The sequence below is a fragment of the Kribbella sp. NPDC056345 genome (assembly GCF_042262745.1).
Taxonomy (GTDB): Bacteria; Actinomycetota; Actinomycetes; order Propionibacteriales; family Kribbellaceae; genus Kribbella.
Genome location: NZ_JBHJQQ010000025.1, coordinates 1 through 50,993, shown reverse-complemented (window position 1 = coordinate 50,993; position 50,993 = coordinate 1). Strand labels below are relative to the sequence as shown.

44 protein-coding genes are annotated in these 50,993 nt (G+C 67.8%); 25 read left to right on the top strand and 19 right to left on the bottom strand.

Annotation, left to right across the window (positions count from 1 at the left end):
- Positions 1–179: 179 nt before the first annotated feature.
- A complete protein-coding gene (locus ACFCV3_RS41330) occupies positions 180–1,217 on the top strand; it encodes an LLM class flavin-dependent oxidoreductase (protein WP_376040643.1) in 1,038 nt (345 codons plus the stop codon).
- Here ACFCV3_RS41330 and ACFCV3_RS41325 read toward each other — a convergent pair.
- From ACFCV3_RS41325 to ACFCV3_RS41295, 7 genes are all read right to left on the bottom strand, one after another.
- Positions 1,207–2,169 (bottom strand): hypothetical protein, encoded by a 963-nt coding sequence (locus ACFCV3_RS41325; protein WP_376040640.1) that lies wholly within the window; start codon positions 2,167–2,169, stop codon positions 1,207–1,209. The two genes, ACFCV3_RS41330 and ACFCV3_RS41325, sit on opposite strands and share 11 nt — an antisense overlap.
- A 98-nt stretch (positions 2,170–2,267) precedes the next feature.
- Positions 2,268–3,251, bottom strand: a complete 984-nt coding sequence (locus ACFCV3_RS41320) for a phosphotransferase enzyme family protein (protein WP_376040637.1) — start codon at positions 3,249–3,251, stop codon at positions 2,268–2,270.
- A gap of 198 nt (positions 3,252–3,449) precedes the next feature.
- Positions 3,450–4,712 carry an MFS transporter gene (locus tag ACFCV3_RS41315; protein WP_376040649.1) on the bottom strand — a complete coding sequence of 421 codons (1,263 nt, stop codon included), beginning with the start codon at positions 4,710–4,712 and terminating at the stop codon, positions 3,450–3,452.
- The gene (locus ACFCV3_RS41310; RefSeq protein ID WP_376040634.1) at positions 4,628–5,122 is read right to left on the bottom strand and encodes a GNAT family N-acetyltransferase; all 495 of its coding nucleotides are present in this window, start codon (positions 5,120–5,122) and stop codon (positions 4,628–4,630) included. Before ACFCV3_RS41310 ends, ACFCV3_RS41315 begins: the two co-directional genes overlap by 85 nt.
- The gene (locus ACFCV3_RS41305) at positions 5,115–6,314 is read right to left on the bottom strand and encodes an ornithine decarboxylase (RefSeq protein WP_376040631.1); all 1,200 of its coding nucleotides are present in this window, start codon (positions 6,312–6,314) and stop codon (positions 5,115–5,117) included. Before ACFCV3_RS41305 ends, ACFCV3_RS41310 begins: the two co-directional genes overlap by 8 nt.
- The gene (locus ACFCV3_RS41300) at positions 6,311–7,615 is read right to left on the bottom strand and encodes a DUF6271 family protein (RefSeq protein ID WP_376040628.1); all 1,305 of its coding nucleotides are present in this window, start codon (positions 7,613–7,615) and stop codon (positions 6,311–6,313) included. Before ACFCV3_RS41300 ends, ACFCV3_RS41305 begins: the two co-directional genes overlap by 4 nt.
- The gene (locus ACFCV3_RS41295) at positions 7,612–8,643 is read right to left on the bottom strand and encodes a phytanoyl-CoA dioxygenase family protein (RefSeq protein ID WP_376040625.1); all 1,032 of its coding nucleotides are present in this window, start codon (positions 8,641–8,643) and stop codon (positions 7,612–7,614) included. The genes ACFCV3_RS41300 and ACFCV3_RS41295 overlap by 4 nt, the downstream gene beginning before the upstream one ends.
- Positions 8,644–8,913: 270 nt before the next feature.
- Here ACFCV3_RS41295 and ACFCV3_RS41290 point away from each other — a divergent pair, with 270 nt between their 5' ends.
- The 5 genes from ACFCV3_RS41290 (at position 8,914) to ACFCV3_RS41270 (ending at position 14,461) form a co-directional block, all read left to right on the top strand.
- On the top strand, positions 8,914–10,635 hold the full coding sequence (locus ACFCV3_RS41290; RefSeq protein ID WP_376040622.1) for a cation:proton antiporter: 1,722 nt from the start codon (positions 8,914–8,916) through the stop codon (positions 10,633–10,635).
- Positions 10,636–10,711: 76 nt separating this feature from the next.
- The gene (locus tag ACFCV3_RS41285; RefSeq protein ID WP_376040619.1) at positions 10,712–11,947 is read left to right on the top strand and encodes an MFS transporter; all 1,236 of its coding nucleotides are present in this window, start codon (positions 10,712–10,714) and stop codon (positions 11,945–11,947) included.
- A gap of 44 nt (positions 11,948–11,991) precedes the next feature.
- A complete protein-coding gene (locus ACFCV3_RS41280; protein ID WP_376040616.1) occupies positions 11,992–12,621 on the top strand; it encodes a nitroreductase family protein in 630 nt (209 codons plus the stop codon).
- Between the two features lie 77 nt (positions 12,622–12,698).
- A complete protein-coding gene (locus ACFCV3_RS41275; RefSeq protein WP_376040613.1) occupies positions 12,699–13,733 on the top strand; it encodes an LLM class flavin-dependent oxidoreductase in 1,035 nt (344 codons plus the stop codon).
- Positions 13,730–14,461: an NADPH-dependent F420 reductase gene (locus ACFCV3_RS41270; RefSeq protein WP_376040610.1), complete on the top strand. Its 732-nt coding sequence runs from the start codon at positions 13,730–13,732 to the stop codon at positions 14,459–14,461. The genes ACFCV3_RS41275 and ACFCV3_RS41270 overlap by 4 nt, the downstream gene beginning before the upstream one ends.
- Before the next feature lie 605 nt (positions 14,462–15,066).
- Here the strand turns inward: ACFCV3_RS41270 and ACFCV3_RS41265 are convergent.
- Both ACFCV3_RS41265 and ACFCV3_RS41260 read right to left on the bottom strand, forming a co-directional pair.
- Complete coding sequence (locus ACFCV3_RS41265) at positions 15,067–15,210, bottom strand: hypothetical protein (RefSeq protein ID WP_376040607.1); 144 nt, start codon at positions 15,208–15,210, stop codon at positions 15,067–15,069.
- 266 nt (positions 15,211–15,476) lie between these two features.
- Positions 15,477–16,424 (bottom strand): DUF1996 domain-containing protein, encoded by a 948-nt coding sequence (locus ACFCV3_RS41260; protein ID WP_376040604.1) that lies wholly within the window; start codon positions 16,422–16,424, stop codon positions 15,477–15,479.
- A gap of 286 nt (positions 16,425–16,710) precedes the next feature.
- Here ACFCV3_RS41260 and ACFCV3_RS41255 point away from each other — a divergent pair, with 286 nt between their 5' ends.
- From ACFCV3_RS41255 to ACFCV3_RS41240, 4 genes are all read left to right on the top strand, one after another.
- Positions 16,711–18,876, top strand: a complete 2,166-nt coding sequence (locus ACFCV3_RS41255; protein ID WP_376040602.1) for a discoidin domain-containing protein — start codon at positions 16,711–16,713, stop codon at positions 18,874–18,876.
- 97 nt (positions 18,877–18,973) lie between these two features.
- Positions 18,974–20,002, top strand: coding sequence for a LacI family DNA-binding transcriptional regulator (locus ACFCV3_RS41250; RefSeq protein WP_376040599.1), 1,029 nt, complete (start codon positions 18,974–18,976; stop codon positions 20,000–20,002).
- A 138-nt stretch (positions 20,003–20,140) separates the two neighbouring features.
- Positions 20,141–22,372 carry a discoidin domain-containing protein gene (locus ACFCV3_RS41245; RefSeq protein WP_376040596.1) on the top strand — a complete coding sequence of 744 codons (2,232 nt, stop codon included), beginning with the start codon at positions 20,141–20,143 and terminating at the stop codon, positions 22,370–22,372.
- A gap of 54 nt (positions 22,373–22,426) precedes the next feature.
- Positions 22,427–23,017, top strand: a complete 591-nt coding sequence (locus tag ACFCV3_RS41240; RefSeq protein ID WP_376040594.1) for a hypothetical protein — start codon at positions 22,427–22,429, stop codon at positions 23,015–23,017.
- A 54-nt stretch (positions 23,018–23,071) separates the two neighbouring features.
- Here the strand turns inward: ACFCV3_RS41240 and ACFCV3_RS41235 are convergent, their stop codons facing one another.
- Positions 23,072–23,908 carry a LuxR C-terminal-related transcriptional regulator gene (locus tag ACFCV3_RS41235; RefSeq protein ID WP_376040592.1) on the bottom strand — a complete coding sequence of 279 codons (837 nt, stop codon included), beginning with the start codon at positions 23,906–23,908 and terminating at the stop codon, positions 23,072–23,074.
- Between the two features lie 148 nt (positions 23,909–24,056).
- Between ACFCV3_RS41235 and ACFCV3_RS41230 the strand changes: the two genes are divergently transcribed.
- Positions 24,057–24,806 carry a beta-phosphoglucomutase family hydrolase gene (locus ACFCV3_RS41230; RefSeq protein ID WP_376040589.1) on the top strand — a complete coding sequence of 250 codons (750 nt, stop codon included), beginning with the start codon at positions 24,057–24,059 and terminating at the stop codon, positions 24,804–24,806.
- Entirely contained in the window at positions 24,803–27,169 is a 2,367-nt protein-coding gene (locus tag ACFCV3_RS41225; protein ID WP_376040587.1) for a glycoside hydrolase family 65 protein, read from the top strand. The genes ACFCV3_RS41230 and ACFCV3_RS41225 overlap by 4 nt, the downstream gene beginning before the upstream one ends.
- A 3-nt stretch (positions 27,170–27,172) precedes the next feature.
- On the opposite strand, the gene ACFCV3_RS41220 is transcribed toward ACFCV3_RS41225, so the two are convergent.
- Both ACFCV3_RS41220 and ACFCV3_RS41215 read right to left on the bottom strand, forming a co-directional pair.
- Complete coding sequence (locus ACFCV3_RS41220) at positions 27,173–27,421, bottom strand: GlsB/YeaQ/YmgE family stress response membrane protein (protein ID WP_376040584.1); 249 nt, start codon at positions 27,419–27,421, stop codon at positions 27,173–27,175.
- A gap of 106 nt (positions 27,422–27,527) precedes the next feature.
- Positions 27,528–28,376 (bottom strand): hypothetical protein, encoded by an 849-nt coding sequence (locus ACFCV3_RS41215; protein WP_376040581.1) that lies wholly within the window; start codon positions 28,374–28,376, stop codon positions 27,528–27,530.
- Positions 28,377–28,536: 160 nt separating this feature from the next.
- Between ACFCV3_RS41215 and ACFCV3_RS41210 the strand changes: the two genes are divergently transcribed.
- From ACFCV3_RS41210 to ACFCV3_RS41190, 5 genes are all read left to right on the top strand, one after another.
- Positions 28,537–28,947, top strand: coding sequence for a hypothetical protein (locus ACFCV3_RS41210; RefSeq protein ID WP_376040579.1), 411 nt, complete (start codon positions 28,537–28,539; stop codon positions 28,945–28,947).
- A gap of 71 nt (positions 28,948–29,018) precedes the next feature.
- Complete coding sequence (locus tag ACFCV3_RS41205; RefSeq protein WP_376040576.1) at positions 29,019–29,471, top strand: hypothetical protein; 453 nt, start codon at positions 29,019–29,021, stop codon at positions 29,469–29,471.
- Positions 29,471–30,787 carry a hypothetical protein gene (locus ACFCV3_RS41200; protein ID WP_376040574.1) on the top strand — a complete coding sequence of 439 codons (1,317 nt, stop codon included), beginning with the start codon at positions 29,471–29,473 and terminating at the stop codon, positions 30,785–30,787. The genes ACFCV3_RS41205 and ACFCV3_RS41200 overlap by 1 nt, the downstream gene beginning before the upstream one ends.
- 219 nt (positions 30,788–31,006) lie before the next feature.
- The gene (locus tag ACFCV3_RS41195) at positions 31,007–32,218 is read left to right on the top strand and encodes a hypothetical protein (protein ID WP_376040572.1); all 1,212 of its coding nucleotides are present in this window, start codon (positions 31,007–31,009) and stop codon (positions 32,216–32,218) included.
- Positions 32,219–32,231: 13 nt separating this feature from the next.
- A complete protein-coding gene (locus tag ACFCV3_RS41190) occupies positions 32,232–33,245 on the top strand; it encodes a glycosyltransferase (protein ID WP_376040570.1) in 1,014 nt (337 codons plus the stop codon).
- On the opposite strand, the gene ACFCV3_RS41185 is transcribed toward ACFCV3_RS41190, so the two are convergent.
- Positions 33,228–33,875 carry a hypothetical protein gene (locus ACFCV3_RS41185; protein ID WP_376040567.1) on the bottom strand — a complete coding sequence of 216 codons (648 nt, stop codon included), beginning with the start codon at positions 33,873–33,875 and terminating at the stop codon, positions 33,228–33,230. The two genes, ACFCV3_RS41190 and ACFCV3_RS41185, sit on opposite strands and share 18 nt — an antisense overlap.
- Complete coding sequence (locus ACFCV3_RS41180; RefSeq protein WP_376040565.1) at positions 33,876–34,520, bottom strand: class I SAM-dependent methyltransferase; 645 nt, start codon at positions 34,518–34,520, stop codon at positions 33,876–33,878.
- A gap of 140 nt (positions 34,521–34,660) precedes the next feature.
- On the opposite strand from ACFCV3_RS41180, the gene ACFCV3_RS41175 reads away from it, so the two are divergent.
- The 5 genes from ACFCV3_RS41175 (at position 34,661) to ACFCV3_RS41155 (ending at position 43,194) form a co-directional block, all read left to right on the top strand.
- Positions 34,661–37,156, top strand: coding sequence for a YfhO family protein (locus ACFCV3_RS41175; protein ID WP_376040562.1), 2,496 nt, complete (start codon positions 34,661–34,663; stop codon positions 37,154–37,156).
- 42 nt (positions 37,157–37,198) lie between these two features.
- Positions 37,199–37,990, top strand: a complete 792-nt coding sequence (locus ACFCV3_RS41170; protein ID WP_376040559.1) for a BTAD domain-containing putative transcriptional regulator — start codon at positions 37,199–37,201, stop codon at positions 37,988–37,990.
- A gap of 18 nt (positions 37,991–38,008) precedes the next feature.
- Complete coding sequence (locus ACFCV3_RS41165) at positions 38,009–40,765, top strand: BTAD domain-containing putative transcriptional regulator (protein ID WP_376040557.1); 2,757 nt, start codon at positions 38,009–38,011, stop codon at positions 40,763–40,765.
- Between the two features lie 61 nt (positions 40,766–40,826).
- Positions 40,827–41,624, top strand: coding sequence for an alpha/beta fold hydrolase (locus ACFCV3_RS41160; protein ID WP_376040554.1), 798 nt, complete (start codon positions 40,827–40,829; stop codon positions 41,622–41,624).
- Positions 41,625–41,736: 112 nt separating this feature from the next.
- Positions 41,737–43,194, top strand: a complete 1,458-nt coding sequence (locus ACFCV3_RS41155) for a glycosyltransferase family 87 protein (protein WP_376040646.1) — start codon at positions 41,737–41,739, stop codon at positions 43,192–43,194.
- A 105-nt stretch (positions 43,195–43,299) separates the two neighbouring features.
- Here ACFCV3_RS41155 and ACFCV3_RS41150 read toward each other — a convergent pair whose 3' ends face one another.
- Complete coding sequence (locus ACFCV3_RS41150) at positions 43,300–44,229, bottom strand: threonine/serine dehydratase (protein WP_376040552.1); 930 nt, start codon at positions 44,227–44,229, stop codon at positions 43,300–43,302.
- A gap of 125 nt (positions 44,230–44,354) precedes the next feature.
- Between ACFCV3_RS41150 and ACFCV3_RS41145 the strand changes: the two genes are divergently transcribed.
- A complete protein-coding gene (locus ACFCV3_RS41145) occupies positions 44,355–44,615 on the top strand; it encodes a WhiB family transcriptional regulator (RefSeq protein WP_376040550.1) in 261 nt (86 codons plus the stop codon).
- Here ACFCV3_RS41145 and ACFCV3_RS41140 read toward each other — a convergent pair whose 3' ends face one another.
- From ACFCV3_RS41140 to ACFCV3_RS41125, 4 genes are read right to left on the bottom strand one after another with little or no spacing between them, the layout of a single operon-like run.
- The gene (locus ACFCV3_RS41140) at positions 44,616–45,479 is read right to left on the bottom strand and encodes a RimK family alpha-L-glutamate ligase (protein ID WP_376040548.1); all 864 of its coding nucleotides are present in this window, start codon (positions 45,477–45,479) and stop codon (positions 44,616–44,618) included.
- 5 nt (positions 45,480–45,484) lie between these two features.
- Positions 45,485–46,819, bottom strand: coding sequence for a glycosyltransferase 87 family protein (locus tag ACFCV3_RS41135; protein ID WP_376040545.1), 1,335 nt, complete (start codon positions 46,817–46,819; stop codon positions 45,485–45,487).
- Positions 46,820–46,842: 23 nt separating this feature from the next.
- Entirely contained in the window at positions 46,843–48,105 is a 1,263-nt protein-coding gene (locus tag ACFCV3_RS41130; RefSeq protein WP_376040542.1) for a DUF2064 domain-containing protein, read from the bottom strand.
- Positions 48,102–48,752 carry a glycosyltransferase family 2 protein gene (locus ACFCV3_RS41125; protein WP_376040540.1) on the bottom strand — a complete coding sequence of 217 codons (651 nt, stop codon included), beginning with the start codon at positions 48,750–48,752 and terminating at the stop codon, positions 48,102–48,104. Before ACFCV3_RS41125 ends, ACFCV3_RS41130 begins: the two co-directional genes overlap by 4 nt.
- A gap of 124 nt (positions 48,753–48,876) precedes the next feature.
- Between ACFCV3_RS41125 and ACFCV3_RS41120 the strand changes: the two genes are divergently transcribed.
- Both ACFCV3_RS41120 and ACFCV3_RS41115 read left to right on the top strand, forming a co-directional pair.
- Positions 48,877–49,575 carry a response regulator transcription factor gene (locus tag ACFCV3_RS41120; protein ID WP_376040538.1) on the top strand — a complete coding sequence of 233 codons (699 nt, stop codon included), beginning with the start codon at positions 48,877–48,879 and terminating at the stop codon, positions 49,573–49,575.
- The gene (locus ACFCV3_RS41115; protein ID WP_376040537.1) at positions 49,572–50,774 is read left to right on the top strand and encodes a sensor histidine kinase; all 1,203 of its coding nucleotides are present in this window, start codon (positions 49,572–49,574) and stop codon (positions 50,772–50,774) included. Before ACFCV3_RS41120 ends, ACFCV3_RS41115 begins: the two co-directional genes overlap by 4 nt.
- Positions 50,775–50,993 lie beyond the last annotated feature (219 nt).

Here is a 50,993-nt window from a genome sequence, read left to right as displayed (position 1 = left end):
AGCGCCGATGGTACTGCGACCGGGAGGTCGTGGGAGAGTAGGACGCCGCCGGACATTCACACTGTTAAGGGCCACCCCGCAAGGGGTGGCCCTTAACATATGCCCCAACGGGCAATCCGCGGGTGACAGCCGATTGCGGGCGATACGCTACTTCCGCCGGCACCCGGTCAGGAGGCATCTTGCGTACAGGCGTCATAGTCGCGGCAAGCCCCGGTGTGGAGGATCTCGCCGTACAGGCCGAAGAGCTGGGTTTGAGTAGCTTCTGGGTTTACGACACTCCCATGGTTCACGGCGATCCGTTCGCAGCTCTGGCCTTGTGTGCGAAGGTCACCAGCCGGATCAAACTCGGTGTCGGCGTGACGTCGCCGGCCTTACGGTCGATACCGGCGGCCGCGAGTGGGTTCGCCAGCCTCAACGCGCTGGCACCGGGCCGGATCATCTGCGGCATCGGCACCGGGAACTCCGCCCGCCGCACTCTAGGAATGCCGCCCAGCACAGCGGCCGAGCTCGAGACTTTCACCGCCTCACTCCAGGATCTGACCGCCGGTCGCTCGATCAGGTACCAGGAGGGCGAGCGGGTCCGCGACATCCAGTTCCTGCACGACCAGCCGGCCGCCGAGACGATCGAGTTCGTGGTCGCCGCCCAAGGCCTGAAGGCAGCCGCCATCGCCGGGCGTCGCAGCACCGGCCTGCTGTCCTTCGCCATTCTGGACCCTGAGGCCTGGCGTGCATTCCACGTCGCTCGGCAGGAGGCCGCGCACGCTGCGAGCAAGCCTGTCGCAGGCGACTCCTATCTGATGACCTCGTTGTACTTGCTCGGCGAGGGCGAGGACCCGTACGGCGACGCGGTGCGTGAGGCGACCGGTCACACCGTTCTGTCCTTCCTGGTCTTCGCCGCCGACAAACCCTCCTTCGCCGAGGTCCTCGGCCCCGCGGAACGCGAGGCTGTGCAGCGATTCCTCAACCGACGCGGCACCACAGGCGCCACGCCGGACCGCTACCGCCAGCTCTACACCAACTACCTGAGCCGCATCGACCCAGCAGACCGCGACCTGATCTTGCCGTCACTGATCGACAAACTCGCTCTGGTCGGCACCCGCGACAACCTCCTCGGCCGCCTCGCCGTCCTTGAGGCAGCCGGGATCGACGAACTCGTCATCCAGCCTGTACTCGATCCGCCCGCAGAGCTGGCCGAACTAGCCAAGCTCACCGCCTGATGCGGGCCTGCTGGCTCGCGAAGTACGCGACCTTGCGGGCCCGCATCACCTCACCGAGCGGCCGATGCTCGACCAGCGCGTTCCACGGATCGAACCGAGCCGCCTCGACGGTCTTGGCGAACTCGTCGTCGGGCTCCTGCTGCGGGACGATCAGCCTGGCCACGGTCAGGTACGGCGTCGACCAGGTTGCGGAAGCGTCCTCGATCGGCGTGGTTGCCTCGTCCTGGAAGAACTGAACCTGCAGTTCGTAGCCGAGTGGCGCGACCGCCAGCCGTCGGAACAGATCAGCACCCCAGTCCTGCGCGGCTGCCGGATCCACCTGATCGGACGCAGCCGCGAGCCGCACGCGGACGGCGTACGGGCCGAAGGCAACGGGTGCGGCGCTGAAGAAGTCCTGCGTGGCAAAGCCGGTGAACGGGGTCCGGATCGCCGTGATCACCTCCCGCACCTTCGGCACTAACGAAGGGGACCCGATGAGCCGGCGGATCGCACCACCCGGCGTACTGCCAGTGGTGAGAACGACTCCGCTGAAGTCCTCGCTGGTCGCCGAGCTGAAGTGCTCATGGTTGATGAGGGCAAAGTCCTGACTCTTCGCCTCTCCACCCAGCGCTCCCTGCCCGCTCACCCCCAGGATCTTGATCGAGAAGCCACGAACGTCCGGAGCCTTGTCCGCCGCGACGTTGAACCCACCGTTGGACACCCGCAGCCAGGCCTCGAACGATCCCGGCCGAGCGAACAGACCCTGCCGCGCGTACTCCGGCAACCCCTCAGCTATCTCGACCCGCGCCCGCAACGCAGCCACCTGCCGCCGATGCAACGCGCGCCCCACCCCGTACTTCCCGGACTTGCGCACCTGCATCGCCACAAATCCTTCCGCCTGGCGCCGGTGCCGCTCCTCCTCGTCCGCCCCAACAACCTCACGCCACGCAGTACTGGGCTCAACCTCTGTCATGCTCCTACCTTCCAAGCCGGTGCCCCCATCATGGACCCCGCACGCCCGCGTCGCGGACCGCCCCCACTGACGCGCCGAACCCGCGACGGCTCGGGTGGTTAGAGGAGGTTGTCGAGGGAGCGGTTGATGTAGTTCATGGTTCTGTCGAGGTCAGTGGCGAAGGCGGGGTTGACTTGTGCCATGCCGGCGAACCAGAGGCCGAAGGCAACGTCTCGGGTGGCGATGAAGTTGTCGAGATGGGCGAGATCGGGGAGTTCGCGGTGTTCGCCGTAGCCTTCGAGGAGGGCAGCGCGCAGTGCGGGGAACTCGTCGCGGTAGCGGTTGTCCCAGAGGGGGACGGCGATGTCGTAGAGCCAGTAGCCGAAGCCGCAGTCGTCGAAGTCGATGATGTGGACGGCGTCGCCGTGGAAGAGCGCGTTCTCCAGGTGCAGGTCGGCGTGGATGAGGCCGAAGGTGTCGGAGGCCGTGCCGAGGTCTGCCATCGTGGTGCGCATCCGGCGGGCGATCTCGTCGAACTGGGTGCGCACCGGGAGCGGTAGGAGATCCCAGCAGTCGGCCGCGGAGACACCGCCGTACTCCATGGTGTTGCCGAAGAAGGTCTCCCAGTCCCAGCGCATGCGCACGAGCTTGGTGGGTGGGTTCCAGGCTGCGGTGTGGTTGTGCAGACGAGCGAGTACGCCGCCGAGTCGCCGGAAATGCACGGGGTGCGGATGGTTCGCCTGCATGCGACCGTCTTGCCAGCCCAGGACCGAGCAGACCAGGTCATCGGCGACGGTTGTCCACTGCCCGGCGCGAGTGCGGATCGGCGTTGGTACGTCGAGGTCCGTGTCCGCCTGCAGCGCAGCCAACCACTCCAGCTCCGACCCGACCGCATCCCGCGAGTCGACCCCCGGCCCGTGCCGGTTAGCCCGGTGAACACGCAGCAGGTATCGCCCAGTGGGGGAGTCCACCCGAAACGTCGTGTTGTCGCCATGCGCGATGAACGTCAACCGCGGCCCGTCGATCGCATAGTCCGCCAGCGCCCGGACCGCCGTCCGGCGAATCCGAGCCACCTGCGAACGCTTCGATTCGAGCTCAGCCATCCAAGGAGAGTAGCTCCGCCGATTCGCCCGCCGCGAACGCTTTGCCCCTTCAGGCCAAGCGCCTGGAGGGCATCACACGCCGACGCTGGGGTAGTCATTGAGAGGGCCGGCCGAGCTGACGCTGCTGTGGTCTGTGACGAGCTGCTCGGCGATCGGCATCAGCTGTGCACCTTCTTCGGAGCACCAGCGTACGGCGGGTCAGTCGGTGGCGGGGGCTGGTTCGGGTTTGGGGGCGGGGGTCCAGGTGATTTGGGTGGTGCAGGCGGTTACCAGGAGGGCGGAGAGGGCTACTGCTGCCATGCCGTAGAGGAGGGTGGTGGCGTTGGTGAGGGCGCCGATGGCGGGTGGGCCGGCTAGGAGGCCGAGGGTGCCCATGGTGGCTACGAGTGTCAGGGCGTTGGGGCCTTGTTTGGCGGCGGCTGCGTAGAGGCAGGGAGTGGCGGCGGCCATGCCCAGGCCTACGCAGGCGAAGCCGATGAGGGTGGGGATGAGGCCTCCGATCAGGAGAGCGGTGGCGAGGGCGGTGCCGGCGATGGTGGCGCCGGCCAGGACTACTTGGCGGTCGCCCCAGGCTGCTCGGCGGGAGTCGGCGAACAAACGGGTGAGGAGCATGGTGGCGGAGACCACGGCGATGCCTAGCGGGAGGACGGCGGGTGGTGCGCCGACGATCTCCTTGAGGTAAAGGGCAGACCAGTCGTTCATGGCGCCTTCGACGACGGTGACGAACACCATGGCGACGGCCAGCCAGGCGATGGTTCTCGACGGGATGGTGAGTTTGCCCTTGGCCTTCTCGGTTGCGGGAAGGTCGGTGGGCAGAAGGGCCCGCGAGGCGAATGCCGCGAGTGCTGCCAGGATTGCCGCGCCGATGGTGAAGTGGGTCAGCAGGTTCGTCGTGGCGGCGGTAACGGTGGAGGCGAGCAGGGCTGCGGTGAAGATGCCGCCGCTGAAGGCGGCATGCAGCTTCGCCATGGTGTTGCGTTCGTACTTCACTTCCAGCGCGGTGCCTTGAGCATTCATCGCGACGTTAAGGCACGCGACCAGAACGCCGTCGAGCAGCATCACCACCAGCGCTACCGGCTGATTCGGTACGACGGCCAAGGCCAGCAGCACGAGTGTCAGCCCCAGGCAGGCAACGAGCGCGAGCCGTCGCGATCCCAGTCGTTTCATCAGAAACGTGACGATCGGGAACGCGATCGCGGCACCGATGCCCGTGGCCAGAAGCAGCAGCCCCACTTGGGCGTTCGAAAGATCGAGAGAGCTCTTGAGCATCGGGATCCTGGCGGCCCAAGTCGAGTACTGGAAACCGAGGAAGCCGAACAGTGCCGCGATCGCCAGCTGCGAGCGGCGGAACTCGTCGCGCATGCGGAGAGCCCTTTCTAGAGGACCTTGGTCAGGTAGCGGGCGTTGTCGCCGTAGCCGGTGGGGGCGGGGGCGGCTGGATCGGGGCGGAAGCCGTTGGATGACCAGAAGAGCGCCGTTCCGGAGAGCGCGATCAGCGAGATCGTGAGAAACCCGCGTTCTCGAGCTACAGCGTTCACGTGAGTCACGATCTCGCGCCCCAGACCGGTACGACGGAACGCCGGCGCGACCGCGAGATCATGCAGATGCAGGTTCGGCGAACCCACCAGCGCGCCGGTCGACATCCCCAGCCGCGGATAGTCGCCGTACGGAAACGGCATCGCGAGAACGTAGCCGCGCACGGCTCCGGACTCTCCGAGAACGAAGCACGTTTCCGGAGAGAGCGCTCTCCAGGATTCCAGGGCGTGCCGGCCCTCGGAGAGCCCGAGAGGTCCGTACGCCGCCTGTTCCAGCTCGGCGATGTGCGGCCAATCGGTGTCGCTGATCGGCCGCACGCGAACCGTCTCAAGCATGGATCTCCACCGGCAGCACGCTGACCGGCAGCACAGTCACCGGTAGGGGCTCGAAGCCGTTGAAGCGTTGCGTTGTATAGCTGGTGGAGTACGCGCCACAGGACAGGATCCAGACCGGATCACCGGAGCCGATCGTCGCCGGCACCCGGGCCGGGGACGGTTCCTGACCGAAGACGTCGTCGCTGTCGCAGGTCGGCCCGGCGACGACCGCCGGTACCCGGAGTCCCTCCGGATGCGTCGGGAACACCATCCGGTACCGCACCTGGTCGACCTCGTACAACCCGTTGAACTTCCCGCAGCTGAGATACAGCCACCGCTCCCGCGCACCGTCCGGCTGCTGCCGGGACGACAGCCGTACGACGTGGGCCCGGATCGCACCGTGGTCACCGACGAGATGCCGCCCGGGCTCCATGACGAACTCGATCGCGGTTCCGGTGAGCTCCTGCAACCGCTTCATCCCGGTCCGGATGGTGCCGAAGATCTCGGCCAGCGACGGATCGAGCGCCGTACCGGCCCGGTCGAGATAGCCCAGGGCCGGAAGCCCGCCGCCGAGGTTGATCCGGTTGATGTGGATGTCCAGATCCGCGAGTTCGGTCATCGCCTCGGCCAGCTGGCTGAATGCGGATTCCCAGGCGGCGGTCGTCATCTGCTGCGAACCGACGTGGACCGACAGCCCCGACGGCACCAGCCCCTGGGCACGCGCGATCGACAGCACGATCAACGCGTCCCGCACCGAACAGCCGGCCTTGCGATTGAGGCCCCACAACGCACCCTCACCAGTGGTCCCCAGCCGGCAGAACACCCGGGATCCCGGTGCGCTCGCGGCGATCGCGACCACATCGGGAACGCTGTCGGTCGCGAAGTCCCGGATCCCGAGCCGGTAGGCCTCGGCGATGTTCTGATCCGACTTGACCGTGTTCCCGTAGTGAACGTGTTCTGGAGCTACACCGGTCTCGAGCGCCTGGATGATCTCCTGAGGACTCGCGGCATCGAATCCCGAGCCGCGGCCGGCCAGGCTCGCGAGAACGCCGTTCACGGGACACGACTTGATCGCGAACCGGACCGCGATCTCCGGCAGCTCCTCGGTCAGCGCGCCGTACGCGGCTTCGATCCCGCCCAGATCGAAGATGATCTGATCGTGGTCTGCGAGTTCTAAGGCGGTTCGCAGCCGATCACTCAGAACAGTGTTCATCTGAACAGACCTGCTCCTGCCGAGGTACTTGCCCTGATCAACGACTGCCAGACGTCGATCAGCACCGCGAAGTCGTCCATGTCCTGGCGCGCCTCGTCCAGCAACACCTCGCGCCGGACCGCCAGCGTCTCGGCGAAGCCGGCATGCCGGCCGCCCAGCCGGCGGTAGGCCCGGCCGAGTTTCTCCAGCCGGTCGAGGTTCTCGTCGACGGGCAGCCGGATGCTCTGCCGGACGATCTCCGCAACCGCCGCCGCGTCGACATCTCCCTGGGCGTCACGGAGCGAGCTGCCCGCCACACCCATGCGCTCGTAGACGAAGTGCAGGTAGAGCATCGAGAGGAAGAACTTGGTCAACGCCAGCTGGTACGACGCGAAACCCTCGTCGGTCTTCCGTTCACCGGTGTGGAAGTTCACGATGTGCCGGTTGTGCAGGACACCGGGCAGCCCGGCGTCGTGCACCAGGTGCATCAGGAAGTAGTCGCTGCCGATCGTATCGGTTGCCGGCGGCAACGGAACCTGTTCCTGGACCCGGTGGAAGGCGATATTCGACATGTCGACACGCATCGGGTCGACAACGGTCAGCACCGACTCGTCGGCACGGAACGGCGAAGTGCCTGCCCCGGTGAAGGATTCCGCAACCAGGGCACGCTTCTCCGCCTCGGTCGCGCCGCCGGGTGCCCACAGGCTGACCACGTCATAGTAGATCTCGGGATCACGCTGCCGGATGTCGTCGATGTCCACGGACATGTCGCCGATGAACGACGCGCCTGCCATCACCACCGGCAGGTCGTCGCTGCCCGGTGCGAGGTCGACGGTGGCCACCCGGTCGCGGGCCGCCGCGGCCGTCGTACCGATGGTGAGCTCGTGGTGGATCGGGAAGATCTTCGCACCGTCCAGCTCCTGGTAGGTGCAGTCCGAGTCGCGCCGGTGCACGGATTCGCACCCCAGCGCGGCCGCGATCACGAACGCCCGGTTCGTACAGGCGCCGTACGAGCGCCGCCCGGGCAGCATCAGGTCGAGGACCCGCTCGGGTTCGGCGACCGCCGCGCTCTTGATCACGTTCTGGAGAAACGCCCGCTGCGCGTTCTCATCGAGATGCACGATCTCGATCCCCGGCGTTCTCGGGAGCGCGGCGAGAACGCGAGCGTGCTCGCCGAAGTCCGCCGGGGAGCTCGAGTCCAGGATCAGTACGGCGATCTCAACGTTGAAATGTGAGACCGCGTACTCCGCCTCTTCCGCAAGTTCACGCAGTATCGGAGTGCAGGCGCGGTCGGTGGGCAGGGCCAGGCAGATGCGCTTCACCTGTTCTCCCCTCCAGTAGCGCTGTGCCAGGAATCGAGCCCCAGCAACTTGCGTCCCAGGGCGGTCAGCTCGGCGGTCGGGTATCGGAGCGACTCGTGCTTGATCCGGTCGCCGATCAGCGTCGCGTTCCATTCCGGTGTACTGAGCTTTCGCCAGGAATCAACGCGCGAACGCACGAGATCCTGGTGCGTCTCCAGCGCCGGCATCATCGACAGGTACTGCACGGAGCGGACGCTGTTCACGGAGCGGTTCGGGGCCACGCCATGTGCGAGCATCCCATTCCAGATCAGGAGATCGCCGGCCTCGAGCTGCGGCCGGATCACCGGAAACGCGTTCCGATCGATGGCGGGCCGGATCGGATCACGGTCCAGCGGCTGTTCGGCTCGCCAGCTCTCGAACTGACGGAACAGTTCGGGGCAGCACTGGAACCCACCGCTGTCGGCGGTGGTGTCGGTCAGCGCGATGATGCCCTGGACCCGCTGCGGCAGTACGTCGAGCGTGCTGTCGACGTCCCAGTGCAGATCGATGTCGAAGCCCGTCTCGGTGGCCGGGATCAGCGCGCGGTCGCGGTTGCCGACGTTCGGCGGGTTCAGGTTGAGCCGGTCCAGCGTGACCCAGAGCTCTTCGCAGTCCCAGACGTCGACGAAGGCGTCGTAGACGCGCTGTGCCTGCCGGCTGTCCCAGATGAGTTGGTGCTGATAGGCCTCGACAAATCCGTAGATGTACAGGTCGCGTTCGAGCTCTGAACGGAATTCATACTCCGGATACCAGGTCTCCGGGTGGTCCGGTTCGAGACCCTGGAATTCCCAGGCGAAGTCCAGGAGCTCCTTCGCGTGTGGAATAGCGTGTTTCACCACGGTGTAACCGTAGGTCTGCCAGTGTTCGTAATCCGCCGCGGAGAGGACCCGCAGCGGCAGGGTCTTCCGGACGTCGCGCAGCGGCGTCGCGGCGAGGTAGGTATCGGCATCAGCGCTGGAGTAGGGCACCTTCGAAGCGGCGCGGTACAGGTCGGTCCCAGTGTTCGGCATAGCAATCGTCCCCAGTACGGTCGGCCTGCCAAAACCGGTTCAGCTCGGCAGGGCTGCTCCTTCACGGGAATTTCAAAGTGTCCTTACGGAAGTATTCGAAGGAACCTTATCAAAGTAATTCGGCCTGTCGAGCGGGGAGCGCTTTCCCATTGCCGAACGCTGCCCGTTCAGACCGCCGGGTATGGCCGCGCGGGCGGCCGGTGACCGCCCCTGCGCGCCGTCCGAGTGCTTCCCGGGCGCGGCGGTCGCCGGCGGTTAGAGTCCGGTGACGTGGACCATCAGTTCTTGCTCATCGCCGGGGCCGGGCTCGCGATCATGATCGCGGCCTCGGTGTTCGCGCGGCGGACCGGTGTCGCGGCGCCGCTGCTTCTGGTCGCGCTAGGCATCGGAGCCAGCTACCTGCCCAGCACGCCGACGATCCACCTCGAACCGGAGATCGTGCTGGCCGGAGTGCTCCCGCTGCTCCTTTACTCCACAGCGGTGCAGTTGCCGGTGCTCGATATCCGGCGGAACCTGTCGCTGATCGCCTGGCTGTCGATCGTGATGGTGATCGTCTCGTCGCTGGCGATCGGGGCGGTCGTTCATGCCCTGTTCCCGAGTATTTCCTTCGCGCTGGGCGTCGCACTGGGTGCGGTGGTGAGCCCGACCGACGCGGTCGCGGCGACGGCCATCGGTCACCGGGTCGGTCTGCCGCCGCGGGTGATGACTGTGCTGGAAGGGGAGAGCCTGATCAACGACGCGTCCGCGCTGGTCGTGCTGCGGACGGCGATCGCCGCGATCGGGGTCGTCGGTGGTGGGTTCGACCTCGGCCACACTCTCCTCGACTTCGGGTGGGCGGTGATCGGCGGCGGTCTGATCGGTGCCGTGGTCGGCGTTCTGACCGTGCTGCTGCGGCAGCGCCTCGACGATCCGGTGCTCAACACAACGATCTCGTTCGCAGTTCCTTTCCTGGCTTACTTTCCGGCCGAGGAGCTGCACGCTTCCGGCGTACTCGCGGTGGTCGTGGCCGGACTGCTGACCGGCGTACTCGGGAGCAAGCGGTTCAGCGCGCGGGACCGGCAGACGCAGGCGACGACCTGGACCACGATCAGCTTCGTTCTGGAGAGCGCCGTATTCCTTGCTATGGGCTACCAATTGCCCGAGCTGGTGGATGCGGCCCGGGCGGAGACCACTGTCGGCGAGATCACCGGGCTGGTCCTGCTGGTCGTTGCGTTGCTGGTGGTCCTGCGATTCATCGGTCTGGCCTGGCCCGCGTTGTCCGGCCGGTTCGGCCGTGGCGATCGCAACGAGCAGCAGCGAACGCGGTTGAGTCAGTTCGAAGAGGCACTGGACGCGATGAACCCGGAGAGCGATCGGGAGGAGTCGCGCCTGGCTTGGGCGCGCCGCCGGTTGGCGCGCGGACGGGCCGATGTGGAGTTCGAGGAACGGGAGCCGTTGACCTCGCGCGGCACACTCGTACTGGCCTGGGCCGGGATGCGCGGGGTCGTCACGGTGGCCGCCGTACAGACGATTCCGGCGGACACGCCGCATGTCGCCACGGTGGTGCTCGCGGCCTTCTTGGTGGCGTTGTTCACGTTGGTGGTCTTCGGTTTGACGCTGCCGTGGGTGATCGCGCGGCTGAAGTTCCAGTCCGAGAGTCCGGAGGACAAGCGGGACGCGACGCAAGCGTTGCTGCGGCGGATCGGTGAGTCGGCGATCGATGCGATGGGTCCGCTCGAGGAGCAGACGGTCGCGGGTGAGCCGCTCGATCCGGAGTTGGTGGCGACGATGAAGGAGCGGATCATTCCGCGTCTCGTCTCGGCCAGCCGGCAGGTTCCGGCCGCGGCCAGGCCCGACAGCTTCGAACAGATGGCCGTCGTTCAGCGCCGCTATCTGGATGCCATGCGCGATGCGCTCGGTGCCGAGCGCAGTATCGGCGCCTTCAGCTCGGACACCTATCGCCAGGTCGAGACGCTGATCGACACGATCGAGAACCGCTTCAAGCCTGCCTGATCGGCCGGGCTCGGATGGGCTGCTGGGATTCGTCAATCCGGTGGTGCTGGGCGAGGCTGTGCGGTTGAGTCGCGGGGTGACTTCCCCCTCATCGACTGCTCTGTCGCCGGCCGTGCGCCGCCTCATCATCGCGACGCTGGTGAACACGCTCGGCAACGGCGTGTACGCCGCGATCGGGGCGATGTACCTGACCCGGGTCGCGGAGTTGTCGGTTGCTCACGTCGGCGTCGGCCTGACGATCGCTGGGGTGCTCGGGCTGATCACCAGTACGCCGCTCGGCGTGGTCGCCGACCGCCTCGGCCCGAACCGGGCGTACGTCGGCTTCCTCCTGCTGCAGGCGATCACGATGAGCGCGCTGACGCAGGTGCACTCGTTCGGGGCGTACGTCGCCGTGGCCGCGGTGACCGCGATCGCGGACTCGGGGCAGCGCGGCGCCAAGGGGGCATTGATCGCCGGGCTGTCCGAGCCCGACCAGCGGGTGCGGACCCGCGCGGTCCTTCGGGTCACCACGAACATCGGGATGGGCGTCGGCCTGGCGCTCGCCGGGATCGTGCTCGCCCTGGACAAACCCGGCCTGTACGTCGGGGCGCTCCTGGCCAACGCGGTCACGTACTGCGTGACGGCCGCGATGATCCAGTTCGGTCTGCCGCCCGTGGCCGGGGTGGTGTCAGAGAGCGCTCCCTCGGGACTTACCGCGCTCAAGGATCGGCCGTTCCTGGCGTTCGTCGTACTGGACGGGGTGCTGAACATGCACAACGTGATGGCGCAGCTCGCGATCCCGCTCTGGATCGTCACGGCGACCGATGCTCCGCGGTGGATGATCTCGGTGTTGCTCGTGATCAATGCTCTCGTGGTCGTGTTTCTCCAGATCCGTGCAGCTCGAGGAACGGAACACCTGGCGGGAGCAGCGCGGGCCGGCCGACGCTCGGGGCTGCTGCTCGCGGCCGCCTGCGGCGTGCTGGCGATCACCGATCTCACGTCGGGGCCGGTGACCATTGCGCTCCTGATCGTTGCGGCGCTCGTGCACGTGCTGGGGGAGATGCTGCAGTCCGCCGGCGGCTGGGGAGTCAGCTTCGAGCTCGCGCCGCCCGGTGCGCAGGGGCAGTACCAGGGTGCGTACGCGATGGGGCACCAGCTCGGCGATCTCGTCGCGCCGCTCATCCTGACCACGATTGCGGTCAGCTGGGGCTGGCCCGGCTGGTTGCTCACGGCCGTGCTCTTCGGAATCGCGGGCGCGTTCATACCGATCGCCGTACGACGCCATCCGGCCGCAGCGGCGGAGGCGTCACCGATCCCTGCCGTCGCGACATGAGCTGAAGTCGCGGGGCAGGCTCGGCGGGTGAAACACTGACACGCGTGTACACCCTTGACCTGAACCCAGACGAGTTGCTCACCACGACCCGCGCCGTCCGCAAGCGCCTGGACCTGGAGCGGCCCGTCGCGCCCGAACTGATCCGCGAGTGTCTCGAGATCGCGACCCAGGCGCCCTCCGGCAGCAACGGCCAGCGCTGGCACTGGCTGGTGATCACCGACCAGGACAAGCGCGCGAAGATCGCGGAGTACTACCGCACCTCGCTGCACGCGTACTTCGCGGCGACCGAGGCCGCGCAGGGGCCCGAGGTCGATCCGGTGCAGAAGCGGGTGTACGACAGTTCGGCGTACCTGGGTGACAACCTCGGCAAGGTGCCGGTCTTCGTGATCGCGTGCATCACGGCGCCGTCGCTGCCGCAGGGCAACCAGGCCGGTCTGTGGGGTTCGATCCTCCCCGCCGCCTGGAACTTCATGCTCGCCGCGCGGGCCCGCGGGCTGGGGACGACATGGACCACGCTGCACCTCAAGTACGAGCGGGAGGTGGCGGAGCTGCTCGGCGTACCGGATGACGTCCGGCAAGGGGTCCTGATCCCGGTCGCGCACACGATCGGCACCGACTTCAAGCCCGGACCGCGCCGGGACCTGGACAAGGTCGTCCACTACGACAAGTGGTGACTGCCCGGGAATGAACGCCGCCCTGTTGCGCGTTGATATGTCAACCTAGACTTTGGTGACGTGGACAGGAGCGGGAAATGAGTGGCCTGGAGTTCGGTCTCGACACGTTCGGCGATGTGCCGGAGGGTGCGAACGGCGAGCTGGTGTCGGATGCGGCGGCGATCCGGCAGGTGGTGCAGGAGGCCGTGCTGGCCGATGAGCTGGGCGTGGACGCGATCGCGCTCGGCGAGCACCACCGGCCGGAGTACTCGATCTCCTCACCGGAGACGGTGCTGGCCGGGATCGCCGGACAGACGTCGCGGATCAAGCTGGGCTCGGGCGTGACCGTGCTCAGCTCGGACGACCCGGTGCGGGTGTTCCAGCGGTTCTCGACCGTGGACGCGTTGTCGAACGGCCGCGCGGAGGTCATCCTCGGGCGCGGCTCGTTCACTGAATCCTTCCCGCTGTTCGGGTACGACCTGGCCGACTACGAGGTGCTGTTCGAGGAGAAGCTGCAGCTGTTCGCGCGGCTGCTCGACGAGAAGCCGGTGACCTGGGAAGGCACGGTCCGCGCCTCCCTCGACAACGCGGACGTCTACCCCAAGACGGAGTCCGGCCGGCTGACCACCTGGGTCGGCGTCGGTGGATCACCGCAGTCCGTCATCCGTACGGCGTTCTACGGGTTGCCGTTGATGCTGGCGATCATCGGCGGTTCGCCGGAGCGGTTCGCGCCGTACCTGGATCTGTACAAGCGGGCGTCCGAGCAGTTCGGAACCGTCGCGCACCCGGTCGGCATGCACTCGCCGGGCTTCGTCGCGGACACCGATGAGGCGGCGAAGGAGATCTACTACCCGCGCTACAAGGTGATGCGGGACCGCATCGGCGCGCTGCGCGGCTGGCCGCCGGTGAAGCGGTCGGAGTTCGATGCGGAGGTTGCGCACGGTTCGCTGTACGTCGGTTCGCCGGACACCGTGGCTCGCCGGATCGCCGGTGCGGTCAAGAAGCTCGGGGTCGGGCGGTTCGACCTGATCTATTCGGCGGGGTCGGTGCCCGGTTCGGACAGGTTGCGCGCTGTGGAGTTGTACGGCAGCAAGGTGATTCCGATGGTGCGCGAGATCCTGGCGGAAGCATGAGCGGCTCGGGTGTCGCTGGGTCGGTCCGTCCGGGGTCTCGATCCGGTAGGCCGACGGTTGCGATCCTCGGTGCCGGGAAGGTCGGAACCGTGCTGGCGCGGCTCGCGGTCCGGGCCGGGTATCCAGTGCTGATCGCAGGCTCCGGGGAGGTGTCGAAGATCGCGCTGATCGTGGAGGTCGTCACGCCGGGCGCGGTCGCGACCACCGCGGCCGACGCGGCGGCGCGGGCGGATGTGGTGATCCTCGCGCTGCCGCTCGGCAAGCATCGGGCGCTGCCGGTCGAGGCGCTGCGCGGCAAGCTCGTGATCGATGCGATGAACTACTGGTGGGAGGTCGACGGTATCCGCGACGACCTCACCGATCCGCGGACCTCGTCGTCCGAGATCGTCCAGGAGTTCCTGCCCGGGTCGCGGGTGGTGAAGGCCTTCAACCACATGGGCTACCACGATCTCGAGGATGGTGCCGTGCCGTCCGGATCACCTGGGCGGAAGGCGATCGCGGTCGCGGGGCCGCCGCTGGAGGCGGCCGAGGTGGCGGCGATCGTCGACGACCTCGGGTTCGACCCGGTAATCGCGGGTTCGCTGGCCGACGGCGTCCAGCTGGAGCCGGGGACCGAAGCGTTCGGGGCCAACGTCACCGCCGCCGAGCTGCAAGACCTGCTCGACCGCTTCCCCGAGTCCCCCCGCGGCCTCACCGTCCGAACCGCCCGTAACCAACTCGCCAGCTGAACCACGGGCGGGAACGCAATCTCGCCCCGCCGGAAGCGGGTGCCCGGCGCGGACCGCCAGGCCATCACAAGTGAGGGCGACGAGGTCGGCTGAGCGTGGCGGCAGCTGGGCGACCGCGATTGTGATGGCCTGCAGATCCGCTGCTGCCAGGTCTGCTGCTGCCAGGTCTGCTGCTGCCAGGTCCGCGGCCGCCAGGTCCGCAGCTGCCAAGGTGCCGACGCCCAGCTGCCGAGGCCAAGGTGCCGAGGCCAAGGTGCTGACGCCAAGGTGCCGATGCCCCAGGTGCCGATGCCCAGGTGCCGACGCGATCTGGCGCGGCCGGGATGCGGCAACGGCCGGACCGCCAGCACCGTCCAACGCGGTTGGGGCGGGTGTCTGCACCCTTGTGCTGTGCTCAGCCGGGGTGGCCGGCGCGGTTGGTGGGTGGTGGCGGTCCGCCCTGATTGCCATCGGCACGGTGGGTTCACTTGACGCGCGAGGACGGCCGCATCCATCGACTGTGCGGAGAGTGCCGTTGGTAATCGATGGACAACAACCCGGTGGGTACAGTCGATGGCCCGGTTCTGGCATTCCCCGATCTCACGGCGGAGCCCGACGACGGCTACTTAGTAGCGGTCGATCGGGAACTCCGCCGAGGTCCGGCCGAACTTGGTGTCCAGCAGAACGTCGTCTTCCGTGACACTGGATCGCTTGCTATCGGTCTCGAGTAAACGCAACAGTGCCAGCAACCGGCGAGTCACTTCGCACATACCGGATCACCCCCTCCCAGTGTCCCTATCGTTCTGGAGGGCCAGAACGTTTCTCACAACTTTGTTGCGGTCGGCAACTGGAGGCCCGGGAGAGGGCCGAAAGGGGAACGAGACGGTCACAGCGTGCGACACCAGCGCCTGCGGCCGGCCGGATCGGGTGAGACCGAGCTCACAGGTCTCGCGGAGTTCGAAGTCCACGATGCGCAGCTGCCGTCCTGCGGTACCAGGGCCTGCCCTGTCCCCGGCACCGCAGGAGGATCAAGAGGTCAGGGGCGTCCGGGCAGCCGGTAGTTGTCGCCGAGAACCTGACCGCGGTGAGGTTTGTAGAGGTCGAATCCGCGCGAGTTGCACTGCAGACCACCGTTGATGCAGTGGCTCACCAGGGCAGCCAGGGTCGGCGGATCCCAGGCGTTGAAGAAGTCGTAGTGCCAGGAGTAACCACGTCCGCTCGCCAGCCGGACATTGGTCACGTCGCCGTCGGCCGGGAACGCGATCTTGAACTCCAGCATCGGCAGCGGATTCGGGTGCGAGGCCGGGCAGGCCCCGTTGACCGGGTAGGCCATGTGACTCTTGTGATCGGCGCTGTCCAGGTCACGGCCGTTCCAGCAACTCGGCGCCTGGTAGCGGATGTTGAGCTGGGTTCCCGCCGGGCAGTTGGCCGGGAAGTCCCAGTTGTGCGCACTGTCGCCGCACTCCCAGCCCTCGACGGCACCAGGAGAGGTCCGGAACGCCTCCTGGGTCGCCGCCGGGCTGCCGACGACGAACCGGATCCCCGGCGGGAACGGGCGGACCGCCTGGTAGTCGAGGATGCCGGACTTGTAGTAAATGGTCTGGTGCCAGGTCTGGCTCACCGGGTCGTTGCCGCGGAACATCGTCGGCCACCAGTACGCCGACAGATCGTCGGGGTTCAGGCAGGTCGTCGCGTACGGACCGGCAGCGTTCAGGCTGTTCAGTGTGGTGGCGGCGTTGGTGGTCTTGTTGCCCACGAAACTGTGGTCGTGGGACGCGCCCGGCATGTTCGGGAACACGATCGGGTCGTCGGGCGCCCGGTGATTCACGGTGCAGTTGACCTGGAACTCGTGATGCGTCACCTCGTCGGCGGCGTGCGCGGACGAGCCTGCCAGCACGGTCGATACAGCGGCGGTCAGTACGGCGGCGATCAGACCGGCGGCGGTACCGCCGGCGTAGAGCACTTTCTTCCTGGTCGAGAACACGGAACTCCTCCTCGTGGGGGATTCCGCGGGGCGGCGATCGGTCAGGGTCGGCAGGGTGATCGGGGTGTCCCGCGGTCGGACGGATCGCGAGAGAGCGCTCTCTGGAGAACCATGATCTTGCGGTCCCGCGGTGTCAACCCTCCGTGGTTCCGGAACCACGCTGAGCGTGGAACCGGCGTACCGAAGCATTGACAACACCGGAAAGCAACGGTCACGATCGGTCCGCGAGAGAGCGCTCTCTCACCGCTCCTGACCCAGGAGCTCTCCCGCAAAAGGAGTCCGCCCGATGAAGCTTTTGCCCGCTCTGCGTGCCCGCCGGCGACGGCGCCGGCCCGCCGCGGTCCTGATCGCAGTGGCGCTGGTGGCGCTCGGCAACCTGGTGGTGTCGGCCGTCCCGGCGCAGGCCGCGACCCTGCTCTCCCAAGGCAGACCGGCCACCGCATCGACCTCCGAAGGTGCCGGAACGCCGGCCTCGGCCGCGGTCGACGGTGACGCGAACACCCGATGGTCGAGTGTGTGGGCCGACAACCAGTGGCTGCAGGTCGACCTCGGCTCGACCGCCACCGTCGAACAGGTCGTCCTGCAGTGGGAGGCGGCGTACGCGACCGGCTACCGCCTCGAGGTCTCGGCCAACGGCCAGCAATGGAACCCGATCTACACCACAGCCGCCGGCCGCGGTGGCACCGAGACTCTGAACGTGAGCGGCAGCGGCCGGTACGTCCGCATGTTCGCCACCACTCGCGCGAACGGGTACGGCGTCTCGCTGTTCGAGTTCAAGGTCTTCGGTACGCCGGGCGACAGTGGCCCGCCGCAAGGCTCCGGAACGGTCCGGATCGCCGGCAGCCAGGGCAACTGGCAGTTGCTGGTGAACGACAATCCTTGGGTCGTGAAGGGCCTGACCTGGGGGCCGCCGCCGACCGAGGCCGCTCAGCGGCTGCCCGAGCTGAAGGCGATCGGCGTCAACACGGTTCGCACCTGGGGCACCGACGCGAGCTCGAAGGCGCTGTTCGACGCGGCTGCCGCGAACGGCATGCGAGTGGTCGCCGGCTACTGGCTCCAGCCCGGTGGCGGCCCAGGTAGCGGTGGTTGCGCGAACTACGTGACCGACACCAATTACAAGACCACGATGCTCGACGAGATCCGCCGCTGGACGACCGAGTACAAGGACAACCAGGGCGTTCTGATGTGGAGCGTCGGCAACGAGTCCGTGCTCGGTCTGCAGAACTGCTACTCCGGCGCCGAGCTCGAGCAGCAGCGGATCGCGTACGCGACCTTCGTGAACGACGCGGCGAAGGCGATCCACGCGATCGACCCGAACCACCCGGTCACCTCGACCGATGCCTGGACAGGCGCCTGGCCGTATTACAAGCAGTACTCGCCGGACCTCGACCTGCTGGCAGTGAACTCCTACGGCCATGTCTGCCAGGTGAAGCAGGACTGGATCAACGGCGGCTACAACAAGCCGTACATCCTCACCGAGGGCGGGCCGGCTGGTGAGTGGGAGGTCCCGAACGACGCGAACGGCGTACCGGATCAGCCGACCGATCTGCAGAAGCGGGACGGTTACCTACAGGCGTGGAACTGCATCACCGGGCACGCCGGTGTCGCGCTGGGGGCGACGTTGTTCCACTACGGCAGTGAGAACGACTTCGGAGCGGTCTGGTTCAACATCACGCCGGGCAACGAGAAAAGCCTGGCCTGGTACGCGATCCGGCAGGCGTTCGGTGGCCCCGGCGGCGGGAACACGCCTCCGGTGATCACGAACATGACGCTGAGCCGGACCACGGATGTCCCGGCCGGCGGCACGATCTCGGTCAATGTGGCGGTCACTGATCCCGACGGGGATTTGCTTTCGCATGACTTCAAGGTCAACGGGAAGTACATCGACGGCAGTGGTGCACTGGTCGGCACACCGTCGAGCGGCAATGGTCCGTTCACGGTGACGGTGCCGCAGCGGCTCGGCGTCTGGAAGCTGTATGACTACGTCCGGGACGGGCGGGGGCACGTGAGCATCGAGACCCGGTCCTTCCGGGTGGTCGCGCCGCCGGTCGAGGGCACGAATATCGCCCGCGGTAAGCCGGCGACAGCATCGTCGTACCAGCAGACCGGCAACGGGGCGCCGTTCCCGCCGTCGAACGTGACGGACGGGAACAACGCGACCCGCTGGGCCAGCGACTGGGCGGACCCGCAGTGGGTGCAGGTCGACCTGGGGCAGGTGACGTCGTTCGACCGGATCCAGCTGATCTGGGAGGGGGCGTTCGCCCGCGAGTACCGGGTCGAGGTCTCCGACGACGGGAACGCCTGGCGGCCGCTCTACAGTACGGCGGCCGGCAACGGCGACGTCGATGACATCACGACCGGGGGGACCGGGCGCTACGTCCGGCTGACCGGGACCCAGCGCGGCACCGGCTGGGGGTATTCGCTCTACGAGTTCGGGATCTACAAACGCTGAATCCCACCGACCGGTACGGCGGTTCACCACCTGGGGCCGCCGTACCCTGTGGATAACTTTGAGGCGGAATCGCGTGTCCCAGCTACGATCCGATGCCATGACCCCGGCAGCAACCCGACGTACCGTGACCTTGGAAGACGTGGCCAAGAAGGCGCGGGTTTCCCGCGCGACCGTGTCCCGCGTGGTGAACGGCAATGAGAAGGTCGATCAGGATCTGGCGCGCCGGGTCGTCAAGGCGATCGCCTCCACCGGCTACATCCCGAACGCGGCCGCCCGCACCCTCGTCAGCCGCCGTACCGGCACGGTCGCCCTGGTCATGTCCGGCTCGGACGGCTCGGCCGCGCAGGTGTTCGCCGACCCGTTCTTCGGCCGGATCACCGGCGGTGTGGTCACCTATCTGCGGGACCGGGCGATGCATCCGACGCTGATGCTGGCCGACTCCGACCGCGCCCGCCAGGACGCTCTCGACTTCGTCCGGCGCGGGAATGCGGACGGCGCGCTCCTGGTCTCGACCCACGCGGGTGATCCGCTGCCGCAGTTGTTCGTCGACGCTGGTGTGCCGGCGGTGCTGTTCGCGCGGCCCGCGCTCCCGGTGCCGATCAGCTTCGTCGACCTGGACCACGAGGCCGGTGCAGCCCTGGCTGCGAACCATCTGGCTGAGCGTGGCTGTCGACAGGTGGCCACGATCGCCGGTCCGGCCGACCTGCCCGCCGCGAACAGCCGGCTGGCCGGATTCCAGCGTGCGATGGCGCGGCACGGCGTCCCGTACGTACAAGTTGCCCACGGCAACTTCACCGCCGACAGTGGTGAGCAGGCGATGATCGAGTTGCTGACTGCCGTGCCGGAGATCGACGGGGTCTTTGCGGCCAACGATCTGATGGCGGTCGGCGCGCTCCGGGCGCTGCGCGACAACGGGCGCGTCGTTCCCGATGACGTTGCCCTGATCGGCTTCGACGACAGCGAGCCGGCCCGCCTCACGCGTCCGCGCCTGACCACGGTCTCGCAGCCGGTGGAAGAGATGTCGGCCCGGATGACCGCTCTGCTGCTGACCCTGCTGGACGCGCCCGGGACCGCGCCGTCCTCGGTCGTCTTCGACCCGTATCTGGTCGTGCGCGAATCCGCCTGATCCCGGCGGCGTTCCCGCCCCGCTGAGTTCCGGAACCACGCTCAGGGAACGTTCCCTTGACAGCGTTCCGGCGCCCCGCCACTGTGGTGAGAGAGCGCTCTCTCGGACCTTTTCCGCCCTTTCTGATTGGTGTCGCCCATGGATGTTTCGTCGCGCCTGCGTGCGCGTTCGCTGCTGGTTCTTCTCGTGCTCGCCCTGGCGGCGACCGGTCTCGGTGCTGGTGACGCCGTGGCCGGTTCCCGGCAGCAGGACCGGCTGGCTGCCTGCGGTACGGCGAACGCCGCGCTGAACCGCCCCGCCACCGCGTCGTCCACCGAGAACGCCGGTGTACCGGCCTCGGCTGCGGTCGACGGGAACCCGGGAACGCGCTGGGGGAGCGCTTTCTCGGATCCGCAATGGCTGCAGATCGATCTCGGCTCCAAGGTCAGTGTCTGCCAGGTCGCGCTGACCTGGGAGGCGGCGTACGGGAAAGCGTTCCGGATCGAGCTGTCCGACAACGCGACCGCGTGGACCGAGGTCTACTCGACAACGACCGGGACCGGAGGTGCGCAGACGCTCGAGATCGCCGGGAGCGGGCGCTACCTGCGGATCACCGGTACCCAGCGCTCGACGGGCTGGGGCTACTCGCTCTGGGAGGTCGCAGTGCGCACGAGCGACGGCACCGGTCCGGTGATCCCACCGACCGATCCGCGCAACCCCGATCTCGGGCCGAACGTGTTCGTCTACGGACCGGGCAGCTCGCAGACCGAGATGCAGAACAAGCTGAACCAGATCGCGACCGAGATGCACACGAACCAGTTCGGCACCCAGCGGTACGCCGTTCTGTTCAAGCCCGGCAGCTACACCGCCGACGTGAACCTCGGGTTCTACACCCAGGTGGCCGGCCTCGGGCTGTCACCCGATGACGTGAACCTCAACGGTCACGTCCGGGTCGAGGCCGACTGGCTGCAGCAAGGGGACAACCCGAACAACAAGGGCAACGCGACGCAGAACTTCTGGCGGTCCGCTGAGAACCTCGCGGTCACGACTCCGCCCGGTCAGATCGAGCGCTGGGCCGTTTCTCAAGCGGCGCCGTATCGGCGGATGCATCTCAAGAACGCGCCGGAGGTGCAGCTCTGGAACGGCGCTGACGGCTGGGCGAGCGGTGGACTGTTCGCGGACACCAAGATCGACGGCCGGGTGGTCTCGGGATCGCAGCAGCAGTGGTTCTCGAGAAACTCGGAGTTCGGGAGCTGGGCGGGTTCGGTCTGGAACATGGTGTTCCTCGGGACCAACGGCGCACCGCCGCAGCACTTCCCGAACCCGTCGCACACGACGATCGGCCAAACCCCGAAGGTCCGGGAGAAGCCGTTCCTGTACTTCGATGCTGCGGGCAACTACAACGTCTTCGTCCCGGCACTGCGCACCAACTCGGCCGGTACCAGCTGGTCCCAGGGGCCGGCCGCCGGTACGTCGATCAGCCTGGCCGACTTCTATGTCGCCAAACCGGGCGCATCCGTCGACACGATCAACGCGGCACTTGCTCAGGGCAAGCACCTGTTGATCACGCCCGGCGTCTACCACCTCAACGACACGATCCGGGTCACCCGGCCGAACACCGTCGTACTCGGACTCGGCCTGGCCACTCTGGTCCCCGACACAGGGAAGGCGGCGATCAGCGTCGCCGACGTGGACGGCGTCAAGCTCGCCGGAGTGCTCGTAGACGCGGGCCCGATCAACTCGCCGTCGCTGGTCGAGATCGGCCCGGCCGGATCGACCGCGGGCCACGCGGCCAACCCGACCTCGCTGCACGACGTGTTCGTCCGTGTCGGCGGCGCGCACGTCGGCAAGGCCAGCGTCAGCCTGCGAGTGAACAGCAACGACGTGATCGGCGACCACCTCTGGCTGTGGCGCGGTGACCATGGTGAGGGGGTCGGCTGGAACGTCAACACTGCCGCCAACGGACTCGTGGTGAACGGGAACAACGTGACGATGTACGGCCTGTTCGTCGAGCACTACCAGGAATACGAGACGCTGTGGAACGGCAACGGCGGGCGCACGTACTTCTACCAGAACGAGTTCCCGTACGACGTCCCCGACCAGGCCTCGTGGTCGAGTGGCGGCGGTACCCAGGGCTGGGCGGCGTACAAGGTCGCGAACACGGTGACGACGCACGAGGCCTGGGGTGTCGGCAGCTACTGCTTCTTCAGCCCGAACAACTCCATCGTGGCGTCCCGCTCGTTCGAGGTCCCGGACACACCGGGAGTGCGCTTCCACGACCTGGTCTCGGTCTCGCTCGGCGGGGTCGGCACGATCTCGAACGTCATCAACAACACCGGCGGCACGGCCAATACCGCCAACCAGCAGCGCTACGTGGTCAGCTACCCCTGACCTGATGCTGACAAGTACGGCGTCACCGGGCGCCGTACTTGTTAGCTTGGCTGGATGGGATTCGAGCTGACCGTCGGACCGCTGGACGGGATCGACGAGCCGGGGGCCGACGAGGACAGTGGTTGGTTCGAGCACTGCCTGGACATGTTCGCAGTGGTGAACGAGCACCTGGCATCGTTGGGGCTCCCGCCGCACACCGAGCCGCGCAGCGTTCCCGCAGGTGCGTATCTGGGCTACCGGCAGCCGCTGCTCGAGCTGCTTGAGCTCGATGCGATGCTTCCGGACGAACTCCGTGGCACGTTTGACCAGGTGCTGATGGCCGGCGTGGGCGCCCTGTTCATTCCGGTCGACCTGCCGGAGCCGGTCTGGCTCGAGGCCGATGGTGACGGTCTCTGGCTCGGTTCTGTCCCCAGACTGCTCTTTCAGTCAGCCTGGTTGCAGCGGCTCGTCGGTGAGGAGAGCTGGTACGACCTGGAATTCGCGACTGCCCTGTACGGCGCTCTGCTCGATCAGCCGCTCGAAGGCTTCCCGAAGGAGCTACAGCTCATGGAGGGCGGTGGCACGGCCGGTGCGGCGCTGTCCGAGACGCTGTGCTGTGCAGCGATCAACGCCTACGAGACCAACTCGTCGATCCGCATCTGCTGACGCCACGCCGGGGAACCGTCACCGCTCAGCCGCTTGAAAATCCTGTGCATGCCGTCAGCGTGCGGGTGGGCCGCCACAGTGGTCGATTAGGTTGCAGGTTCCTGCAATGTGGTGGCGTTCGAGGGTGTCTGCTTCGGCGTAGCGGACGCCGGCGGCGAAGCGGGTCTTGACCTCCAGGGTCTCCATCAGCCTCGCTACTTCGTACCGCACGGTGCGGACGCTGAGGGTCAGGCGGTCGGCGATCTCCTCGTCGGTGCAGCCGTCGCCGAGCAGTGCCGCGATGACGTGCTGGCGCGGTGTGAGGCCGGCCGGGTAGTGCTCCCGCAGTTCCACCGCGCGGACCGCGCCGCCGCGCACTGCCCGCAGGTACTGTCCGGCGGCGTTGACCGCCTCCGCGCCATGGATCATCATCAGGCTCCGCCTGTCGTTCAGCACCGGGCCCTCGACGATCACTCGCTCACCGTCCAGCAGCTTGAGCTGGATCGGCCCGAAGGAGATGTGGTACGGCATGTCGTCGGCCGCGACGATGAAGTCCGTGATGGTCGGAGAGCCCTCGCTGATATCGAAGAAGCTCGTCATCCGGACACCTGCCTGGACCAGGTCGCGGTTGAACCGGTGGCTGGGCGCGAAGGCCTCCACGCTCTGGTGCCTGGTCCAGGTGACGGCGGTCAGCTCCTCGGCCCGGCCACAGTGGCCCTCGAGCCAGTCGCGCAGGGAGAAGCGGTCCGTTATGACGAACACCTCAGCATCGCACGGGCGTCTGGCCAGCAGGTCGTCGCAGAACCTCGCTCGGACCACCTGGAGTCGCAGTGAAGCGTCCAGGACCTCTTGACGGCCCACGTTCGAGGTGCTCCGGCTGTGCAGCGTGCTGTGCATGCTGATCTGGCGCATCTCTCCATCACCCCCGTGACTCCCCAGTCGCCCGTATGTTCTCACGTAATCGGCCTGTCATGGCTGGAGTGGCGTGTCTGCAGCAGTCGTCTGACTAGTCTGGCAGTTGTCTACCGCAGGAGAGGCCTCACGACGCGAGAGGGTGCAGATGCTGGGACTGCCGACGGGGATCCGGGTCTGTCTGTTCGATCTGGACGGAGTGCTCACCGATACCGCGGCCGTGCACGCCGCAGCCTGGAAAGAGATGTTCGACCGGTTCCTCCGCGACTATGCCCAGCGGCAGGGGGTTCCGTTCCAGCCGTTCGACGCCCGCGCGGAGTACGACGACTATGTCGACGGTAAGCCGCGGATGGACGGCGTCCGCGACTTCCTGACGTCCCGGGGCATCACACTGCCGGAGGGGACGCCGGACGACCCACCGGACGCCGAGACGGTGAACGGGCTCGGGAACCGCAAGAACGAGGCGGTGCAGCAGCGCATCCGCACCGACGGCGTCCACGTGTTCGAAGGCTCCCGGCGGTACCTGCAGGCAGCTGAGCAGGCCGGACTGCGCCGGGCCGTGGTCTCGTCGAGTGCGAACACCCGGGAGGTTCTCGACGTGACAGGTCTCGCACAGTACGTCGAGGAGATCGTGGACGGCGTCACGATCAGGACCGACGGGCTGAAGGGGAAGCCGGCGCCGGACACGTTCCTGGCCGCCGCCCGGCGGTTCGGGGTCGACCCGTCCGAGGCAGCGGTGTTCGAGGACGCGCTGGCCGGTGTCGCCGCCGGCCACGCAGGCGGGTTCGGCCGAGTGGTCGGCGTGGACCGGGTCGGACAGGCCGAAGAGCTCGCCGCACATGGCGCGGACGTCGTCGTACAGGATCTGGCCGAGCTGCTCACCGGGGAGAGCCGATGATCGACCGTGGGCACCACCCTGTCGAGCCCTGGCGCTTGCGCGAGACCCGGCTGTCCCTCGACGACCTTGCGCAGTCCGAGTCGCTGTTCGCGTTGTCGAACGGGCACATCGGGCTGCGTGGCAACCTCGACGAGGGGGAGCCGTACGCGATCCCCGGTACCTATCTGAACTCGTTCTACGAGCAACGGCCACTTCCGTACGCCGAAGCCGGCTATGGCTACCCGGAGTCCGGGCAGACGCTGGTGGATGTCACCAACGGCAAGCTGATCCGGCTGCTGGTCGACGACTCGCCGTTCGACGTCCGCTATGGCTACCTGAGCCGGCACGAGCGGCTACTGGACTTCCGGACCGGTCTGCTGGAGCGCGACGTGGACTGGACGTCCCCGGCGGGCAAGCGCATCCGGGTGCGGAGCCGGCGGTTGGTCTCGCTGACGCAGCGTGCGGTCGCAGCGATCGAGTACACGGTGGAGGCGGTCGACCAGCCGGCCCGGTTCGTGATCCAGTCCGAGCTGGTCGCCAACGAGGCGCAGCCGACGCTGTCCGACGACCCACGGGTCGCAGCGGTGCTCGACAACCCGCTCAAGCCAGTCAGCCACGACGGTGGCGAGAATGGCGTCGTACTGATTCACCGGACCACGCACAGCCGGCAGTTGATGGCTGCGGCGATGGTGCACGAGGTGGAGGCGCCGACCCGGTTCGCGATGGACCAGGACGTCCGGGAGGACTGGGCGCGGACCACGGTCATCTGTCAGCTCCAGCCCGGCGAGAAGTTGCGCGTGGTGAAGTACCTGTCCTACGGCTGGTCGAGTCTGCGCTCGGAGACTGCCATCCGGGACCAGGTGGCGGCCGGGCTGTCCAGTGCGCGCTTCTCGGGCTGGGACGGACTGGTGAAGCAGCAGGCCGAGTACCTGGACGACTTCTGGGACGGCGCAGACGTCGAAGTCCAGGGACACCCAGAACTGCAGCAGGCCGTGCGATTCGCGCTCTTCCATGTCCTGCAGGCAGGTGCTCGCGCAGAGCGGCGTGCCATCCCATCCAAGGGGCTGACCGGTGCTGGGTACGACGGCCACACCTTTTGGGACACCGAGGGTTTCGTCCTGCCGGTGCTGACCTACACCATGCCGGACGCGGCAGCAGATGCGCTGCGCTGGCGGCACTCGACACTGAGCCTGGCGAAGGAGCGCGCCGACGTACTGGGCCTGCGTGGTTCGGCGTTCCCCTGGCGGACCATCCGTGGTCAGGAGTGCTCTGGCTACTGGCCGGCTGGTACGGCGGCCTTCCACATCAACGCGGATATCGCCGAAGCGGTGATGCGGTATCACCGGGCCACCGGTGACAACCAGTTCATCGAAGAGGTCGGGCTGGAGCTTCTGGTCGAGACTGCGCGGCTCTGGGTCTCACTGGGACACCATGACCGCCACGGACGATGGCATCTGCCCGGTGTGACCGGTCCGGACGAGTACAGCGCGGTTGCCGACGACAACGTCTTCACCAACCTCATGGCCGCGCGGAACCTCCGGGGTGCGGCCGAGATGGCCACGCAGTTCCCTGGGGTCGCTCGCACACTCGGTGTCGACAGCGAGGAAGAGGCTGCTTGGCGCGACGCGGCGGCAGCTGTTTACGTGCCGTACGACGAGGAGCTCGGGGTGCACCCGCAGTCCGAGGGCTTCACCGGCTACGCCGACTGGGACTTCGAGGGCTACAAGGACAAGTACCCGCTGCTCCTGCACGCGCCGTACTTCCAGCTCTACCGGATGCAGGTGGTCAAACAGGCAGACCTGATTCTGGCGGCGTACTGGTGTGGTGACGCGTTCACTGCCGAGCAGAAGGCGCGTGACTTCGAGTACTACGAGCGCCTGACTGTGCGGGACTCGTCGTTGTCGGCCTGTGTCCAGGCAGTGATGGCGGCTGAGGTCGGTCATCTGGATCTGGCCTACGACTACGCCTACGAAGCCGCACTGATCGACATGCGCAATCTGCACAACAACACTGGCGACGGACTGCACATGGCGTCGCTGGCAGGAGCCTGGACCGCACTGGTCGCGGGCTTCGGTGGGTTGCGGGACCGGGACGGCTTCCTGGCGTTCGACCCCGCCTTGCCGCAGGGCATGACCAAGCTGTGCTTCTCGATCCGGTGGCGTGGAGTCAGGCTGACGGTGGACATCGGCCCAGGGTCGGTCACCTACACGGTGCGCGACGGCGAAGGCGCCGGCATCACCCTCCAGCACGCGGGAGAGGACCTCACGGTCACAGCCGGTACGCCGGTCACCCGGCCACTGGCCAAGCGGGTTCCGCTCCTCGGGCGGCCGACCCAGCCGGCCGGCCGCGAACCTCGCCCGGCGTTTCCGGGCGAGGGCCGCTGAAGGTTACTTCTTCGCGCTGAGCCGCTCAGCCGTCCCGACCAGCAGCACCGAGGCGATCACAGCGGTGATGAAGCCGAGCACGTTCAGCTCGAAGATGCCGCCGGTACCGAGGAGGTTCGCGATCGTGCCGCCGATGACGGAACCCGCCAGGCCGAGCAGCAGTGTGGCGAACAGGCCGAGCCGCTGCTTGCCCGGGGTGAAGAGCCGCGCCAGCGCCCCGATGATGAGTCCCGCGACGATGAAGCCGATCATGTTCTGTTGCCTCCGAGTGTGAACTGGTCTGAGAACCAGTCTGCCGGTCAGAGGGTCTCCACACAGTTGGAGATCACCCTGACCGGCCCCGGAGAGCACCCTGGGATCAGGTCGCGGCCTGTGCCTCGAAGAGCGGAGTGTTCTCCTGCAGGTGCGGCACTCGCTCCAGCCGGCTCAGGGCCTGCGCCATGGCTCGCTGGGCCGAGGTCTCGCTTGGCAGCATCGTCTCGAAGGCCAGCTGGCACGGACTGCCGGTTCTGAGTAGCTCGGCGTAGAACTCGATGTCGTGCAGGTCCACCCGCTCCTTGAGGAGCTGCTTGGTGGCCTTCCCACAGCGCAGTAGCCCGGCGTAGAACGTCTGCGGCGCGGGCTCCTTCACAGCGACTGCCTGGTCGGCCAGAGCCTTCAGGACGAAGTACTCCGCGCTGGCGGTCTTGTCCCGCAGGTAGCGCAGGCCGGCCACCTCACCCGCCTTGTCGGTCAGACCGCAGACCGCCCACCCCGGCGGCACGATGAGTGCCTGCGTGGACGGGACGTTGCCCGGCAGTTTGACCTGTGGCGACAGGATGCCGCTGTTCGCGACCGCGGTCTGCGCAGTCTTGGCGGCACTGTCGGTCGGACTGGCGAACGGTGCAGGCAGGACCCGCGTGTTCCACTTCGCATCCGGTACGACGATCACTGCCAGGTTGCCGGTGTTCTTGAGGAGCAGTGTGGTCCGGGAGACGTCGGTTGCCGCCTCGAGCCGCACACCGTCCGCTGCAGTGAGCGCCGGAAGACGACGTGTCGACTTCGAGCAGTCGGCTGCCGCCTGCGTCGTCGTCGGCTTCTTGCTGCTGGTTGCCGGCTTCGGCACCGGAGTGGTCGGTACGTCCTCTCCGACGTACTCCGAACCAACTGCACTTGAGCATCCGGCAGCACCGAGTGCCAGGAGCACTATTGCCACCACTGTGGGCATGACCGCCCGACCGCGTCCCGCCTCCACGTTGTCCCCCCTGAATGGTGCAACCGAGCTCACTAGGTCCCCACCTGCCCGGTTCACAGCATCGTCGAGGCTCCAGTGTCGCACCGTGCCGCAACTGACGACAACGTCCGCTCTCCCGGTACCCTGCCCTGTGATGGACCTGACGCGATCTCAGCTGCTGCGCTCCCTGGTGATCCTGGGTGCGCTGGTTGGCCTGTTCGCGCTCCACGGTGGCGCTGGTCAGTCGGCCCGGCCGGAGCAGGTCGCTGTCACGCCGGTGGTGATCACGCTGCCGCTCGATGCGCACGGTGCAGTGGAGCGGCTGGAGCAGGTCGCCATGGTGGCACCGCTCACGCTGGCCGTTGACACCTCGAATCACCAGCACCTGCTGGTGCCCTGCGCCCTCCTGATCGGCTCAGTGCTGCTCCTCGGGCTCGGGCTGCTGCTGACCCGGCAGCGGTTCGGCGACGTGCCGCTGCGGTCACTGGCTAGGCGCGTGCCCTGGCTGCGCGCCGTCGTACCAGACCCTCCGGATCTGACGAGACTCTGCATCCTGCGGACGTGACGGTCAGCTGCTTTCGCTGCTGACCTCACTCGTTCACGCATCACTGCGTGCTGTTCCGGAAGGAAGCCGTCATGCGGCTGTCACTTCGCGGCGTAGTTGCCGCTGCACTCTTCGCTCTCGTCCTGGCTGGTTGCGGTACTGACCAGTCCCCAACCGCGGGCAGCCCCAGCACCCCGCCCACCCCTACACCGACCACCACAGCACCGACCACCACAACGAGCAGGACGCCGACCAGTACGCCGACCCCCGTCGTACCGGCTGCTGATGTCACCGTCGACGTGAAGATCGCCGCTGGGAAGATCTCGCCCAGTGGGCAGACCGTCAAGGCGAAGACGGGTCAGAAGGTTCGGATCACTGCCGTGAGCGACGTTTCTGAGTCGCTGCATGTGCACGGGTACGACAAGATGCTGGAGCTCAAGCCGGGCAAGCCGGCGGCCGTGGAGTTCACGGCTGACACCAAGGGCAGCTTCGAGGTCGAGACCCACGAGAGCGGCAAGCTCGTCTTCAAGCTGCAGGTGAGCTGATGCTTCCTCTCCATGGGATCGGCGGGCGTCAGGACCTGCCGATCCCGTTCGGGCTGGCCGTCGCCGGGGCCGGGATCGCGATCGCGGTGTCGTTCGTGATCCTGGCCGTCGCCTGGCGATCACCGAAGTACCGCGGTGCGGCGAGCGGTACGCCGCTCCCGGCCGGACTGCGCACCGCACTCGACTCGTCGTGGTTGCGCTGGGCGGTCCGGGTGTTCGGTCTCGCCCTCTTCGGGTACGCCGCACTGGCTTTGCTGGCCGGAGTGGACCGGCTGACGAACCCGATCTTCGGATTCGTCTACATCTTGGTGTGGGTCGGCCTGGTGCCGGTGTCGCTGCTCCTCGGTCCGATGTGGCGCACTCTGAACCCACTCCGCACCCTGCACCTGCTGGCGTGCCGGGTGCTCCGCCATGACCCGCGTCGCGGTCTACTCGAGCTCTCACCACGAGTAGGGCTCTGGCCGGCCGCCTTCGGCATCTTCGCGTTCGCCTGGCTCGAGCTGGTCGCACCGGACCGAGCGACACTGCTGGTGGTGCAGGCGTGGCTCTCTCTGTACGTCGTCTATGTCATGTTCGGCGCTGTCCTGTTCGGGGATCGGTGGTTCGCTGCTGCGGACCCGTTCGAGGCCTACGCGACGTTGATGGCGAAGCTGTCGCCCTGGGGACGCCGGAGCGACGGTGTGATCGTCCTGCGACGCCCACTGGAGAACCTGGACAGCCTGACACCCCGCCCCGGGCTGGTCGCGCTGGTGGCGGCACTACTCGGCTCTACGGCGTACGACGGGTTCTCCCGATCGAGCAGGTGGATCGGATGGTCCCAGGACTCGGGGTACTCGCAGACCCTGCTCGGAACCCTGGCGCTGGTCGGGTTCGTGGTGTTCGTCCTGGTCACCTACTCCGCGGCCACAGTGCTGGCAGGACGGATGTCGGACAGCTCACGGACCAGACTGCCCGGTCTGTTCGCGCACTCGGTGGTACCGATCGTGCTGGGGTATGTGGTCGCGCACTACTTCACCCTGCTCGTCCTGGAAGGCCAGCGCACGATCAACCTGCTCAGCGACCCACTCAGCCGTGGCTGGAACGTCTTCGGCACCGGTCTGAACGGTGTGAACGCAGGCATCACCAACCACACCACTGCGGTCGCCACGGTCCAGGTCAGTGCCGTAGTGATCGGCCACCTCCTGGGCGTGATCTCGGCCCACGACCGAGCGGTTGCCCTCTTCCCACGTGGCCGCGCACTGGCCGGACAGATCCCGCTCCTGGTGGTTATGGTCGCGTACACAACGGGAGGCCTGCTGTTGCTCTTCTCAGCCTGAACCAAACGCGATCCGGGCCACCTGGCCGGCCCGGATCGCGGACACGGCACAATAGGGGTGCCTGCGGTTCGGGAAATCTTGACCGTGGCATGACATTGCGTCACGGCGTTCCGGTCCAGTCAGGGCCTCGGTACCCGGTAACCTCCTGGGTGGCCGCACGCAGCAACCAGGAAGGTCAGCTCCACAATGGGTTCCACTGTTACTCCCGGGCGCAGGTCCATGCGCGCTCGTGTGCTCGCGATGCTTCCGGGCCCGGCACGCAAGATCCTCGGGCGGAGCAAGCGTGCCGTGACCGAAGGTGGCAAGACACTGGCCGCGAACGTCGACCGCAAGCGCCGCGAGGCGGCCCTGCCGCCGACCCCGGAGGTTCCGGAGTCCGAGGTCCGGTTGTTCGTCGGCCCGGCCAACTTCGCCGGTCAGGGCACCACCTGGGCCCGGGCGGCCGAGCGTCACCTCGCCGGCGTCAAGGCCAAGAACATGCAGTACGCCGGTGGTGCGTACCGGTTCCCGGCCGATATCGAGGTCGAGCGCGAGCTGCTCGACGACCGGGTCTGGCAGGACCGCCAGGTCGAGTACCTGACCAGCGGCAACTACACCCACGTGCTGATCGAGGCCGGCCGTCCGGTCTTCGGTACCCGCTTCGCGCGGAACGCCGTCGGTGACGTGAAGACGCTCAAGGAGGCCGGTGTGAACGTCGGCCTGGTCGCCCACGGTTCCGACGTCCGCCTGCCGAGCCGGCACGCCGAGACGCACCAGTGGTCGCCGTTCCACGAGCGCGATGACTTCTTCGTCCGGCTGGAGGCGCAGGCCAAGCGTGAGGGCCTGCTGTTCAACACCTTCGACGGGCCGACCTTCGTCTCCACCCCGGACCTGCTGGTCGACGTACCAGGCGCCAAGTGGCTGCCGGTCGTCATCGAGCCGGACCGCTGGGCCAACGACGAGCCGGTGCTGGAGCGGGAGCGTCCGATCGTCCTGCACGCCCCGACCAACCCGCGCTTCAAGGGCACCGAGTACGTCGAGGCCGCGATGCAGCCGCTGCACGACAAGGGCCTGATCGAGTACCGCCGCCTCACCGACATCCCGAGCGAGGAGATGCCGGCCGCGATGGCCGGGGCGGACATTGTGCTCGAGCAGTTCGTGCTCGGCCCGTACAGCGTGACCGCGTGTGAGGCGATGGCAGCCGGCCGCGTGGTCGTGGTGAACGTCGACGAGGACGTCCGCAAGCACGTCAGCACGGTGACCGGGCGCGACCTGCCGATCGTGCACGCCGACCCGACCACCATCGGTGAGGTCGTCGAGCAGATCGTGGCCGACCGCGAGGCGGCCCGGGCCGTAGCGGCCCGCGGCCCGGAGTACGTGCGCGCAGTGCACGACGGAACCATGTCCAGCGCAGTCCTCGGGACCTGGCTCACGCCGGGCGCGAGCCAGTAGAAGAAAGCCAATCATGACTGACCTGCAGGAGTTCGCCGGCGTGGACATCGCTGTGATCGTGCCGTGCTACAACGAAGCCGTTGCCGTCACCAAGGTGGTAACCGAGCTGCGCGCCGCGCTTCCGACCGCCAGCATCTACGTGTACGACAACAACTCCACGGATGACACCGCGGAGCTGGCCCGCGCGGCCGGTGCGATCGTGCGGCACGAGTCCCGCAAGGGCAAGGGCAACGTGGTCCGCCGTGCGTTCTCCGACGTCGACGCCGATGTCTACGTGCTGATCGACGGCGACGACACGTACGACGCCGCCCGCGCGGGCGATCTGGTCCGCGTGCTGCTGCAGGGGCCGTACGACCACGTCGTCGGTGTCCGCAAGCACACGAACGAGGAGGCGTACCGGCCGGGGCACACCCTGGGCAACCGGGTGCTCACCGGGACCGTCGGGGCGCTGTTCGGCCGGCAGATCACCGACATGCTGAGTGGCTACCGGGTCTTCTCACGGCGCTACGTGAAGTCGTTCCCGGCGCTGGCGCAGGAGTTCGAGATCGAGACCGAGCTGACCATCCACTCGCTGCACCTGCGGGTTCCGGTGGCCGAGCTCGCGATCGGCTACAAGGAGCGCCCGACCGGTGGCGAGAGCAAGCTGCGCACGTACCGCGACGGCATGCGCATCCTGCGCTGGATCATGAGCGTCACCCGGCTGGAGCGGCCGACGCTGTTCCACGGCATCCTGGCCGCGGTCTTCGGCGTGGTGTCGCTGATCCTCGGCGTCCCGGTCATCGTCGAGTACGTCGACACCGGTCTGGTGCCGCGGTTCCCGACCGCGATCCTGGCCTCGACGATGGGGATCGTCGCGATCCTGGTGCTGGCGGTCGGCTATGTGCTGGACGCGATCATGCGCGGACGGCAGGAGGCGGCCCGGCTGGCCTACCTCCGGCTGCCCGCACCGCAGACGATCGAGGCCGCAGCTGGCGAGCTCCCCGTCCCGGTCGTCCCGGAGGCGTCGGAATCACCTCAGGTCGTCTGAGCTCTCCAACTCCTCGCCCTCCGTCGCGCTTGCGGCGGAGGGCGTTGCCTTGTCCCGGAGTGCGTCGCGCTCAGCCGTCATCGCGGTGAGCGCCGCCTTCGTCTCCTCCAGAGCCTGCTGGGTCGCCTGCAGCTTCAGTTCCTGAGTCCGGCGGACCAGTCCCTCGACGACGTGCTCGTCCGCCAGCCGCAGCAGCGTCCGGCCGGTCAGCGGCCCCGGCGAGCGGGAGCGGTCGAGGTACGCGTGCAGCTCGCCGACCTCGTCGTCGACGCGTCGGCAGATGACCGCCACACCCCACTCGGTGTCTGCGAGCGGATGCGCCTCAGTTGCCTGCAGACCGGCCGCCACCAGCGCCTGGATCACGGGCCCGAGCGGTAGCTCAGCAGCTGGCCACGGCAACAGCAACAGCACAACCTCACCCGGTACGGCGTCCGCCAGCACCGCAGGCAGATCGCCAGCGGCAGCGGGGGAGCCGGCCACAGTCACAGCCGTCAGTACGTCGTCGGCCGCCGGAGACGGGACCGTCTCGGCCACCTTCATCAGCGGCGGCCATGCGTGCTCGGAGCCGGTGCGGTCGACGATTGTCCCGCCCTCGGGCAGCCACGAGCGGACGAGTTCGTTGAGCTGCATTCAGAACACCCTTTGCAGGACGAGGAAACCGGTCGGAGCGCCTCGGAAGCCGTAGGGGACGAAGCGCTCCACCTGCAGGCCCACCGGCTCCAGCAGACTCTGGTAGCGGTGCAGAGCGCGCGTCCGCTGGTAGAACGACCAGGTGCGGTCCACATCGGACTCGTGGTCCACGACCAGGAGCAGGCCGCCCAGCCGGACCAGTGCGGCCAGATTCAGCACCGAGGCCTCCCACAGCGCGTCATCCATGATGTGGAAGAGCACATCGATGCTGTAGACCACGTCGTACAGGTACGGCGGTTGCCAGTCGGCCAGCTGGGACAGGTGGAAGCTGCTGTGGCCGGTCGCGTTCGCACGGCACAGCTCGATCGCATGCTCGCTGACGTCGATCCCGTCGACCGCATGCCCGAACCGCGCCATTGAATGCGCGAACCAGCCCTTGCCGCAACCGGCGTCGAGGATGCGCAGCGGTGCCGCGTACTCGGTCCGGTCGCCGATGACGTCGAGCAGCCGGCCGAGCCGGACCGCGTAGAAGATCTCGTTGCTGAACTCGTCGTACCCGGCATCACCGCCCGAGCGCAGTGCGCCGAGCCGCCGGTGCCGGCGATCCCAGTGCTCGATCGTCTCGTCTGCTCCGAGCTGCTCCACGAAATCACCCTACCCTCGGTGCGAACCGAACAACCTGACCCTCTGTTACGCTCCTGCTACTGGCCGCCCTGCCCCGAGCCACGAGTACGACGATCACGGGGGAGCCCTTGCGAACGTGGCGAGCCCGGCGCTCTCTTCCGGTGCCGGCGGCCGCTGTGGCGGCTGCGGCGACGTTCGTCGCGTCCGGCATCATCCGCGGTACGTATCCGTTCGGTGCGCTGCCGCGGAACACCAACGACCTCGGCCAGCAGTTCGTCCCGATGCACGCCTATCTGCGCGACCTGCTCACCGGACAGGCACCGGGTGACTTCCTCCTGAACTGGTCCAGCGGGTACGGCGTCCCGTTCATCGGCGACTTCATGGGCTATCTCGGGACCAGCCTGTCGTGGATGGTGCTGCTGTTCCCGCGCGACCGCATCGACCTTGCGATGTACGTAATCGCCACCGTTGCGATCGGGGCTGCCGCGGCCGCGATGACGGCGTACCTGCGTTTGCTGCGACCGGCCGGGCCGGTGTGGCTGGCCGCGCTGGCCGGAGTGTCCTACGCGACCTGTGGCTGGGCGATCGACGATGCGGCGTACATGACCGAGTGGCTGAACGGTCTGATCGCTTTTCCGGTGATCTGTCTGCTGTGTGAGTGGATCTGGAGCAAGCGCTCGCTGACAGCGCTGGTGGTGACGCCGTTCGTCGTTGCACTGCTGTGGATGTCGCACTTCTACACGGTCTACATGGCGACCCTGGGTGCTGCCGTAGTGGTCCTGGCGCGGGTGCTGTCCGACCCGGAGGGTGGGGCGTTCACTCGCCGGGTCGAGGGCGGGTTCCGGTGCCTGGTGGGAGTTGCGGTAGGGATCACACTGGCGGCTCCACTGCTGTTGCCGACGTACTGGCTGGTGCAGACCGCGACACCGAGTCCCGATGAGGTGTTCACGCCACTCGGTTGGACGGAGTTCCTCTCGCGGTTGCTGCCGGGCTCTGAGGGTGTTGGGACATCACCTGGATTGGCTGTCGGCACACTGATGCTCCTGCTCGCGCTGAGCTTCCCGTTCAACCGTGCGGTGTCGGGGCGAGAGCGGTTCATCTGGACTGCATTCGTGGTGCTGACTGTCGTGAGTCTGCAACTGCAGTACCCACACAAGGTGTGGCACGGGTTCGACTCCCCGAACGGGAGCCCGTACCGGCAGGCGTTCGTGGTGGCCGGGATGCTGGTGGTCCTGGGATGGATGTCCCTCGCATCCGGTGTCCGGAACCTCCTGGCGGTAGGCGCGCCACTGGTGCTGGTCGGTGCACTGTTCGCGCAGGTGTCCGATCTGCCGACGATCACACCGACTACGCGCGACGTCGTACCAGTGGTTGCCGGAGTCGCCGTACTGGCGTTTCTGCTGACGCGGTGGCGTTCAGGAACACAGCTGTGGGTACGCCGGATCGCGGCCGGGCTGCTGATCGCCGCTGTGCTCGTCGAGACCACATTGTCGTCGGTGGCGATCGACGAGGCACGGTCGAAGTTCATGCGCGACTACCAGCCGTGGGGCGCCAAACAGGAGTCGATCCGCGCACTGGTGCAGTCGGCCGAGGACTGGCCGCAGCAGCGCGTCTCTGCGAGCCAGTACACGACCCTGAACGATCCGATGCTGATCGGAGGACAGGGCGCTGAGTACTACACCAGCACGATCCAGCACTCGCTGTCGGAGACGCTGGTGAACCTGGGGTTCGGCTACAGCTCCTACGGCCGGGCTCCGATCGATCCGAAGAACCCGGTGATCGATTCGGTCTTCGCGGTCGGCGCCCGGGTTCAGGAAGGGCCACGGGGGACCTTTGCACTGATCAAGCGGCAGGCGGGTCCGTTGGTGACACTGCGGCCGGAGAAGCCGTGGGAGTCGACGGATCCCGGGGCGTTCGGCGTACAGGAGACCGCGCTGGGTGCTGACGTCTACACCGTCCCGAAGGTGCAGGTGCGTGCGTCCAAGGGTGCGACGGCGGCGCAGCGGGACTGGGGGATCGGCATGCGGCCGCTGCCGGGTGCTGACGACCCTGTGGAGCTGAGACTGACCGCCTCCTGCCGGCCGGGGGACGGTGTCTATCTGCGTGGTCCGGAGTTCGTCGGCGACGTGATGATCAGTGGTGACGGCTGGCGGCAGGTGCTGAAGCCGTCGGCGAAACGCCCCGGTACCTACACCGGCGCTCCGATGCTGTGGGTGGGCAGGGCCCGGGCCAACGGCGTGGCCGATGTCCGGATCCGGGTGTCCGCGCCGACCCGGCTGCCGGTCGGTGCGATCGGTTGTCTGGATCCGGAGCGGCTGAAGGCAGCAGTCACGGCGTTGCAGAGCAGCAAGCCGACCGAAGTCGAGGTCGGCGGGCATGACGTCGTTGCGCGGTTCAAAGCCGGACAGGCTCGGACCATGGTCCTGGGCGTCGTGAACACGCCGGGCTGGGAGTGCGCGGTCGACGGCAAGGCCGCGAAGGCACCTGAGTCGCTGTCTGGGCTGATCGCCGTACCGGTCGGTCCCAAGGCACGCAAGGTGTCGTGCAGCTACGTGCCACGCGGTCTGGAGGCCGGACTGGTCCTGGCGGTCGCCGCATTGGGTGTCCTGTGCGCACTGGCCGGGATCCTGATGGTGGGCGAAAGGCGTCGACCTTAGCTTTGCAGGTGGATTGCAAGGTCCGGGTCCGACTGTGGTCGCATGACGACAGTCAGTGTGGAGCAGCGGGTCTCCTGCCGGGTGCTGGGCCCGCTCGAACTTGAGGTGGACGGCGCAGTGTTGCCGCTCAACGGCGTACAGGCGCGGCGGCTGCTGGCTGCGCTTGTGCTCGCCGACAGCCGTCCTGTGGCCGACCTGGAGCTGGCGGACCTGATGTGGGCGAACGGCTGGCCGGAGAATGCGCGCAAGGCGCTGCGGGTACTGGTCTGGCGGTTGCGGACCGCTCTGGGCGCAGCTGGGGAGTACCTGGAGCGAACGCCGTCGGGGTACCGCTTCGCGGTCGCCACCGACCACCACCGGTTCGCCGACCTGGTCTCATCGGGTCTGTACCGGCTGTCGATCCGCGATGCAGCCGGCGCGATTCAGGACCTGGAAGCTGCCCTCGGGCTCTGGCGGGGTGAGCCCTGGCAGGACCTGGCCGACTCTCCGGTGGTGGTCGGCGCGCGGACCAGGCTGGTTGAGCTCCACGAGCTCGCTCTGGAGGAGGTCGAAGCCGCCCGCCTGGCCTTCGGCAACCCCTGGGTCGCTCTGCGGTCGCTGACCCGGCTCGTTGCGGTCAGCCCGTACCGGGAACGCCGCTGGGAGCTGTTGGCACTCGCTTGCTGGGAGACAGGCCAGCCAGAGCGCGCCGGCGCCGAACTGCGCCGCTTCCGCGCACTGCTGGCGGATGAGCTCGGCCTGGACCCCGGGCCGGCGCTGGTCGCGTTGGAACGGCGGCTGTTCGCCCCACCACAGGCGCCGCGCCCACGTCCGGCTGCCTGGCGCTGGAGGTAGCGCCGCTAAGGTGGCGAGGTGCTGGAGTGTCGGGTTCTGGGGCCCGTCCGAGTGGTGGTCGACGGGGCCGCGGTCGAGGTCGGGGGAGCGTTGCCCCGGCGGTTGCTCGCTGCGCTCGCACTGGCGGACGGCAAGCCGGTCTCCGACGATCGTCTGGCTCAGGCGATGTGGGACGACCAGCCACCGGCCAAGGCAGCGGCCGCGATGCAGGCGTATGTCTCGAGACTGCGGTCCGCCCTCGGGACGGCGTACCGCGATCGGCTAGGACGCACACCGGCCGGCTACTTCCTGCACGCCGACGAGATCGACGTACGGCGTTGTGGCGAGCTGATCGAGGCTGCGCGTGGCCAACTGGCGGGAGACCAGCCGGAGCAGGCCCGCATCCGGCTCACCGAGGCCCTGGAGCTGTGGCGGGGCGAGCCGTACGCCGAGCTGCCGGACGACATCGCCGCAGCAGAGCGTGGGCGGTTGACGGAGCTACGCGAGGTGGCGCTCGAGGACTTGGCGGCCTCACGGCTGGGGACCGGTGACGCAGCCGAGGCCGTCGTGCAGCTGGAGCAGCTCGTTCGCGAGCAGCCGCTGCGTGAGCGACGCTGGGCCCTGCTCGTACTCGGGCTCTACCGGTGCGACCGACAAGGTGATGCGCTCGCGACCCTGCGCAGGGTGCGGGAGCTGCTGGCCGAACAGCTCGGCGTCGACCCAGGTCCCGAACTGCAGGAGCTGGAACGACAGGTGCTCGCGCACGACCCGCGGTTGCGGTTGGCCGCGCCGATGCGCGTTGTGCGGCCCGTACCGATCAGGCGGCCGCTGACGACGTTCCTGGGGCGCTCTGCCGAGCTCGCGGTCCTCACCTCGCGAATGGACCGGCACAGGCTCGTGAACCTGGTCGGTCCGGCCGGTGTGGGGAAGACACGGCTGATGGTTGAGTACCTGGCCACTCTGGGGCCGGCCGCCGACCCGTGGGCGGCCCGGCTGGCCGATGTACCGGACGGGTCCGGTGTTGCCGCTGCTGTGGCTGATGCAGTCGGTGTGGTGGTCACGGGCGATCCGGTGGCTGCGATTGTGGACGGGATCGGTACGGCGTCGGCGTTGCTGGTGCTGGACAACTGCGAGCACGTCGTTGCGGCAGCGGCGGAGCTGGTCGACCAGCTGACGCAGAGCTGTCCGGGACTGCGGATCCTGGCAACGAGTCGCGAGCCGCTCGGCGTCGACGGTGAGATCACTGTCTCGGTCCAGCCGCTGCCCTTGACCACTGGGGCCGGAGAACCCGCTGTTGAGCTGCTGGTGGATCGCGTGCGGGCAGTGCGACCTGGCTGGGAGCCGAACCCGGGTGAGCTCGTCGCCGCCCGGCGGATCGCTACTGCACTCGACGGTCTGCCGCTGGCAATCGAGCTGGCGGCCGCACGGGCCCGGGTGCTCGGGCTTGGGGAGATCGCCGACCGCCTCGCCGACAGGTTCGCCGTACTGGGGCCAGTACCGCGGGGGTCGCTCGCGTGGCACGCGACGCTGGAGGCTGCGATCGGCTGGAGCGTCGATCTGCTCGATCCGGCCGACCGCGAGCTGCTGCTGAAGCTCTGGGCGTTCGAGGGTGGCTTCACGCTGGAGGCGGCCGAGACAATCTGGCCCGGCCGGGAGACCGCCGTACTGGAGTCCCTGTCCGCTCTGGTGACGCGGTCGGTGGTGGTGGCCGACACGTCCACCGAGCCGACGCGGTACGTGCTGCTGGAGAGCATCCGTGCGTACTGCCGCAGCATCGACCCCGAACCGGCCGAGACACGGCTGGTGCAGGCCCGCTGGGTGCGACTGCTCGCCGGGCGCTGCGCGGACTCGATCCGCAGCACCCAGGCCGGCGCCTTCGTGCGCATGATGAGTCGTGAGCTGCCCAACCTGCGGGCCGGGTTCGCCCACGACCTGACGACTGACCCGGACACAGCGCTGCTCACTGCGGTGTCGCTGGGCGTCTACCTGTACCGCGGGGTGCACCACGGTGAGGCGATCCGGATGCTGCGCTCGGCACTCGCCGCCGCACCGGACGCCTCGGTGCTGGATCGGGTCCGGGCGCTCAACGTACTCACTGCGCTGGCCTACTTCTCGGGTGATCTGGCAGGTACGGCGGAGCTGGTCGACGTGGTGTTCGAGCTGATCCCGCAGATCGCGGCCGATGCTCCGCCACGCGACTATGCCGAGGCCCTGTTTTTCCTGGCGGTCGGATGCGCCCTGACTGCCCCGTTGGCGGTCACTCAGCAAGTGACCGGGCAGCTGATCGAGTACTGCGAGCGGTTGGGGATCGAGGTGATGATCCCGGCCGCGGTGTCGGTCCGGACTATCGCACTGCTGCGGCAGACGACCGACAGCACCGAGATGCTCGAGTACGCCGATGCGTTGCAGCAGCACAGCCGAGGCTGGAACAAGGGCTGGGCAAATCAGGTCGTGGGGGAGGTGTACCTGCGCCACCCATCGCTGCGACCGGACTCTGCTGAGCGTGCGTTGGCTGCGCTCCGGACTGCGCTGGCGCGGTTCCTGCAGCACGAGGACTACCCATATGCGCTGAACACGTTGCGGCTCGGTGCACTCGCGCTGCTGCGAGTGGGGCGCCCGGTGGAAGACGCCAGGCGGCTGCTGGCCGCCGTACAGGTGCATGCGGCGCGGATGGGCCTCAAGACGCCGGGGCATTACGTCGTCGGTGAGCCGTGGGTGGAGAACGAGTTGGGCGCAGTCGGAGTGCACGAGCCGGTCTCGTGGAACGCGATGGTCGCGATGCTCGCCGACGACTGACTCGCTGGGTGGTTGGGGCAGTGCAAGTGCGTTGCAAGGCGTGCTGGGCAGTCTGTGCCGCATGGAGTTCGTTAGTGGGACCGGGGGACGCCGGCTGGACTATGTACGGCGTGGGCGGGGTGCGCCGCTGTTGCTGATCCAGGGCATGGCGGGGCATCACGAGTTCTGGGGGGACGAACTGCTCTCTACGTTGGAGGCCAGGTTCGACATCGTCGCGTACGACCATCGGGGGATCGGGCGTGGTGACCGGGCGGACGAACCGTTCACGGTGGCGGACCTGGCCGACGACGCGGCCGCGGTGATCGCGTCGGTGGGATGGACCGACGCGCACGTCTTCGGCATCTCGCTCGGCGGGATGGTGACCCAGGAGCTGGTGCTGCGCCACCCGGACGTCGTGCGGTCGATCGCGCTCGGATGCACCTGGGCCGGGGGATCCCGAGGAGTGATCTCGGAGACCTCACGCCGGATGGTCGACGCGATCGCCACCCGGGACGTCGAGCACGGGTTGCGCACGAGCTTCGAGGCGAACGTGTCCCGGAGATACGCCGCTCAAGAACCCGGCGTTCTGGAGATCTATCGCCGGAGAGCGCTCTCCGTGAAGGTCCCGGTACCGGTCGTGCTCATGCAGTGGGCCGCGGCCCAGGCGCACGACACCACGGCCCGGCTCGGGGCGGTCGACGTACCGGCGCTGATCCTGCACGGCTCTGCAGACGCAGGGATCCCGGTAGAGAATGCTCTCCAGCTACACGATCTGCTGCCCACGGCGCAGCTGGAGATCTTCGAGAACGCCGGTCACCTGTTCTGGTGGGAGGACCCGGAGCGCACCGCAGCTCTGCTGATTGCGCATTCCAGCGGCTGAGCAGCGGGGAACCTATTCCGGTCCAGCTCGCGTCCTTCGGCGTGGGGGTGGTGTTGCGCCGAACGATGGGTGGGTAACCTGCCCTGGTCGTTGGCTGATCGGATAGGAGATGATGCCGACCGTGACCGAACCAGGAAGCCAGCCCAAGCACGACCGGCTGCCGCCGTCGGAGGCCGATCCGGCCGTCGCGGGGCTGACCGTCGGGCTCGGTGGCCGGTCCGGCCGGTTCGCGCGGCTCAGCTCGTCCTGGTGGACGCCGCTGCGGATCGCGCTCGCCGTGTGCACGCTCACGTTCGGGCTCGGCGTGCTGCAGAAAGCGCCGTGTATGGACGCCGGCTGGGACCGGCAGAGCTGGCGGCCGTTCAAGGCGCTCTGCTACTCCGATATCGGCTTCCTCTACCAGGAACGCGGATTTGCCGAGGGCAACCGGCCGTTCCTGGACACCGGCAACTACCCGGTGCTCGAGTACCCGGTGCTCACCGGCGCGTTCATGGAGGTCGCGGCGCAGCTCACCTGGCTCGTCACCGGTGACCCGAAGTCGGATCTCACCGCCGAGCAGAAGCGCGACACGGCCGGCGTGTTCTTCGTCGTCAACATCGCGCTGCTGTTCCTCTGCGCATTGATCACCGTCGGGCTGACAGTGGCGACGGCCCGTGGCGTCGCGTCCAGACCCGGGGCCGCTCGCGGCCAGCCCCTGGATGCTCTGTACGTCGCTGCCGCACCCGTGCTCGCGGTGACGTCGACGATCAACTGGGACCTGTTCGCGGTCGCCCTCACAGCCGGCGCGATGTTCGCCTGGTCGCGCGGGAAACCGATCTGGTTCGGGATCCTGATCGGGCTCGGGACAGCGGCGAAGTTCTATCCGTTCCTGCTGCTCGGCCCGCTGCTGATCGTGTGCCTGCGCGGCCGCAAACTGTGGCCGTTCGTCCAGGCCGTGGTCGCGGCCGTGGTCGCCTGGGGTCTCGTGAACGCGCCGATCTACCTGCTCGCGAAGAACGAGTGGCTGTCGTTCTGGACGTTCAACGACGCGCGGGAGAGCGATTACGGTTCGATCTGGTACGTGCTGAAGCTGGCCAAACACGAGGTTGCCGACGTCAACCAGCTGAACATCGTGATCTTCGCGGGCCTGTGCCTGTCGATCGCGATCCTCGGCCTGATGGCACCACGACCGCCACGCTTCGCTCAACTCGCGTTCCTGGTGGTCGCGGCGTTCCTGCTGATCAACAAGGTCTACTCACCGCAGTACGTGCTCTGGCTGCTGCCGCTGGTCGCCCTGGCCCGGCCGCGGTTGCGGGACTGGCTGATCTGGCAAGCGTGCGAGTGTTTCTACTGGATGCTGGTCTGGATGCATCTGGCGCAGTTCCTCCAGCCAGGTAATCCGGATGTTCCCGATCGCATCTACTGGTTGTCCGTCATTCTCCGGATGGCCGGCACGCTCTGGCTGATGCTGGTCGTCGCTCGCGACATCCTGCTGCCGGAGAAAGATCCGGTCCGCCAGGGCGATCTTGTCGACGACCCCAGCGACGGCGTGGCCTCCAAGGCCCCGCCGCGAGAGCTGGCCCCCGCCTGATCGGCAGAGAGCGCTCTCTGGTGAACAGGGAGCGCTCTCTCATGATCAGAGCTTCAGCCGCGTGGCTAGAGGTTCAGCCTGGTGAACAGAGGTGGAGCCTCGTGGTCAGAGGTTCAGCTTGGCGACGTCGAGATTGCCGCCGCTGATCACGGCAGCGGTGACGCCGCCGAGCTGGATCTTGTTCTCCAGCAACGCGGCGAACGGCGCCGCGGCGGCCGGCTCCAGCGCCAGCTTGGTGCGCGACATGACGAGCCGCGTCGCCGCGAGCAGAGCGTCCTCACTGACACGTACGACGTCATCGACGTACTGCTGGATGAGCGGGAAGTTGCGCGTACCGCAGATCGGCGCGGCCAGCCCGTCGGCGATCGAGCGCGCGGTCGGCAGCCGCTGCGGTTCTCCGGCCGCGAGACTGCGGCTCACGACATCGGCCTGCTCCGGCTCGATCCCGATCACCCGGATCTCGGGCTTCAGTAGCTTGAGCGCCAGTGCGACTCCCGAGATCAGTCCACCACCACCGACCGGCACGAGCACGGTCTCCAGATCGGGCCGATCCTCCAGCAACTCGAGCCCGAGACTCCCGTGTCCCGTGATCACCTGCTCGTCATCGAACGGATGGACTCCGGTGAGATCGCGCTCTCTCCTGATCCGTTCATAGGCCGCGAGCAGATCGCCGTCCACGAGTTCGACTGTCGCGCCGTACCCACGCGCCGCGTCGACCTTCGCCGGTACGGCGGTCGTCGCCATCACCACGGTCGCCGGGATCCCCGCATCCCGGGCTGCCCAGGCGAGCGCCCCGGCCGCGTTTCCCGCGGACACGGTGACCACCCCGCGCTCGCGCTCCTCGGGCGTGAGCTGCAGCAGCTTCGTGAGCAGCCCGCGAACCTTGAAGCTCCCGGTCTTCTGGAACAGCTCGGCCTTGAGCACGAGCTCGCCACCGAACTGCGTCTCCAGAGCAGCGGAGGTGAGCATCGGCGTCCGGTGAATGCGACCGCGCAACTGCTCAGCGGCAGCGCGGATCTCCTCGAGTGTGGGCATGCTCTGCACCCTATGCGCTCCAGAAACCGCTCTCTCAGGAGGTTAAGTGAAGTAAGTCAGTCGACAAACGACCGTATCCTGAGACGGGCCGCAGAGAGCGCTCTCGGAGATTTACCGTCATTGTTATGAGGCCGATGCTGACCGTGATCGTCGATCCCGCCGACCGTTGGATGGACCGTGCCGCCTGTAGTGGGCAGGCCGGTGCGTACGACGAGACCGCGACCCGTTTCGAGCAGCGCAAGGCGCGCGAGCTGTGTCTGACCTCATGCCCGGTGCTGAACGAGTGCTACGAGTGGGCGCGGCGGACCAGGTACACGGGAACGGCGGCCGGGATCACGTTTCTGGACGGCCGCCGTCGCGGTCACCCCGAGTCGGCGGCCAGCTGATCAGAGGCGGGCAGCGATGGCGCCGACGAGGCTGTCGGCGGCCGCCGGGTGCTCGGGGATGAAGAGGTAGGGCTCGATCAGCTCGAGCTCCATCAGCAGGAAACGGCCGTTGACGACGACACCGTCGACGCGGGCGTAGGCCGGCTGAGAACGCGCCGCAGAGAGCGCGTTCTTGGCGCTCTCGAGGATCTCGGGAGTCGGTTCCTCGAGCGTCACGTTGCCACCGAACATGTGCTGCACCCGGTAGTCACCAGCTGCCGGGCGCTTCACCACCGCGTGGCTGTACTCGCCGCCGAAGAAGAGCAGCGACCACTCGCCGGCCGTCTGGATCTCCGGCAGGAACGGCTGCACCAGGTACACGTCGTCGGGCAGGTCCGTCATCGCCTGGTCGAGCTCGGCCGAGCCGGCCAGCCCGCGGACGGTGTTGTACGCCGCCCCGCTCACGGTCGGCTTGATCACGATCTGCTGACCGTCGAGCCCGGCCACGACCTCGCGCAGGCACGCGCCGGCCGCGACCTGCGACGGCACGATCGCCACGCCCTGCTCGCGGAGCTCAAGGAGGTAGCGCTTGTCGCTGTTCCAGCGGACCAGGTCGGTCTCGTTCAGGACCAGTACGCCGGACTTGTCGAGCAGCCCGAGCCATTCGGTGAACTCGACCTGCCGCTTGTAGTAGTCCCACACCGAGCGCAGCAGCACCGCGTCGTACCCGGACCAGTCGATCGACGGATCCGTCCAGACCACGGGTTCGGGTTCGAGGCCTGCCGCGCGGAAGGCGTCCAGGAGGGAAACCTCCTCCGGGAGCAGCTCGGGCCAGTCGGCCGAGGTCGCGATCGCGATGCGCTTCTTGAGGCTGTTCAGTGTCACGCTGCTCAGTGTTGGTTGGCGGTCAGCCTCGCGTCAAACTGCTTTGCGGCGACCGAATGGTGACGCACGGTAGCGGCAATGACGACGATGGTGGCGGCAGTCAGATAGATCAGCCCCTGCCGGCTGTCGTGCCCGACGGTCGCATAGGCCAGGTACGCCGCCAGCGGCACGGCGATCCACTCGGGCCGTCGGGAGAGGGCGGCCAGCGCGACCAGCGGTACGCCGTACCAGGGGTAAGTGGGGGTCGCGATCAGCAGCGCGGCGCCGTACAGCCAGCAGCAGGTGACGGCCAGCGGTTCGCGGCCGCGGCGCCGGAACGCGAGTACGGCGAGAGCTCCCGCGACCAGAACAGCGACCAGCTGCCGAGCCTCAGGAGGCAGCAGGAGCGAGAAGATCGCGAACCGCGTGCTGCCGTCGGAGAACCCTTCCTGGGCCAGGTAGCCGGGCAGGAAGCCGAGCACCAGGGCGCCGGAAGCCACCAGATACGGGATGTAGCTGGCGACGAAGGTGCCGAGGGCAACGACCGACTGGCGGACCCGGAACGCGGGCAGCAACAGCAGCGGCAACAGCTTCACGCTCGCGGCAGCCCCGAGCAGGATCGCGGCGAGCCGGGGACGCCGAGCCGCCATCAGTACGGCGCCGGTGATGAGCAGCGCACCGAGAACGTCGACATGGGCCGCGCTCCCGGCCTCGAGAACCACGATCGGTGACCAACCCCACAGCGCGGCCCAGCGTCTGTCCCGGCTTGTTGCGGCGAGTAGCCAGGCGAGTGCAACCGCAAGCAGACCGGCCGCGATCTGCAGCCCCAGCGTTCCCGCCGACCACGGAGTGACGGCCGCGACCGCGACGAAGTACACCTGCGCGATCGGCGGATAGATCGTCGGCACCTGTGGCCGGTTGATCCGGGTCCGCGGATCATCGGCGGCGATCGCTGCCACCGCCGCGGGATCCGTCGGAACCCGCGGCGGTGCGTTTACTCCTGACGATTGCTCCGGTGACAGGCCTGGGAAGAGCAGCGGATCTCGTAAGTTCGCGAGGGCGTCATCCAACGGAACATGCGCGTACGGCGAATGCCCGGCGAGCTGTACGCGCCCGTCCCACACGTACCGGTAGGAATCCGTGCTCGTGATCGGCGTGTGCGTCAGCCCCGGGATCTGACACAGCGCGGCAACCACCACGACCGCGGCGATCCCGAGCCCGCGGCCGAACCGCCAGATCCCCGCGGCCACCAGGAAACATCCGAGCACCAACGTCAGATTCGGCCACCAGCTGACGGCGTGCGCCCAGATGGTGAGTACGGCGGTTCCGGCCGCCGTACAGGCGATCAGCCAATGGCCCACGGCCCGGCTCAATGCAACGCGGCTCATGCGGTGCGGCGGAGGGTCAGGAAGGCGCGGTGTGGCGTGCGCCAGTCCTCGATCGGGTGCAGGGCGGTGGTGCGTGCGTGCCGGAGCAACGTGCGGCTGCCGATCCTTGCCCATGGCAATGGTGTGGACCGGCGGCCGGTGGAGCTGCGGAGCACGATGGGCGCGGTGTCGTCGAGATCGTCGTCGGGATCGACCTCGACCAGGACTAGACCGTTGGGCCGTACCAGCTCAGCGCAGCGGCGGAGCAGATCGGCCGGGTCGCCGCCGATACCGATGTTGCCGTCCATCAGCACCACGCTGCCCCAGCGGCCCTCGGCCGGCAGCCGGTTCTGCACCGGCCGCTGCAGTGCGGCCGCGCCGCGCGACGTGGTCAACGAGATCGCCTGCGGAGATACATCGACCCCGAGGGCTGGAATCCCTTGCTCGGCCAACGCCGTCACGATCCGGCCCGGCCCGCAGCCGATGTCCAGCACCGGTCCCTCGCACCGGCTCAGCGCGAGCCGGTCGACCTCGTCCGCCGGCGATTGCCAGCGGTCCAGCTCCGACAATGCGGGCAGGGTCCGCCCGTCGATGCCGGTGGCAACCACTTGCGCCGTACCGCCGAGCGCCTGCTCGAACAGCAGTGCCGGATGTGCCGTGTGCTCAAGCCGCCGGAACAACCGGGACATCCGCAGCGCCGGGTACTCCGCGGCGATCGCAGCTGCGTCCCACGGTGTGTCCATGTCCCGGAGAGTCTGTAGCTTGAGAACGCGTTTCCCGCGTTTCTCGAGACGCAGCAGCTGATCCTGACCGGTGTGATCGGTGGACATGGGAACGCCGATCAGCGCCTGGTCATCCGGTTCGCGCAGTCCGAGTGCCCAGTACCCACCATCCTCGGTCAGCCCGAGAACAGCGTCGTACCCGGGCCAGTTGAAGCCCAGGAGCTCGGCCGGCAGTTGCGGCGTGTCCATACCGACCAGGAGCATCGGTGATCCGTCGAAGGAATCCTCGAAGGCGGCCGCCAGCCGTTCGTCGAGGCCGTCTCCACGCTGCCGGATCACCTCGAACCCGGGTGGCAGCCACGGCCCGGGCCGCCCCTCGAGCACCAGCACGCGACGCGCGGCCGGAGCGGCACGGACCGTGTTCAACGTGTCGACCAGCGAGGCACGCGCGAGCGCGGCAGCCTCCCTCGGCGTGAACTCGGTCTGCAGCCGAGTCTTGACCCGACCGGCGACCGGTTCCTTCGCGATCACGATCAGCGTGCCCCCAGGTGCTCTCATGCCTTCAGCACCTTCGACATGTCCATGACGGCCCGCGCGGCCCCGAGCGGCGTACCGGTGACCTTCGAGCGGCCCGAGCGTGGCAGGTAGTCGACGTCGATCTCGGCGATCCGCCAGCCGGCGTCGGCGGCGCGAACGACGGTCTCGAGCGGGTAGCCAGATCGCCGATCCGTGAGCGCGAGCTCCAGCAGCGCGGTCCGCCGAGCGGCGCGCATCGGGCCGAGATCGTGCAGGAGAACGCCGGTGCGTCTCCTGATCCGGCGGGACAGCTCAGCGTTCGCGAGACGCAGATGCCAGGGCCACACGTCCCGAGAAACCGCTCTCCGGCGGCCGACCATGAGATCCGCGTTCCCGGCGAGCACCGGAGCGGTCACCCGGACGAGCTGCCGCGGATCCAGGGATGCATCAGCATCCATGAACGCAACGACCTCGGCGTCGGCCGCCTCCAGGCCGGCGTGACACGCGGCGCCGTACCCACGGATCGAGCACCGCACGACGGTCGCACCGAGTTCTTCGGCGATTTCGGCCGAACCATCGGTCGAGCCGTTGTCGACGACAACGGCTCGGACGCCGGCCGGAAGCCGGGTGAGTACCCAGGGCAGAGCCGCAGCCTCGTCGAGGCAGGGCAGTACGAGATCGACAGCCACCTTTCGACCGTAGGGAAGAACGGAGGTTCCAGGTGGCCGCCGGCGGCTACGGGTCGCTTACGGTGAGCGCTCTCCCGGGGTCCACCTCCAGCGCCGGGGCGGCCGGAAGTCCTAGGCTCTGACCGTGGCTACTCGTGTGCTCGTGGTCGATGACGACCCGACCGTGTCCAACGTCGTCTCGGCGTACCTGACCAAGGCCGGGTACGACGCTCGCGTGGTCGCGGACGGGACCGCTGCCGTCGAGGTCTGGCAGCAGTGGAAACCGTCGGTCGTCGTCCTGGACGTGATGCTGCCGGGGATGTCCGGCCTGGAGGTGCTGCGCCGGATGCGCGCGGCCGACGACGGCGCCGCGGTGATCATGCTGTCCGCCCGCGGCGAGGAGGAGGACCGGCTGGTCGGCCTCGAGTTCGGTGCCGACGACTATGTGGTCAAGCCGTTCAGCCCGAGAGAACTGACGCTGCGGGTGCAGGCGATGCTGCGGCGTGAGGAGCGGCTGGCCGGGCTCGACCTGACACCGACCAAGCTGAGCGCCGGCCCGATCACGATCGACACTGCGGCCCGGATCGCGATGCTGGACGGGAGAGCGCTCTCTCTGACCCATCGCGAGTTCGATCTGCTGGCGTATCTCGTGTCCCATCCGGGAAAGGCGTACACGAAGGCCGAGCTGCTGCGCCGGGTCTGGGGCTGGGACTTCGGTGACTCGTCGACGGTCACCGTTCACGTGCGCCGGCTGCGCGAGAAGATCGAAGCGGATCCGTCGGATCCGCAGCTCGTGCTGACCGTGCCGCGCACGGGCTACCGGTTCGCGGGGGAGTCCGAATGAACCGCGACACGATGACGATCCTCGCGCTCACGACCCTGTGGACGTTGGTGGTCGCGGTGGTCGGCGGCGTGATCCTGTACCAGTTCCGGCGCCGGTCGTTGCGGGTCACGATGATCGTCGCCGCCCTGGCGCCGATGGCCGCGGCCCTCGCCGCGGTGCTGCAGAGCGTGCGGGCGATGTTCATCTCAGAACACGACTCGTGGGTCGTTCTCTGGACACTCGCGTTCGCAGGCCTGCTCGGACTCGGGATGTCCGTGCTGCTCGGCCACTGGATCAGCGCGGGCTCGCGCGACGTCGGACAACGGTTGCGACGGCTGGGTACGACGTACGAACCGTCGGATCGCCTCACTGGCGCTGTACCGGCGGAGCTGGCCGCGCTGACGGACGAACTCGAGATGACGCGGGAGAAACTGGCCGCATCCCACGCGAGAGAGCGCGCTCTCGAGGCGAGCCGGCGGGAACTGGTCGCGTTCATGTCCCATGATCTGCGGACTCCGCTGGCCGGATTGCGGGCAGTTGCGGAGGGTCTCGAGGATGGAGTGATCGACGACGTACCAACGGCGCTGCGGCAGATGCGGTCGACGGTCGACCGGATGACCGGACTCGTCGACGACTTGTTCGAACTGTCGCGATTGTCGGCGGCCGCCCTGCCGCGAAAGCGATCGGCGGTGAGCCTGCGCGAACTGGCCGAAGACGTGGCAGGCGAGAACGGCGAGCACGCCCGGGCCTCCGGAGTCCAGCTCACCGTGTCGACACCGGCCGGCGACGATCGGCTTGCTGTACAAGGGGATCCGGACGAGCTGACCCGCGCGGTCACGAACCTGGTCGGAAACGCGATCCGGCACACGACCCGCGGCGGAACGGTCACACTTGTCGTCGACCGCGAGCCGGACGGCCGCGTGCGGCTCGCCGTCACCGATGGATGCGGCGGGATCCCGGTCGACGACCTTGAACGCGTCTTCGACATCGGCTGGCGCGGCGACGAGCAGCGGACCCCAGCACCGGCCTCCACCTCCGCCTCGGCTTCAGCTTCGGGCGAGCCGGCGGCAGCGTCGTCGGGTGGCGGCGGTCTTGGGCTGGCGATCGCGCGTGGCGTCGTCGAATCCCACGACGGACAGATCGGGGTGACGAACATCGACGGGGGATGCGCATTCCAGATCGACCTACCCCCAGTACCCGCCAACGCCAACGCCAGCTAGCTGTCTGACGACAGACATGCCTTGGATGGGGATGCGTGTGGGCAAGTTGAGTGTGCAACCAGCCCACAAACAGCCCACACATCCCTTGTATATAAGGGGTTCTGAGCTCGAAACTGTCGGTGGTCATGTCTAGGCTTTGAGGCATGGAGATCTTGGCGATGCCCCCGGTGTACACCCAGAGCGGCAGCGAACTGCTGACCGCTCTGGACACCCTGCAGG

What these genes read in the sequence shown, in the direction of transcription:
- ACFCV3_RS41325 (WP_376040640.1), bottom strand. Translation starts at nt 2,169, where the DNA reads ATGACAGAGGTTGAGCCCAGTACTGCGTGGCGTGAGGTTGTTGGGGCG.
- ACFCV3_RS41320 (WP_376040637.1), bottom strand. Translation starts at nt 3,251, where the DNA reads ATGGCTGAGCTCGAATCGAAGCGTTCGCAGGTGGCTCGGATTCGCCGG.
- ACFCV3_RS41310 (WP_376040634.1), bottom strand. Translation starts at nt 5,122, where the DNA reads ATGCTTGAGACGGTTCGCGTGCGGCCGATCAGCGACACCGATTGGCCG.
- ACFCV3_RS41305 (WP_376040631.1), bottom strand. Translation starts at nt 6,314, where the DNA reads ATGAACACTGTTCTGAGTGATCGGCTGCGAACCGCCTTAGAACTCGCA.
- ACFCV3_RS41295 (WP_376040625.1), bottom strand. Translation starts at nt 8,643, where the DNA reads ATGCCGAACACTGGGACCGACCTGTACCGCGCCGCTTCGAAGGTGCCC.
- ACFCV3_RS41275 (WP_376040613.1), top strand. Translation starts at nt 12,699, where the DNA reads ATGAGTGGCCTGGAGTTCGGTCTCGACACGTTCGGCGATGTGCCGGAG.
- ACFCV3_RS41270 (WP_376040610.1), top strand. Translation starts at nt 13,730, where the DNA reads ATGAGCGGCTCGGGTGTCGCTGGGTCGGTCCGTCCGGGGTCTCGATCC.
- ACFCV3_RS41265 (WP_376040607.1), bottom strand. Translation starts at nt 15,210, where the DNA reads ATGTGCGAAGTGACTCGCCGGTTGCTGGCACTGTTGCGTTTACTCGAG.
- ACFCV3_RS41255 (WP_376040602.1), top strand. Translation starts at nt 16,711, where the DNA reads ATGAAGCTTTTGCCCGCTCTGCGTGCCCGCCGGCGACGGCGCCGGCCC.
- ACFCV3_RS41250 (WP_376040599.1), top strand. Translation starts at nt 18,974, where the DNA reads ATGACCCCGGCAGCAACCCGACGTACCGTGACCTTGGAAGACGTGGCC.
- ACFCV3_RS41245 (WP_376040596.1), top strand. Translation starts at nt 20,141, where the DNA reads ATGGATGTTTCGTCGCGCCTGCGTGCGCGTTCGCTGCTGGTTCTTCTC.
- ACFCV3_RS41240 (WP_376040594.1), top strand. Translation starts at nt 22,427, where the DNA reads ATGGGATTCGAGCTGACCGTCGGACCGCTGGACGGGATCGACGAGCCG.
- ACFCV3_RS41235 (WP_376040592.1), bottom strand. Translation starts at nt 23,908, where the DNA reads ATGCGCCAGATCAGCATGCACAGCACGCTGCACAGCCGGAGCACCTCG.
- ACFCV3_RS41230 (WP_376040589.1), top strand. Translation starts at nt 24,057, where the DNA reads ATGCTGGGACTGCCGACGGGGATCCGGGTCTGTCTGTTCGATCTGGAC.
- ACFCV3_RS41225 (WP_376040587.1), top strand. Translation starts at nt 24,803, where the DNA reads ATGATCGACCGTGGGCACCACCCTGTCGAGCCCTGGCGCTTGCGCGAG.
- ACFCV3_RS41220 (WP_376040584.1), bottom strand. Translation starts at nt 27,421, where the DNA reads ATGATCGGCTTCATCGTCGCGGGACTCATCATCGGGGCGCTGGCGCGG.
- ACFCV3_RS41215 (WP_376040581.1), bottom strand. Translation starts at nt 28,376, where the DNA reads ATGCCCACAGTGGTGGCAATAGTGCTCCTGGCACTCGGTGCTGCCGGA.
- ACFCV3_RS41210 (WP_376040579.1), top strand. Translation starts at nt 28,537, where the DNA reads ATGGACCTGACGCGATCTCAGCTGCTGCGCTCCCTGGTGATCCTGGGT.
- ACFCV3_RS41205 (WP_376040576.1), top strand. Translation starts at nt 29,019, where the DNA reads ATGCGGCTGTCACTTCGCGGCGTAGTTGCCGCTGCACTCTTCGCTCTC.
- ACFCV3_RS41200 (WP_376040574.1), top strand. Translation starts at nt 29,471, where the DNA reads ATGCTTCCTCTCCATGGGATCGGCGGGCGTCAGGACCTGCCGATCCCG.
- ACFCV3_RS41195 (WP_376040572.1), top strand. Translation starts at nt 31,007, where the DNA reads ATGCGCGCTCGTGTGCTCGCGATGCTTCCGGGCCCGGCACGCAAGATC.
- ACFCV3_RS41190 (WP_376040570.1), top strand. Translation starts at nt 32,232, where the DNA reads ATGACTGACCTGCAGGAGTTCGCCGGCGTGGACATCGCTGTGATCGTG.
- ACFCV3_RS41185 (WP_376040567.1), bottom strand. Translation starts at nt 33,875, where the DNA reads ATGCAGCTCAACGAACTCGTCCGCTCGTGGCTGCCCGAGGGCGGGACA.
- ACFCV3_RS41170 (WP_376040559.1), top strand. Translation starts at nt 37,199, where the DNA reads ATGACGACAGTCAGTGTGGAGCAGCGGGTCTCCTGCCGGGTGCTGGGC.
- ACFCV3_RS41160 (WP_376040554.1), top strand. Translation starts at nt 40,827, where the DNA reads ATGGAGTTCGTTAGTGGGACCGGGGGACGCCGGCTGGACTATGTACGG.
- ACFCV3_RS41155 (WP_376040646.1), top strand. Translation starts at nt 41,737, where the DNA reads ATGCCGACCGTGACCGAACCAGGAAGCCAGCCCAAGCACGACCGGCTG.
- ACFCV3_RS41150 (WP_376040552.1), bottom strand. Translation starts at nt 44,229, where the DNA reads ATGCCCACACTCGAGGAGATCCGCGCTGCCGCTGAGCAGTTGCGCGGT.
- ACFCV3_RS41145 (WP_376040550.1), top strand. Translation starts at nt 44,355, where the DNA reads ATGAGGCCGATGCTGACCGTGATCGTCGATCCCGCCGACCGTTGGATG.
- ACFCV3_RS41130 (WP_376040542.1), bottom strand. Translation starts at nt 48,105, where the DNA reads ATGAGAGCACCTGGGGGCACGCTGATCGTGATCGCGAAGGAACCGGTC.
- ACFCV3_RS41115 (WP_376040537.1), top strand. Translation starts at nt 49,572, where the DNA reads ATGAACCGCGACACGATGACGATCCTCGCGCTCACGACCCTGTGGACG.